Annotated in this window: 45 protein-coding genes and 2 tRNA genes (1 of these 47 only partly in view); 41 read left to right on the forward strand and 6 right to left on the reverse strand. The window is 31.4% G+C overall.

What is annotated here, in order from left to right; genetic code table 11:
• The 9 genes in view from KJ971_08255 to thpR are tightly spaced (at most 56 nt apart) and all read left to right on the forward strand, a layout consistent with a single transcriptional unit that may run on beyond the window.
• Window positions 1-1,051 carry the 3' portion of a xanthine dehydrogenase family protein molybdopterin-binding subunit gene (locus KJ971_08255; GenBank protein ID MBU1145824.1) on the forward strand. Its footprint begins 1,046 nt before the window's first position, so only the last 1,051 of its 2,097 coding nucleotides appear in the window; its start codon lies beyond the left edge, outside the window; it ends in the stop codon at window positions 1,049-1,051.
• On the forward strand, window positions 1,038-1,511 hold the full coding sequence (locus KJ971_08260; protein MBU1145825.1) for a (2Fe-2S)-binding protein: 474 nt from the start codon (window positions 1,038-1,040) through the stop codon (window positions 1,509-1,511). The genes KJ971_08255 and KJ971_08260 overlap by 14 nt, the downstream gene beginning before the upstream one ends.
• Entirely contained in the window at window positions 1,505-2,344 is an 840-nt protein-coding gene (locus KJ971_08265; protein MBU1145826.1) for an FAD binding domain-containing protein, read from the forward strand. The genes KJ971_08260 and KJ971_08265 overlap by 7 nt, the downstream gene beginning before the upstream one ends.
• A 29-nt stretch (window positions 2,345-2,373) precedes the next feature.
• Window positions 2,374-4,098 carry an adenine deaminase gene (ade, locus tag KJ971_08270; protein MBU1145827.1) on the forward strand — a complete coding sequence of 575 codons (1,725 nt, stop codon included), beginning with the start codon at window positions 2,374-2,376 and terminating at the stop codon, window positions 4,096-4,098.
• Window positions 4,095-5,345 carry a threonine synthase gene (thrC, locus tag KJ971_08275; protein MBU1145828.1) on the forward strand — a complete coding sequence of 417 codons (1,251 nt, stop codon included), beginning with the start codon at window positions 4,095-4,097 and terminating at the stop codon, window positions 5,343-5,345. Before ade ends, thrC begins: the two co-directional genes overlap by 4 nt.
• The gene (locus KJ971_08280; GenBank protein MBU1145829.1) at window positions 5,338-6,699 is read left to right on the forward strand and encodes a pyridoxal-phosphate dependent enzyme; all 1,362 of its coding nucleotides are present in this window, start codon (window positions 5,338-5,340) and stop codon (window positions 6,697-6,699) included. The genes thrC and KJ971_08280 overlap by 8 nt, the downstream gene beginning before the upstream one ends.
• A 1-nt stretch (window position 6,700) precedes the next feature.
• Entirely contained in the window at window positions 6,701-7,924 is a 1,224-nt protein-coding gene (locus KJ971_08285) for a YgeY family selenium metabolism-linked hydrolase (protein MBU1145830.1), read from the forward strand.
• Window positions 7,925-7,927: 3 nt separating this feature from the next.
• Entirely contained in the window at window positions 7,928-8,911 is a 984-nt protein-coding gene (locus KJ971_08290; protein ID MBU1145831.1) for an ornithine carbamoyltransferase, read from the forward strand.
• A gap of 56 nt (window positions 8,912-8,967) precedes the next feature.
• On the forward strand, window positions 8,968-9,507 hold the full coding sequence (gene thpR, locus KJ971_08295; protein ID MBU1145832.1) for an RNA 2',3'-cyclic phosphodiesterase: 540 nt from the start codon (window positions 8,968-8,970) through the stop codon (window positions 9,505-9,507).
• 93 nt (window positions 9,508-9,600) lie between these two features.
• Here thpR and KJ971_08300 read toward each other — a convergent pair whose 3' ends face one another.
• Window positions 9,601-10,056, reverse strand: coding sequence for a nucleoside deaminase (locus KJ971_08300; GenBank protein MBU1145833.1), 456 nt, complete (start codon window positions 10,054-10,056; stop codon window positions 9,601-9,603).
• 189 nt (window positions 10,057-10,245) lie between these two features.
• Between KJ971_08300 and xth the strand changes: the two genes are divergently transcribed.
• From xth to KJ971_08410, 22 genes are all read left to right on the forward strand, one after another.
• Window positions 10,246-10,995, forward strand: coding sequence for an exodeoxyribonuclease III (gene xth / locus KJ971_08305; protein ID MBU1145834.1), 750 nt, complete (start codon window positions 10,246-10,248; stop codon window positions 10,993-10,995).
• A 119-nt stretch (window positions 10,996-11,114) separates the two neighbouring features.
• Window positions 11,115-12,131 carry a permease gene (locus KJ971_08310; protein MBU1145835.1) on the forward strand — a complete coding sequence of 339 codons (1,017 nt, stop codon included), beginning with the start codon at window positions 11,115-11,117 and terminating at the stop codon, window positions 12,129-12,131.
• A gap of 16 nt (window positions 12,132-12,147) precedes the next feature.
• On the forward strand, window positions 12,148-12,387 hold the full coding sequence (locus KJ971_08315; GenBank protein ID MBU1145836.1) for a thioredoxin family protein: 240 nt from the start codon (window positions 12,148-12,150) through the stop codon (window positions 12,385-12,387).
• Between the two features lie 6 nt (window positions 12,388-12,393).
• Window positions 12,394-13,455: an ACR3 family arsenite efflux transporter gene (gene arsB / locus KJ971_08320; protein MBU1145837.1), complete on the forward strand. Its 1,062-nt coding sequence runs from the start codon at window positions 12,394-12,396 to the stop codon at window positions 13,453-13,455.
• The gene (locus KJ971_08325) at window positions 13,442-13,861 is read left to right on the forward strand and encodes an arsenate reductase ArsC (protein ID MBU1145838.1); all 420 of its coding nucleotides are present in this window, start codon (window positions 13,442-13,444) and stop codon (window positions 13,859-13,861) included. The genes arsB and KJ971_08325 overlap by 14 nt, the downstream gene beginning before the upstream one ends.
• A gap of 105 nt (window positions 13,862-13,966) precedes the next feature.
• Window positions 13,967-14,668, forward strand: coding sequence for a conjugal transfer protein TraX (locus KJ971_08330; protein ID MBU1145839.1), 702 nt, complete (start codon window positions 13,967-13,969; stop codon window positions 14,666-14,668).
• Complete coding sequence (locus tag KJ971_08335) at window positions 14,668-16,161, forward strand: NAD(P)H-hydrate dehydratase (protein ID MBU1145840.1); 1,494 nt, start codon at window positions 14,668-14,670, stop codon at window positions 16,159-16,161. The genes KJ971_08330 and KJ971_08335 overlap by 1 nt, the downstream gene beginning before the upstream one ends.
• A gap of 48 nt (window positions 16,162-16,209) precedes the next feature.
• On the forward strand, window positions 16,210-18,027 hold the full coding sequence (locus KJ971_08340; GenBank protein ID MBU1145841.1) for a hypothetical protein: 1,818 nt from the start codon (window positions 16,210-16,212) through the stop codon (window positions 18,025-18,027).
• A gap of 24 nt (window positions 18,028-18,051) precedes the next feature.
• Window positions 18,052-18,555, forward strand: a complete 504-nt coding sequence (locus KJ971_08345) for a gamma carbonic anhydrase family protein (protein MBU1145842.1) — start codon at window positions 18,052-18,054, stop codon at window positions 18,553-18,555.
• A 9-nt stretch (window positions 18,556-18,564) separates the two neighbouring features.
• Window positions 18,565-19,182, forward strand: coding sequence for an HD domain-containing protein (locus tag KJ971_08350; GenBank protein MBU1145843.1), 618 nt, complete (start codon window positions 18,565-18,567; stop codon window positions 19,180-19,182).
• A gap of 78 nt (window positions 19,183-19,260) precedes the next feature.
• Complete coding sequence (locus KJ971_08355) at window positions 19,261-20,271, forward strand: radical SAM protein (protein ID MBU1145844.1); 1,011 nt, start codon at window positions 19,261-19,263, stop codon at window positions 20,269-20,271.
• Between the two features lie 113 nt (window positions 20,272-20,384).
• A complete protein-coding gene (locus tag KJ971_08360; protein ID MBU1145845.1) occupies window positions 20,385-20,837 on the forward strand; it encodes a S24/S26 family peptidase in 453 nt (150 codons plus the stop codon).
• Entirely contained in the window at window positions 20,834-22,021 is a 1,188-nt protein-coding gene (locus tag KJ971_08365; protein ID MBU1145846.1) for a nucleotidyltransferase family protein, read from the forward strand. Before KJ971_08360 ends, KJ971_08365 begins: the two co-directional genes overlap by 4 nt.
• A 116-nt stretch (window positions 22,022-22,137) precedes the next feature.
• Complete coding sequence (locus tag KJ971_08370) at window positions 22,138-23,910, forward strand: carbohydrate-binding domain-containing protein (protein ID MBU1145847.1); 1,773 nt, start codon at window positions 22,138-22,140, stop codon at window positions 23,908-23,910.
• A 190-nt stretch (window positions 23,911-24,100) separates the two neighbouring features.
• Entirely contained in the window at window positions 24,101-25,225 is a 1,125-nt protein-coding gene (locus KJ971_08375; protein MBU1145848.1) for an MFS transporter, read from the forward strand.
• A gap of 69 nt (window positions 25,226-25,294) precedes the next feature.
• Window positions 25,295-25,371 (forward strand) — tRNA-Pro (locus tag KJ971_08380).
• Window positions 25,372-25,581: 210 nt separating this feature from the next.
• Entirely contained in the window at window positions 25,582-26,904 is a 1,323-nt protein-coding gene (locus KJ971_08385; protein ID MBU1145849.1) for a hypothetical protein, read from the forward strand.
• 11 nt (window positions 26,905-26,915) lie between these two features.
• Window positions 26,916-27,875 carry a mechanosensitive ion channel family protein gene (locus KJ971_08390; protein MBU1145850.1) on the forward strand — a complete coding sequence of 320 codons (960 nt, stop codon included), beginning with the start codon at window positions 26,916-26,918 and terminating at the stop codon, window positions 27,873-27,875.
• 88 nt (window positions 27,876-27,963) lie between these two features.
• Window positions 27,964-28,038, forward strand: a tRNA-Val gene (locus KJ971_08395).
• 236 nt (window positions 28,039-28,274) lie between these two features.
• Window positions 28,275-29,513: an NAD(P)/FAD-dependent oxidoreductase gene (locus KJ971_08400; protein ID MBU1145851.1), complete on the forward strand. Its 1,239-nt coding sequence runs from the start codon at window positions 28,275-28,277 to the stop codon at window positions 29,511-29,513.
• Window positions 29,497-31,113, forward strand: coding sequence for a hypothetical protein (locus KJ971_08405; protein MBU1145852.1), 1,617 nt, complete (start codon window positions 29,497-29,499; stop codon window positions 31,111-31,113). Before KJ971_08400 ends, KJ971_08405 begins: the two co-directional genes overlap by 17 nt.
• Window positions 31,114-31,198: 85 nt before the next feature.
• Window positions 31,199-31,537: a YobA family protein gene (locus tag KJ971_08410; GenBank protein MBU1145853.1), complete on the forward strand. Its 339-nt coding sequence runs from the start codon at window positions 31,199-31,201 to the stop codon at window positions 31,535-31,537.
• 224 nt (window positions 31,538-31,761) lie between these two features.
• Here KJ971_08410 and glnA read toward each other — a convergent pair whose 3' ends face one another.
• Window positions 31,762-33,195 carry a type I glutamate--ammonia ligase gene (gene glnA, locus KJ971_08415; GenBank protein ID MBU1145854.1) on the reverse strand — a complete coding sequence of 478 codons (1,434 nt, stop codon included), beginning with the start codon at window positions 33,193-33,195 and terminating at the stop codon, window positions 31,762-31,764.
• 357 nt (window positions 33,196-33,552) lie between these two features.
• Between glnA and KJ971_08420 the strand changes: the two genes are divergently transcribed.
• The 4 genes from KJ971_08420 to KJ971_08435 all read left to right on the forward strand — a co-directional run bounded on the left by KJ971_08420 (window position 33,553) and on the right by KJ971_08435 (window position 38,357).
• Window positions 33,553-34,992 carry a 4Fe-4S cluster-binding domain-containing protein gene (locus tag KJ971_08420; protein ID MBU1145855.1) on the forward strand — a complete coding sequence of 480 codons (1,440 nt, stop codon included), beginning with the start codon at window positions 33,553-33,555 and terminating at the stop codon, window positions 34,990-34,992.
• 13 nt (window positions 34,993-35,005) lie between these two features.
• Window positions 35,006-36,202 carry a hypothetical protein gene (locus KJ971_08425; GenBank protein ID MBU1145856.1) on the forward strand — a complete coding sequence of 399 codons (1,197 nt, stop codon included), beginning with the start codon at window positions 35,006-35,008 and terminating at the stop codon, window positions 36,200-36,202.
• Between the two features lie 125 nt (window positions 36,203-36,327).
• Window positions 36,328-37,395: a hypothetical protein gene (locus KJ971_08430; protein ID MBU1145857.1), complete on the forward strand. Its 1,068-nt coding sequence runs from the start codon at window positions 36,328-36,330 to the stop codon at window positions 37,393-37,395.
• A gap of 194 nt (window positions 37,396-37,589) precedes the next feature.
• Window positions 37,590-38,357: a SagB/ThcOx family dehydrogenase gene (locus KJ971_08435; GenBank protein MBU1145858.1), complete on the forward strand. Its 768-nt coding sequence runs from the start codon at window positions 37,590-37,592 to the stop codon at window positions 38,355-38,357.
• 76 nt (window positions 38,358-38,433) lie between these two features.
• On the opposite strand, the gene KJ971_08440 is transcribed toward KJ971_08435, so the two are convergent.
• The 4 genes from KJ971_08440 to KJ971_08455 all read right to left on the reverse strand — a co-directional run bounded on the left by KJ971_08440 (window position 38,434) and on the right by KJ971_08455 (window position 41,800).
• Window positions 38,434-39,564 carry a hypothetical protein gene (locus KJ971_08440; protein ID MBU1145859.1) on the reverse strand — a complete coding sequence of 377 codons (1,131 nt, stop codon included), beginning with the start codon at window positions 39,562-39,564 and terminating at the stop codon, window positions 38,434-38,436.
• Window positions 39,565-39,656: 92 nt separating this feature from the next.
• The gene (locus tag KJ971_08445) at window positions 39,657-40,793 is read right to left on the reverse strand and encodes a hypothetical protein (GenBank protein MBU1145860.1); all 1,137 of its coding nucleotides are present in this window, start codon (window positions 40,791-40,793) and stop codon (window positions 39,657-39,659) included.
• A 31-nt stretch (window positions 40,794-40,824) separates the two neighbouring features.
• Window positions 40,825-41,361 carry a type II secretion system GspH family protein gene (locus KJ971_08450; GenBank protein ID MBU1145861.1) on the reverse strand — a complete coding sequence of 179 codons (537 nt, stop codon included), beginning with the start codon at window positions 41,359-41,361 and terminating at the stop codon, window positions 40,825-40,827.
• Window positions 41,342-41,800, reverse strand: a complete 459-nt coding sequence (locus tag KJ971_08455; GenBank protein ID MBU1145862.1) for a prepilin-type N-terminal cleavage/methylation domain-containing protein — start codon at window positions 41,798-41,800, stop codon at window positions 41,342-41,344. Before KJ971_08455 ends, KJ971_08450 begins: the two co-directional genes overlap by 20 nt.
• Window positions 41,801-41,965: 165 nt before the next feature.
• Here KJ971_08455 and KJ971_08460 point away from each other — a divergent pair, with 165 nt between their 5' ends.
• From KJ971_08460 to pilM, 6 genes are all read left to right on the forward strand, one after another.
• Entirely contained in the window at window positions 41,966-43,162 is a 1,197-nt protein-coding gene (locus KJ971_08460; protein MBU1145863.1) for a hypothetical protein, read from the forward strand.
• 2 nt (window positions 43,163-43,164) lie between these two features.
• Window positions 43,165-44,820, forward strand: coding sequence for a Flp pilus assembly complex ATPase component TadA (gene tadA / locus KJ971_08465; protein ID MBU1145864.1), 1,656 nt, complete (start codon window positions 43,165-43,167; stop codon window positions 44,818-44,820).
• Window positions 44,821-44,832: 12 nt separating this feature from the next.
• A complete protein-coding gene (locus KJ971_08470; protein MBU1145865.1) occupies window positions 44,833-46,053 on the forward strand; it encodes a type II secretion system F family protein in 1,221 nt (406 codons plus the stop codon).
• Window positions 46,054-46,145: 92 nt separating this feature from the next.
• Window positions 46,146-46,514 (forward strand): prepilin-type N-terminal cleavage/methylation domain-containing protein, encoded by a 369-nt coding sequence (locus tag KJ971_08475; protein ID MBU1145866.1) that lies wholly within the window; start codon window positions 46,146-46,148, stop codon window positions 46,512-46,514.
• 235 nt (window positions 46,515-46,749) lie between these two features.
• Window positions 46,750-47,523, forward strand: a complete 774-nt coding sequence (locus KJ971_08480) for a prepilin peptidase (GenBank protein ID MBU1145867.1) — start codon at window positions 46,750-46,752, stop codon at window positions 47,521-47,523.
• A 5-nt stretch (window positions 47,524-47,528) separates the two neighbouring features.
• Window positions 47,529-48,065: pilus assembly protein PilM (pilM, locus tag KJ971_08485; protein MBU1145868.1), on the forward strand; the 537-nt coding region annotated here is incomplete at its 3' end.

Below are 48,065 nucleotides of genomic sequence, written 5' to 3' on the forward strand. Positions count from 1 at the left end.
CGCAAAAGATTTGTCAGAAGATCCTTTTTTGTATCGTTTAAAATATCTTGCAAAACAAGGAGATCCTACTTCAACAAATGGGTTATTTCGAGACCCAATTATTATGAAACAAATGATTGAAAAAGCGATGGTAGTCTCAGATTACTCTAAAAAAATAAAAGAATTTTCTACAGATAATTCCTTTAGAGGAATCGGTATGAGTTGGTTTTTACATGGATGTGGATTTACCGGAAGTGGTGAATCAACTCATATTCATGCAAAAGTTAAATTAAGAAAAGACAAACAAAATAAGGTACATATTCTAATTGCTGCTGTAGATATGGGGCAAGGCGTTAAAACGACAATGAGAAAAGTAGTTTCAGATATTCTAAATTTGCCAATTGATCAAGTAATTTATAATAATCCTGATACGGATTTTGTTCCAGATTCTGGACCAACAGTTGCCTCTAGAACAATGATGATTGTTGGCGGACTTGTCGCAAGATGTGCCCTTCAATTGAAAGAAAAATGGATCGATTTGGAAGAAATTATTTGTGAAGAAAATTACAGTCAACCAGATTATATTAAATGGGATGAATCTACTTTTACAGGAGATGCATATCCTGCATATTCTTGGGGAGTAAATGTTGTTGAAGTGAAAGTTAATAAAGCAACATATATGACTGATATTGCTGGTGTATGGAGCGTATACGATCTTGGAAAAGCCATAGATGAAAGGATTGTCTTAGGCCAAGCCGATGGAGGAATCGCTCAAGGCATCGCTTATGGATATTTAGAAGTCATGGAAGTAAAAAACGGAAAAATAATGCAAAAGAATTTTACAGACTATATGATTCCAACCGCATCTGATGTAGGTCAAATGGAAACTTATATTATGGATAATCCTTATCCTTTAGGACCTTATGGGGCAAAAGGCGTGGGAGAATTGACCTTAGTAGGTGGAGCACCAGCAGTAGCAAAAGCAATTGAAAATGCAATAAATAGAAAAGTTTTAAAAATTCCTGCAACACCAGAATTGATAATGGAGTTGATTGAAAATGGCAAACATTAATTTTAAATTAAATGGAGAATTTGTCTCAATTGAGGCAAATCCCGGACAACGATTACTCGATGTTTTACGAAATGAATTCAAATTAACTGGTGTAAAGGAAGGATGCGGAGAAGGAGAATGCGGAGCTTGTGCAGTCTTAATAAACAACGAGATTGTTAACTCTTGTTCCATTCCTCTTGCAAACATTGATGGATCAGAAATTATAACCATCGAAGGATTTTCAAAGACAAAACAATTTGAAGTGTTACAACATTCTTTTGAAGAAGAAGGAGCCGTGCAGTGTGGCTTTTGTACACCAGGAATGATCATTGCCTCTGAAAGTTTGCTCCACAAAAATCCTCATCCAACTACTGAAGAAATCAAAATTGGATTATCTGGAAATCTATGTCGTTGTACTGGATATAACATGATTATTAAAGCTGTTCAAAAAGCTTCGAAGGATGGCGATGGATTATGGTAAAACAAGTAATTGCAAAAACACTTATTGAAGCGTTAAATTACTTAAATGAAGAACCCTATCAAGTTCTAGCCGGAGGAACTGATTTAATGATTCAAAACAGGTCTTCTGCGGATACTCCTGTCGCATTTAAAAAGAATATTTTATACGTGTCTTCTATTGAAGAATTAAAATACATTAAAAAAAAGAAAAATCAAATTTTAATTGGAGCGCTTACTCCGCTTGAAACCATAATGAATCACGAGTTAACGCCTGCAATTTTAAAAGAAACAATCTCTGAAATGGCGTCTCCTGCAATAAGACATATCGCAACTCTTTCAGGAAATATAGGAAATGCTTCTCCAGCTGGAGACAGTTTAGTGCCTTTATATCTTCTCGATTGTAAAGTAAAACTGGCTTCAAAAGATAAAGAGAGACTGATTTTTCTTAAAGATTTAATTGTAGGCCCTCGAATTACTTTATTAGAAGAAAATGAAATGATTACCGAAATCCAAATTTCATGTTTGGATTTTACAAAATCTTCTTTTGTAAAGGTAGGTGGCAGAAAAGCCGATGCCATTTCAAAAGTATCATTTGCTGGAGCTGTTCTTATCAAAGAAAAAATGATTGTCGATCTTAGATTTGTATTTGGAAGTGTTTATAAAACGGTTGTTCGTCTTCCAGAAATTGAACAAAAATATAAAGATTGGACCATTTCTGAATTAAAAGATGCATTAGAAGATGTGCTACAAGATTACGAAAAATATATCTTGCCAATTGATGATCAACGTTCAACTAGTGTTTACCGAAAAAAAGTAGCTCTTAATCTATTATCAGATTTTATAGAAAATTTGTAAAAACACACTTTAAGAAAAGAGGCGATTCTATGAATCATAAAGATTTATCTCTTCGCTCAAGAGGAATTGAGTTATCATCTTTGGTATTGAAAAACGCTCGTATCATTAACGTGTTTAATGGATTAATCGAAGATGCAGATATTGCCATTGAAGATGGAATTATTGTAGGTATTGGATCTTATAGCGGAAAAACCGAAATTGATCTATTTCATCAATATGTCTCTCCAGGATTTATCGATGGGCATGTTCACATTGAATCCTCTATGCTTGTACCATCTGAATTTGCAAAAATCGTCATGCCAAAAGGAACCACCTCTGTTATAGCTGATCCTCATGAAATTGCTAACGTTTGTGGCTTAGATGGAATACGATTTATGATTGAATCAAGCAAGAAAGTTCCGCTTGATTGTTTTATGATGATTCCATCTTGCGTGCCTTCGACTCCTTATGAAACTTCTGGAGCTAAAATTGATGCAAAAGATCTATCTGCTTTTTTAAAAGAAGAAAATATTTTAGGTCTAGGCGAAGTAATGGATTACCCTGGAGTGATTTTAGGTAAAGACGATATCTACGATAAAATTAATATCATGAAAAACCATCCAATAGATGGACATTCTCCTGGAATTTATGGGAAAGAGTTAAATGCTTACATTATGTCTGGAATTCAAACTGACCACGAAGCCACTTCACCTTTGGAATTAATGGAAAAAGTATCAAGAGGAATGTACATTCATCTAAGAGAAGGTTCAGCCACAAGGAACGTAAAAGCCTTATCTGTCGCTGTTAATCCCCTTAATTCTCATCGATTGCTTTTTTGTACAGATGACAAACACCCAGAAGACATTAAAAAAGAAGGTCACATTAATTACAATATCAATCTAGCTATTGAAAATGGAGTTGATCCCATTTGTGCGATTCAAATGGCAACCATTAACGTTGCCACTTGTTATCAATTAAAAGGGTATGGTGCTATTGCACCTGGGTATGTTGCAGATCTAGTTGTTTTCGATAACCTTTTGTATATTGAACCCAAAATGGTATATAAGAAAGGCACTCTTGTTGCTAAAAACAATATTTCTCTCTTTGAATCTGATACGGCTTTAAATGATTCCGTTTTAAACACAGTTCATATCAAAACAGAAGATATTTCTTTTCAAATCCCTTTAAAAAGTGATAAAGTGAATGTCATTGGATTAATTAAAAACAATGTTACAACTTTAAAAATAATTGAAAAAGTAAAAGTTGTAAACGGTTTTTACGAACAAGAAGATTCATCGGATTTATTAAAACTTGCAGTAATCGAAAGACATCACTTCACAGGTAATATAGGACTTGCCCTTGTGAAAGGGTATGGATTAAAAAAAGGAGCAATTGCTTTAACCATTGCTCATGATTCTCATAATTTAATGATTTTATCGGATAACGATATCGATATGAAAATTGCAATGGACAAAATCATTGAAATTGGTGGAGGAATTGTTTTAGTAAAAGAAGGAAAAGTCATGCATTCTTTGACATTAGAAGTAGGTGGAATCATGACTTCTAAAGGGAGCGCTCATGTAGAAGATCTTCTTTATAAAATGGAAAGAGATATTCGAAAAATGGGTGTAAAAGATGAAATAGATGATCCTTTCTTATCTCTTGCCTTTTTATCTCTTCCTGTAATACCTGAATTAAAATGTACTGATTTTGGATTATTTGATGTTAATTCATTTCAAATTATTCCTTTAGAAGTAGAGGGAGGAGTTCTATGAAATACGTAAAAGGATATGAGTGTAGTCTTTGTCATAAATTTTTTCCAATTCAAGAAGAATTATTTACTTGTCCTGATTGTGGCGAAAAAGGAATTTTAGATATCATCTATGATTATGAAGCTATGAAAAAGGAAGTTACAAAAGAATATTTCTTAAAGAATTCTGAAAAATCGATGTGGCGCTATCATTTGCTTATGAGTGTCAATGAAGAACTACTTGAAAAGACCTTAAAAGTAGGAAATACTCCACTTTATACGTCTTTTAATTTAGCTTCAATCATTAACGTAAAGACACTTTACATAAAAGATGAAGGATTAAATCCAACTCAATCATTAAAAGATAGAGCATCCGCAGTGGCGGTTATAAAAGCTATGGAAAAGAACCAAACAACTCTTGCTTGTTCTTCAACTGGAAACGCTGCTTCAAGTCTTGCAGGTAATGCAGCTAGAATGGGTCTAAATACAGTTATTTTTGTACCGAAAAGAGCTCCAGTTGGTAAATTAACACAATTGTTATATTATGGAGCGACCGTTATTAAAGTAGATGGAGACTATAAAGATGCTTTTCAATTATCTAAACTAGCAATCAATCATTATAAGTGGTATAATCGGAATGCTGCCATTAATCCTCATTTAGTTGAAGGGAAAAAAACAGTAGCTTTCGAAATTGCAGAACAGCTACAATTTAAACCAACGGATTGGGTTGTAGTATCAGTGGGAGATGGGTGTACCATAGCCGGCGTGTACAAAGGATTTTATGATTTGTTTCGTCTTGGACTTATCGATAAAATCCCGAAATTATTAGGAGTACAAAGTGAAGGTTGCTCTCCTTTCGTTGAGGCTTACGAAAGTGGATTACCTCTTGCAGAAGCTGAAGAATTAACCATTGCAGATTCGATTGCAGTTGGAATTCCAAGGAATCCTATTAAGGCCATTAATGCTGTTAAACTTTCTTTGGGTTCATGGATGAAAGTATCAGATAAACTTATACTAGATTCAATGGTTTTACTTGGAAAAACAGAAGGAATTTTTGCGGAACCCGCAGCTGCAGCTTCGCTTGCGGGCCTGATTCAAGCTAGAAAACAAAATGTAATTACAAAAGAAGATTCTGTTACAATTATTGTGACAGGAAATGGATTAAAAGATACCCAAAATGCATTAAAAGCGATTCAAGAACCGCCTACTTTAAAACCAAATTTAAGCGAATTAATAAATTATTTAAAGACTAGAGGAGAAAACGATGAGTAAAATACCATTTGGACCTACCTATGAAGAGATGTTACATCCGAATAAGCTTGATCCAAGCATTAGAAAAGAAGCTTTAGAAAATATTAAAAACGAATTAAATCCCATAAATTTATTTAACATTACTTGGAAAAACGAATTAGGTGAAGTAAATAAAATTGTACTGCCAAAAGAATTAACAGGAGTTGAAGCAAACATTGTTGTACTTCTTGGAACCTATTTTCCATCTGGTTCACACAAGGTAGGACCTGCTTATTTTACCTTAATTGAAGGATGCGTTGATCAAACCATTATTCCAGGAGAACACACTATTTTAGGACCATCTACTGGTAATTTTGGAATTGGAGTATCTTATATCTGTAATCTTATGAAATTTGATTCGATTGTAATCATGCCTGATAATATGAGTAAAGAACGTTACGATCGCATCAAAAAATATGGAGCGAAATTAGATTTAACTCCAGGAACTGAATCTGATGTAATCTTAACATTAGAAAGAACCTTTGAATTGAAAAAAGACCCTAAAAACCGATCTTTAGCACAATTTGAACTTCTTCCTAATTATCGCTTTCATCGTCATGTGACAGGTTCTAGTTGTGTTGAAGCAGTAAAAGGAATCGGCAATTCAAGAATTGCTTGTTTTACTTCGGCTCCAGGAAGTGCTGGAACACTTGCAGCAGGAGATCAAATCAAAGCAGCTTTTCCTGAAGCAAAAGTTGTTGCACTCGAACCTTATGAATGTTCTACTTTAATGAATGGTGGAAGAGGTCAACATCGAATTGAAGGCATTGGTGACAAAATGTGCACTTTGATTCATAACGTGTTAAACACTGACTTTATTGCATTGATCAAAGATGACGATTCGGTAAGAGGATTAAAGATTATTCATGATGGAATCAATATTTTAATCGAACAAGGTGTGCCTAAAGACGTGGCACAATCAATGAAAGATTTATTTGGTGTATCAGGAATTTGTAATATCATTGGCGCAATCAAAATGGCTAAATATTTAAAACTAGGGCCAAATGATAATGTTGTGACTATTGCAACCGATGGATACGATCGTTATGATTCTGTTATTAAAGATTTAGAAAAAAGATATTTAGAAACAGAAGATTATGTGTTAAGAAGATGGTTTAACGACGTATTTCGTAAAAATGCCGTTGAGGATATTGTTGATTATCGAAACGATGCTCAAAAAGAAAAATTATTTTTACAAAAAGAAAACGATTGGCTTAAATTTGGCTATTCAAAAGAATACTTAGACTCGATGAAAAAAATGGATTTTTGGAATCGTGAGTATCAATTAATTCACCATTACGACAAATTAATCCAAACATTACGTAAGGAGAAATAATATGAAAATTGATATGTCTGCCATTTTAGAAAAAGCAAAATCTTATGAAAAAGAGATGAGTGCATTTTTAAGAGATATGGTTTTGATTCCAAGTGAAAGCTCTCAAGAAGAGAAAGTAGTATTACGAATTAAGCAAGAAATGGAAAAAGTTGGTTTTGATAAAGTTGAAATTGATCCAATGGGAAACATCATTGGAACCATTGGACACGGGTCTCACATTATTGCAATGGATGCTCATATTGATACCGTTGGAATTGGTGAATATAAAAATTGGAAATTTGATCCTTATCTTGGCTTTGAAAACGATCTTGAAATTGGAGGAAGAGGGACATCCGATCAAGAAGGTGGAATGGCTTCAATGGTTTATGCTGGAAAGATTATTAAGGATTTAAATCTAGAAGGCGATTACACGTTACTTGTGACAGGCACCGTTCAAGAAGAAGATTGTGATGGACTTTGTTGGCAATACATTATCGAAGAAGACAAAATCAAACCAGAATTTGTCGTCATTACGGAACCTACATCTTGTAACATATATAGAGGACATCGAGGAAGAATGGAAATTAAAGTTTCCACCTATGGAATTAGTTGTCATGGTTCGGCTCCAGAACGTGGAGATAATGCTATATTTAAAATGGCTCCCATTTTAATTGAACTCCAACAACTTCATCGAGAGTTAAAAGATAATGCATTTTTAGGAAAAGGCACACTAACCGTAAGTGAAATCTTCTTTAGTTCACCTTCAAGATGTGCAGTATCAGATGGCTGTAGTATTTCAATCGATAGAAGATTGACTCAAGGAGAAACCTATTTAAGTGCATTAGAAGAAATTCAAAATTTGCCTTCGGTTATAAAAGCTGGAGCCTCCGTTGAAATGTATGATTATAAAAGACCTTCTTATACAGGGCTTGTATACCCTACAAAATCTTATTTTCCAACTTGGGTATTAGAAGAAGAACATGTTGTATGTCAAAGTACAAAAAAAGCTTATATTGAGCTGTTCAGAGAACAACCTCTAATCGATAAATGGACTTTTTCAACCAATGCAGTTTCCATTATGGGAAGATATTTAATTCCTTGTATTGGCTTTGGACCAGGTCATGAAAATGAAGCTCACGCACCAAACGAAAAAACTTTCAAAGCGGAACTTGTTAAAGCATGCGCAATGTATGCAGCGATTCCTAGTATGTATGTTGAAATGATTTTAGAAAAAAAGGAGAATTAAGAAATGAAACCACTATTTAAAGGAAAACATTTTATTACACTTGAAGAATGGTCAAATGCTGAAATAGATCAATTGCTTGAGACATCGTTTGAATTAAAACACGATTTTTTACATAATAACCCAACACCATACTTAACAAACAAAACTGCTTTTTTAATGTTCTTTGAACAATCCACAAGAACAAGAAATTCGATGGAATCAGGAATTGCTCATTTGGGTGGACATGGAACATTTTTAGATGTATCAACAATGCAAATATCACACGGAGAATCCGCAAAAGATACCGCAATCATTCTTTCCAGTTATGGACATGGAATTGCTTGTCGTAATTGCTTTTGGGGAGTAGGAAACAAATATTTACGCGAAATGGCAAAATATTCTACAGTTCCTGTTATGAATTTACAATGTGATATCTATCATCCAATGCAAGGCCTTGCTGACTTAATGACAATCAAAGAAGTTTCAAAAACCACAAAAAACTTAAAAGTTTCGATTATTTGGGCTTATGCGACATCACATAAAAAACCGATTAGTGTTCCATTAACTCAAATACTTTTATTTCCAAGATATGGAATGGATGTAACGCTTGCGTATCCTGAAGGATATGATTTGCCAGATTGGGCTATTGAAAAAGCTAAATTAAATGCCTTAGAAAATGGTGGAAGTTTTAAAATTACTCATGATATCGATGAAGCGTTTAAAGGCGCAGATATTGTCATCCCTAAAAACTGGGGAAGTTGGGTTAAAAATCAATCTACGGCAGTAGTAGATGATTTGTTAGAAAGTTATAAGAATTGGAAATGTACTGAAGACAGAATGAGACTTGCAAGTCCTAATGTCTATTATATGCATGCTCTTCCTGCAGATAGAGGAAACGAAGTAGAAGATTCAGTGATTGATGGAGTTCACTCCATTGTGTACCAAGAGGCAGAAAATCGTCTTCACACCGCTAAAGCTGTTATGGCTTTAACGATGGGAGATAAATAATTTTTGAAGACAAATGACATCCATTTGTCTTTTTTCTAATAAAAAGAGGTGAAATTATGAGAATTTTTTTAGCATTTTTGCCAAACATTGTAATACTAAATCAAGTAGAGAGCATTAAAAACAAGTTGAAAGAACACTGTGAATCAGGAAATTACACTGAAAAAAACAATCTTCACGTAACGCTCATTTTCATTGGTGATGTAAATGAAGTTCAATTAAGGAATGTAAAAAAAATCCTTCATCAAACAGCATTTGCTCCGTTTTCAATCAAATTAAAAGCTATTAAAAGCTTTGAAACAAAAGGCAAAGGAGATGTATTCTTTATCGATGTATTTAAAACATCAATACTAGAAGATATCTATAAATTCCTTTTCGAAAAATTAAATAATAGTGGATTTAACATTCAAAACAGAGAATATCTTCCTCATTTAACTTTAGGAAGAAAAGTTGTATTAAATAAGCCAGATGATTTAGTTCTTTTAAATTCGTCTTTTAAAGGACTTTCATTTCAAACTAATAGGATTAGTTTAATGGAATCCGTCCGTATTGATGATGAGTTAATTTACAGAGAAATCGATCAAGCTGAACTAAAATAGATTCCGTCATAAAACTATGGAAAAACGCGATAATTAGCTTTTTTCAGTTTATATAAAATTAAAAAAGAACTTCATAGAAGTTCTTTTTTTTACTTAGTATAATTGTTTTTCTTTTGCGAGATATTCTTTAAATAATGCTAAACAAGCGTCGCGGTTAGTTTCTTCTAAATCTAAAATTGTGATGTCAGTGGCGTCGTTTTTAATAAATTTATAAATGAAATCATCTCGAAAACCAATTTCATCGGAGTCTTCTTTTTTACATCCATAATAGACTTTTTTAATGTTAGACCAAATAATAGCTCCAAGACACATAGGGCAAGGATAAGCAGTAGTAAACAAAGTGCAGCCTGTTAAATCATGAGTTCCAATTTTTTTTGAAGCTTCACGGATGGCATTTACTTCAGCGTGTGCTGTTGGATCATGATCTTTTAAAACGGAGTTTGAACTTACAGCAATTATTTTACCATTTTGATCCAAAATTAAAGCTCCAAATGGACCTCCAATGTTCTCATTCATGGTTTTTCTGGCTTGATTAATCGCCTTTGTCATCAATTGACTTGAATCTTTTGAGATATCCATAGAATTGTTCCTTTCATTGTGTTCTTTTTATAGCGTAAATCTATTATAGACTTTTTTATTGAATTTGTAAATTTATTCCAAAGAAATCCTTTATTAATTATTTTTATTAAAAGAATGATATAATAAATTGATAAAATATCAATAGAAAGAAGAATGATTATGAAATATATCTCTTGGAATGTAAATGGATTAAGAGCTTGTATGAAAAAGGGTTTTAAGGACTTTTTTTTATCAACAGATGCGGATGTTTTTGCGATTCAAGAAACAAAAATGCAAGAAAATCAAAAGGATTTCTTTTTTGATGGATATTTTGAATATTGGAATAATGCAGAAAAACTGGGATATTCAGGAACGCTTATCTATACAAAACAAAAACCTTTAAACGTCGTATATGGATTGTTTGGAGATAAGTACAATGATGAGGGAAGAACAATTACCCTTGAGTACAATGATTTTTATTTTATGACGGTTTACTCTCCTAATTCTCAAAAAGAACTGGAGAGACTAGAATATCGAATGACGTATGAAACTCACTTATTGGATTACCTAAAATATTTAGAAAAAACAAAACCAGTTATCTTATGTGGTGATTTAAATGTTGCACACACAAAAATAGATATAAAAAACGCAAAGCAAAATGAAAGAAATGCAGGTTTTACAATAGAAGAAAGAACAAAATTTCAAACATTATTGGATTCTGGATTTACGGATACCTTTCGTTATCTTTACCCAGACAAAATCGAATATTCTTGGTGGAGCTATCTCTTTCATTCCAGGGATAACAACGCAGGATGGAGAATCGATTATTTTATCACATCTAATACTTTAAGACAAAAAATAAAAGATGCTCAAATATTGACTTCCATTTTAGGGAGTGATCATTGTCCTGTTTTACTAGAAGTTTATTAGATAAAATGAAACTGTTTATTTTAGCAGTTTTTTTTTGTAATATCATTTGACTCTTTGATGGTTATACTTTATAATATAGACGGCTATCAATATAAGCGATATGAAATCTAGGAGAATTTATGGTAAAAGACATCTTTTTATGGTTAAACGATCAATTACTTAAAATGACATGGCTTGACTCACTTGTAAAGTGGTTTTTTTCAGATGTCATCCATTTAGACACATCTGGTATGTTTTATAGTAGTGTTGTCTTTTTTGTGTATGATGTCATTAAAATATTGATTTTGCTTGGTGTATTAATTTTTATTTCATCCTATATTCAATCCTATTTTTCACCTGAAAGAACTAGAAAAATACTTGGAAAATTTAAAGGAATTCCTGCAAACATCATTGGAGCTCTTTTAGGGACAGTAACGCCTTTTTGTTCTTGTTCCTCCATTCCAATTTTTATTGGATTTACCAAAGCAGGATTACCCATTGGAGTCACGTTTTCATTTTTAATTTCATCTCCCTTAGTAGATCTTGCCTCAGTCGTATTACTCGCAAGCATCTTTAGTTGGAAAATTGCTTTAGCTTACGTTGTAGTAGGATTAGTGATTGCCGTTATTGGAGGAACACTTATTACTTTCCTTAAAATGGAAAAGTATGTGGAATCTTTTGTTTATGATGGATTAGGACAAACCAATGATTATGTTGAAGAAAAATTAACAAAAAAAGAAAGAATAGCTTATGCATTCCAACAAGTATTAGATATTATAAAAAAAGTTTGGATTTATCTTTTAATTGGAGTAGGAATTGGTGCACTTATTCATGGCTACATTCCTGAAAATTTTATCTCTTATGTTTTAGGAGATAATAATCCTTTTTCAGTCATCATAGCGACACTTTTAGGCATACCAATGTATGCTGATATCTTTGGAACTTTGCCAATCGCAGAAGCATTGGTATTAAAAGGTGTAGGAATCGGAACCGTTTTAGCATTCATGATGGCGGTTACCGCTTTATCACTTCCATCTATCATTTTACTTAAAAAAGTTGTGAAAACAAAACTATTAATGACCTTTGTCGGAGTTGTAACAGTTGGAATTATTTTAATGGGTTATTTGTTTAATTTATTTGGTTATCTATTTGTATAAAAAAGGAGGAAATATGATGAAAATTACTGTACTTGGTTCAGGATGTTCTAATTGCAAAAGACTACTTGAAAGTGTAACACTTGCTGTAAAAGAATTAAAATTAAATGTTGAAATTGTTTACCAAACTGACATGATTGAAATTGCAAAAACAGGAATTATGCATACACCGGGACTTATGATTGATGAAAAAATCGTTTCATCTGGAAAAGTATTAACAAAAGATCAAGTCATACTCTTATTAAAAAACATCGAGTAAATGGTTATGAAACATCAAAATATTCGTTTTTTTGAAAAGTTTTTAACTGTATTTGTTTTACTATGTATGGTGATTGGAGTATTACTTGGAAAGTGGGTAACAGAAGTACCTCAATTTTTAAGTCAATTTGAAATTGCAAGCGTTAATATTCCTATTGGAATTTTAATTTGGCTTATGATCTATCCTATGATGTTGAAAATTGATTTTGGATCTATCAAACATGTAGCAAAAAATCCAAAAGGACTCTATTTAACTTGGATTATTAATTGGCTTGTAAAACCATTTACGATGTTTTTTATTGCTTCTTTATTCTTTTTAGTTCTTTTCCAAAACATCATTCCTGAAAGTCTTGGGCAAGATTATTTAGCTGGTGCGATTTTACTTGGAGCTGCTCCTTGTACAGCAATGGTTTTCGTTTGGAGTTCTTTGACAAAAGGAAACCCAGCATATACGCTTGTACAAGTTGCTACAAATGATTTAATCATTTTAGTATTATTTGTACCAATCGTTGGGTTATTACTTGGAGTTGGTGGAATTGTTGTACCTTGGGACACGTTATTTTTGTCTTTGGTCTTATTTGTGGTTGTACCACTTTTAGGAGCCTCTTATACAAGATTTCAAGTAATCAAGAAAAAAGGTCTAGACTTTTTAAACACCAAACTCATTCCAGCTTTTTCGAAGTGGACGACTTACGGGTTACTTCTTACTCTCATTTTAATATTTTCTTTACAAAGTGAACTAATCATTCGTAATCCATTTCATATTTTCTTAATCAGTATGCCATTAATTATTCAAACATTTCTCATATTTTTCATCGCTTATTTTGCGGCAAAAAAATTAAAGTTGCCTCATGACATAGCTGCTCCTGCAGGAATGATTGGAGCAAGTAATTTTTTTGAATTAGCTGTTGCAGTGGCAGTAGCATTATTTCCATTAAATCCTGGAGTTGCCTTAGCAACCATTGTAGGAGTATTGGTTGAAGTTCCTGTTATGTTACTACTTGTAAAAATTGCCAATAAAACCGTTTACTGGTTTCCAATGAAGGAAAAAACAAATGAAAAAATATAAAGTGGCATTTGTTTGCGTACATAATAGTTTAAGAAGTCAAATGGCTGAAGCTCTAACAAAACATTTAGCAAGTGATGTTTTTATTGCATATAGTGGAGGCACACAAAAAGTATCTAGAATAAATCAAGACGCTGTAAGAGTGATGAAGAAGCTATATCAAATAGATATGGAATCTTCTCAAACATCAAAAACAATAAGTGATTTACCTTTTGTCGATATTGTAATAACGATGGGGTGTGATGTCATTTGCCCTAATCTTCCCTGTCATTATAAAGAAGATTGGAACTTAGAAGATCCTACTGGAAAAGAAGACAAATTATTTATTCAAACGGCACAGACTATTCATTTAAGAATTTTAGATTTAAAAGATAGAATCTTAAATAAACAAATCATATTTGAAGAATAAAGAGAATATTTAGATATCATCATTGATTTCTTAACTATTCTCTTTTTTCACGTCTCATTTAATGTTATACTTAACATAGAACAACATATTGTAAAGGATACTTTTATGAATGCAAAAACATTAAAGATTATTGCAATTATTACCATGGCAATCGATCACATAGGCCTTTACTTATTGATTGATAATAATGTGTGGTATCCGATTCTAAGAAGTATAGGAAGAATTTCGTTTCCACTGTTTGCTTTTTTGATTGCGGAGGGTTTTTTTCATACAAAAAATTTGAAAAAATATTTCTTGCGTCTTTTGAGTTTTGCTTTGTTGATTGAAGCCTTTCTTATAGGTTATAGCCTATTTATTCATCAGTATGATTATATTATTCATGCTAATGTTATTTGGCCTTTAGTAGTTGGACTTGCTTGTTTATATCTTGTGAAACTAAAAAAATGGTATTTTTACCTTTTAGCTTTAGGAATGGTTATTTTATCAGAACTGATTAAATTCCCTTATGGAGCTTACGGAGTCATTCTTATTTTGATTTTTGGATATGCGAAAAAATTTCCTTTACAAGTCTATTTAATGATTTATTTAAACTTGTTCTTTATCGATTGGCCATTATTAAAGCTTGTTGGTGTTCCAGATCCTTATATTAAATACATGTGGCTTCAATGGTTTTCAATTTTAGCACTTATTCCAATCTATTTTTATAATGGATTACTAGGCAAATCAAAAAAATGGTTTTTCTATGTATTTTATCCAGTGCATCTTGGAATAATCTTTTTGATTAAAGTATTTATGGAGATGATCTAATGAATCACAATATATTAACTTTGCTTGAGCTAAAGACTGCGGAAGAAAATACTTGTTTGTTAAAAGGAATTACGACGCTTGATTTAATGGAAGAAGCCGGATTAAAACTAAGTCAGTGCTTTCAAAGAGTAACTTCTGCCAACAAAAAAGACAAAATTTCTGTAGTAAGTGGTATGGGTAAAAATGGTGGAGATGCTTTAGTTATGGCAAGATTTCTACTTGAAGAGGGGTACAGTGTTTCAATTTCTTTAGTCGGAAAAGCAAGTGATATGGCCAAGGAAACAAAAACCAATCTAACCATTCTTAAAGAAAGAAATCAAGATGTCTTACAAATTGATTTATTGGAACACTTCAGTTTATTCGAGAGTTTTATAGCGAATTCTTCATATATCATTGATGGATTGTTTGGGCTTGGGTTAAATAAACCTATAATCGGCATTCAAAAAGAAATAATTTCTTGCATCAATCAATCAAAAGCCTTCGTATTTTCCATTGATATTCCTTCAGGTATCAATGGAAACAACGGACTTGTTTCAGGAGTAGCAATCCAAGCGAATTATACTGCGGTAATTCAGGCTTTTGTTCCTGGAAACCTATTAAATGATGCTTTGGATTATTCGCTAAAAAATGAAGTGTTAGACATTGGCGTTATCATAAACCAGCAAGAACAAGAGAAACAGTTGATTGAAGAATTCGTTTTAAATCTTCCAAAAAGAAAACATCATTCTTCTAAATACGACAATGGAAATATTTTAGTAATAGGTGGATCAATCGGTATGATGGGAGCTCCAGAACTATCTGCTCATTCCGCATTACGAACGGGCTCAGGGCTTGTATCTATTTTATTAAAAAAAGTAGAGTTACCATTTATGAATTTAAAAACGATAGAAATCATGTTAAAAGGATATGACGCAGTAGAAGAATCGTTTGAATTTATACGAAAAAGTGATGCTTTAGTATTTGGACCTGGGTTGGCTCAAGACGATAAAAACGCTTCAATTTTAAAACAACTATTATCAACCAATAAAAAAATGGTAATTGATGGAACTGGAATCAAGATTTTAAGCAATCTTTTAGAAGAGGGTTCTAATCAAAAAAACATTGTTTTAACTCCTCATGTAGGAGAATTGGCTTTCCTTATGGAAAAGAATAGTTCTGATATTAAAGATTGCCCGTTAAAATACATCAATCAATTAACCGAAAAAGGGTTTACCGTTATTTTAAAAGGGGCAACGACAATCGTTGCAAATAGTTATCGGGTTGTTTTTATGAATAAGGGAAACCCTGGAATGGCAACTGCCGGAAGTGGAGATGTACTATCAGGAATCGTTGCTAGTTTGTTAGGAGAAGGAATTCCTCCTTTTGAAGCCGCACTTTATGGAGTATGGATTCATTCTGATGCAGGAAATATGGCAAAAGCTTTCTTTGGAGAAAGAAGTATGATAGCAAGTGATATTATTTCAAATATTTCAAATGTGCTTAAAACTCAGTAAAATACGGCTTGGAAAATAATGATTGTATTTTAAAAAGAGGTGAATTCTTTGAACAAACTAAAAGCTAGATTGTCGAAAGCAAAAAGTTTAATTAGTATTAAAACATATAAAAAACCGATGATATTTATCTTACTTTTAATGATTTTCATCAATATAGTGATATTATCCATTGCCGCAATTATTGCTCTTGTGATCGATGATTCTTATAGCAGTTTCATTGATGCTTTTGCCAACGGAAGTTTAAAGTGGATGTTATCACCCAATGCAATTCTTTCCATCGAAAATCCTAATACTCTATTTTTAGCCGTGGTCGTATTAATCATTGGACTTGTCTTGTTTTCAGGGACAATCATTGCTTTAACGACAAATTCCATCAAAGAGTATTTTCAAAAGAAAAAGTCTGGTAGCGGAATGATTTTTTTAGATCACCACATTGTTGTGTTAAATTGGAACAATAAAGTTCCAGAACTTGTTGCTGACTTGCTTCACGTTGAAAATAGAAAAGTTACAGTTATGATTTTGGCAGAGATTGACAAATCTTATGCTGAAAAACAAATTATGAATGCCATCGAAAAAATTAGAAATGAAAAAAAGAATATATCCAATTTAAATGTTTTAATTAAAAATGGAGACCCTTTAATACACAGTGATTTATTAGATATTTCGATTTCAAAGGCGGATTCAATTTTAATTATGAATAACGATTGTCATGAAACAATTTCAAAAAACCTATCAAAAAGTGATTTAAATGTTATTAAAGTAATTTTAAGCCTTGGTCGGATTGAATTTGTTTATAATCCGCCTATTGTTTCTGAAATTAAATTTATTGAATCCAAAGAAAAAATTCAAACGATGTCAAAAGTAGTTGAAGGACTTCATGAACATTTAATTCTTCCAATTTGTTTTGATAGAAGACTTGGTCAGATTATTGCTCAAACGATTATAGAGAACAAAATGGAAGATGTCTACTTGGCACTATTTTCTTTTGAAGGTTCTGAAGTATATTTTCTTGAAAATACAGGGTTTGAAGATTGCCTCAAAACACATTCTCACGCCATTCCTCTTGCTAAAATTGGAAATCATCTTTTTGTTTTATCCAAAAGTGATGAAACGAAATTCATTAAAACTAAAAACGATTTTTCTTATCGATTGCTTAAGACAAAACCAATTAACGAAAAAACAGAGCTTGATGTGTATCTTGTTGGAAAAAATAATAAATTAGGTTTTATTTTAAATTCATTTTCAAAGTATGAAGCATTGCATGATTCTGTTTTTCAAGCTGAATCGATTGATGAAAACTTTCTTGATGAGTTTATGTTAAAATTAAATGAATCCATTAAACCCTCTACGATTGTTTTGTTAAGCGATGAATCTCAAGAGATGGATTCTCTTGATGCAAACGTCATCGATGATTTAATCTACATTGAAGGCAGCTTAAAGAGAACTGATATAAATATCATCGTGGAACTATTGGATCCTAAAAACGATCATATTATCAAAGATTTCAATATTAAAAACACCATTATTTCTAATAAGATAATATCCTTACTATTAAGTAAATTAGCTCTATATAAAGAAACGGCTCCTTTTTATGAAAATTTATTAACGATTGAACCAAATCTTATTGGAGAAGATGATCAAGCAATTATGATTAAAAAAGCAAAGGATTGTTTTAATGAAATATTCCCTTTGACCTTTTCTTCTAAAAAAACATTTATTGCCTCAAGTTATTACTCTTTTGAAAAAAAGGTAATTGTAATTGGTTTTGTAAGAGATGATATTTTAACACTATTTGAAGGCAATTTGGATCTTCAAACTGAACTTGCAATTTTAGAAGAGGATTTATTAATTTTAATTAAAATATAGTAAATTTTGAAAGAAGGAATGCAGATGAACCGATTATCATATTTAGACAAAACGCCACTTATTTCTAAGACAGCAAAAATCTTTGAACAGGTAGTTGTCGTTGGAGATGTTGTAATACATGATTTCGTAAGCATTTGGTATCATGCCACTATTAGAGGTGATATGGCCCCAATTGAAATTAAAGAATATACAAATATTCAAGATAATGCGGTCATTCATACCAATACAAATCTTCCTACTTTTATTGGAAAATACGTAACAGTAGGTCATGGAGCGATTATTCACGGGGCGACAGTTTTAGATTATGCATTGATTGGAATGGGTTCAATCATATTAGATGGAGCTGTGATTGGAGAATACTCTATGGTTGGAGCTGGAGCTTTAATTCCTCCTGGAAAAATCATTCCCCCAAAAATGTTAGTGATTGGAAATCCTATGAGAATTGTAAGAGAATTAACAGTTGATGAAATCAAGGCAAACCTTGAAAACGCAGAGTATTATGTCTCACTGATGAAACAATATGAATAGAGGGTAAATATGAAATTAACAACAGAACAACTTAAGAACATTGAAAAAACCAAGGAATTTGTAAAATCAATCATGACAGACGATATGACAGGGCATGATTATTTTCATGTTTTACGAGTTTATCATATGGCATCCTTTTTAGCAAAAGGCGAAGACATAAACAGTTTAATTCTTTTTATAAGCGCATTGCTTCATGATGTAGATGACCTAAAACTTTTCCCCAAAGATAGTAAGAATGCAGAAAACTTTTTAAAGGAATTAACCATTACTTTAGAAGAAAAAACAGAAATTCTTTCCATTATCGAAAATATGTCCTATTCTGCATCTCTTGAGGGAAAAAGCGTTTCTTCTTTAGAAGGACAAATCGTTCAAGATGCAGATCGATTAGATGCAATTGGAGCAATAGGTATTGCAAGATGTTTTGCTTATGGAGCCAGTAAAGGAAGAAGAATATACAATGGCGATGTTAATGATGACTCAAGCCTTGCACATTTTTATCAAAAATTACTAAAACTTCCTGATTTAATGAATACATTACAAGCAAAGCGAATTGCAAGAACAAGAATTAGAGTGTTAAATAATTTTCTTGCAGAATTTCATAATGAATGGAATATTATCAAAAATTAAGTTAAAAAAGAAATTCTTTTTTTCATAGTCCATTTTCTATGCATTCAATTCGTGATAAAATACAAAAAGGTGATTGAATTGACAACTTATCTAGAAACGAAACGCCACATCATCCAAATTGCATCAATGACTAATATGCCGATTCTTGGAGAGTTTGAACTGACAAGAAAATGCAATTTTAATTGTCAAATGTGTTACCTTGATGACATAGATTTAAAAAGCGAACTTTCTGTTTTAGAATGGAAAGCACTTTTTAAAGAGGCAGTAAGTCATGGATTGCTTTATGCTTTGTTGACTGGAGGAGAAATCCTTTTACTACCCTATTTTATCGAGCTCTATGAATATCTTTATGATTTAGGAGTTAAAATCACGGTTTATACAAATGCATCTCACATCAAACCATCTATTATATCGTCCTTTAAAAATAGACCTCCTGAATTGGTTGGAGTAACTATATATGGAGCGAATAATGAAACCTATCAGAAAGTAACTTCAGTTCAAAATGGCTTTGATTTAATAGATAAAGGCATTTCTTTATTGCAAAAAAACAATTTAAATGTTGTTTTAAGAACGATTCCGTTACAGCCGATTTATGATGAACTAGATTTAATAATGGATTATGCCTTAAAGAAGAACTTGTATTTAGGCTATTTTCTTTACGTAGGACCTTCAAGAAATTTAGATTATTTGACAATCCAAAATCGATTAACTCCTGAAGATTTAATTGATTTTGAGAAAAAAATAAAAACGACTTTTCAGATTGAATCTTCTAAAACACTAGAAAAATTTGAAACTCACTCAAATTGTATTGCATTAAAAAGTGCTTATTTTGTGGATAGTTATGGGTATATGCAACCATGTAGTATGATGAATCTTCCTAATAAAAAAATAGAGCCATATACATTGCTCGATGTTTTTTTAGAATTAGGAAAAAAATGGAATGAGTTAGGTGAATGTAAAGAATGCATGGATTGTTCTTTGAAAGGAACATGTATCCAATGTAAAGCAAGAAGACACTTAGAAGGAAACATTAAGTATTGTAGTCCCTACTTAAACGAAATAGCATTGATTCGTAGTCGGAATGATTAAGTCCTGTTGATAGATTTTTAAACATTACTACTTGAGTTTATAACCGTTATGATAATAACTTCTAAAAAGGAGATACAATATGTTGCTAAAAGAGAAGCACATTCTTTTATAATATGGAAAAAGTTAAAGTCTTAATGAATGATATCATCGATCTCATTAAAGAAAATCTTTCAAATGATGGTTCTGCATCCTTGAAAATTAAAGGAAATAGTATGTTTCCTTTTTATAAAGATGGAAAAACTGAAGTGACCTTAATTAAACCCATTTTCCCCTTGATAAAATTAGATGTGATTCTTTATCATGTACAAGAAAAACATATTTTACACCGAATTGTGGCAGTAAAAGATGAAGGATACGTTGTATGTGGAGATGCTTTAAAAGAAAATGAATTTGTAAAACAAAATCAAATAGAAGCTGTAGTTATTTCTCATAAGAACAAAGAAAAACTAATTTTAGAAACACAATTTTTTTACAGATTAATGGTTCGTAAATGGCTTTTCTTAAAACCCATTCGCAGATATCTAATTAAACTATTTCGAATTCTAAAAAAAGAGGAAAACCAATGAAAGAAATCCATTCCCTATTTTTTGAATTAATTAAATCTTCTTTAAATTTAAAAATGTATGATTGTCGTTTGAAAGATGATTTCAAACTGTATCAAATGGCAAAAATTAATGGGTTATCAGGAACGATTTTCCATTCCATTGATCCAACATTAATTGAACATGACGTCTTTCATTTGTTTCAAATGGATTATTTTGAGTATCAAGCACGAGATGTCCGTCAATTAAAAGCCATTCAGGAAGTAGATGAAATATTTAACCTCTCGAACATTGAACATATTTTTTTAAAAGGTTCTTTTTTAAAAGGCATCTATCCAGACACTTATATGAGATCTATGGGAGACATTGATATTTTAGTTCGAAAAGATAAGATGAACGAAGTCCATCAAGTTTTAAACTCATCGGGATATTTCAATTGGGCCAATTCCACAAATCATGATTGTTTTGTGAAAGACAAAGATATTTTTTTAGAAATTCATCCACAATTGGATACAGATTTTGATGATAAATATGATGGATTATTTTTAGATATTTGGTCAAATGCAAAATGCACAAGTAAACATCGCTTTGAGTTTAAAAGCGAGTTTATGTTAGCCTATTTAATGTATCACAATGCAAAACATTTATCGAGTTCAGGGATAGGCTTAAGAAATATACTTGATATTGGTTTGTTTTGTATGAAATTTCAAGATACAATGAATGCAGAAATTTTAGAAAAATTATTAAGAGATAATCATTTATTTAAGCTATTTCAAAATTTCATTTGGTTTAACAACGCCTATTTTGGTTTTGTAATCTTTTCCTTATTTCTAACTAATTTTGAACAAGACTCTGTTTTTCTTGAAAAAATAACGGATTTTATATTAACCTCAGGAGTACATGGAAAAGGAGAAGATCACAACCCATTTGTTTGTGGAATTTCAAAATCATCTTTGAAAGTAGATTCCATTCAAAAAGGAAGAAAAACTTTTATATTGAAAACGTTATTCCCCTCAAAACACTTAATGCAAGGAACGTATCATTATTTGAAAAAATATCCTTGGCTCTTACCTTTCTCCTGGATTCAAAGAGGATGTAAATTGCTTTTCAAAAAGACTAAGAGTAGTATAAAAAAAATTAAGAATCTTCGAGTTCATAAAGATACATTAATGAATACGAAGGAATTATACGATCAATTAGGATTATAAGCATAAATTAAATGCAAAAATGAAAACGTTCATGAAAACATGACCGTTTTTTCATTAAAATATCACAAATGAATTGTAATATAGTGTTATTCAAACTATATACAGGAGAAACACATATGAGAAAAGCATTTGTACTGGTACTTTTAGTCGTCATTTGTTTCATTATGGTGTCGTGTGATACTCTTTCAACCGATTCAAATGCATCAACTACCACAAATTCAAGTGAGACGACTTCTTCCATAGGAGTAACATCCCAAATTACGTTAGATGAAGAGGATACCTTAGATTCAGAATTAGTAGAAGATGAAACAGTTACGTTTGCTGTCTCTTCCATTTCATCAACCACAAATCAAGTTTTAATAGAAGACAACAAAGTAATTATTTCAACTGCAGGAACTTATCTCTTACAAGGAGTGAGTAACAATGTGTCTATTTATATAGATGTTTCCAGCAATGAACAAGTGACTCTTTTATTAGATGATGTCCATTTAACAAGTTTAGATGGACCAGTCATCGAAGTTGAAAATGCAGATAAAGTGATATTAAATTTAGTAGAAGGAACTTCAAATTCATTAACAGATTCCAAATCTTCACTAACCGATTTTAAAGCAACAATTTCGAGTAATGATGATGTTACGATTAACGGCTCTGGAAGTTTATCTATTTATGCTAATTACAAAAATGGTATCTCGAGTGATGATGATTTGGTAATTACCAATGGTGTGATTATAATTGATGCCGCAAACAATGGCGTTAAAGTCAATAACGACGTATTTATCACGAATGTGGATTTAACCATTTCTTGTTTAAATGATGGAATTCAAGTCGAAAACACCGATGAGGAAACTTTGGGTAATTTAGTTATTGAAAACGGAGAGTTTGATATCGATGCTTATGGAGATTGTTTTGATGTTACAAACGTCATTGCCATTTCAGAAGGAGTTTTTCTCCTTCATTCAGGAGATGGAAATTACGACATAAATTCAGTAAGTGGAAAAGGAATGAAAGCCTCTCAAGGAATCAATATTTTAGGAGGAACATATACGATTTTATCAAGTGATGATGGACTTCACTCAAATAGTGACTTGTACATTCAAGGCGGAATCATTTCCATCTCTTCAAATGATGATGGTATCCATTCAGATGAAACGCTAGTGATATCAGGCGGAGAGATCAATATATCAAAATGTTACGAAGGTCTTGAATCGTTAAATATTACTATCAATGGAGGATCTATTCACATCAATGGAGGATCTATTCACATCAATGCAAGCGATGATGGAATCAACGTAGCTGGAGGAAGCGATTCATCAAGTTCTTTTCCTTTTGATCCACGACTTGAATCAAGTGAAAATGCAATTCTTACAATAAATGGAGGATATGTATATGTCATTTCATCTGGAGATGGGATTGATGCAAATGGACAAATTATCATGACAGGAGGAGTGGTGTTAGTAAACGGACCTACAAGTGATGGAGATGGACCGATTGATTACAATGTATCTTTTAAAATAACAGGAGGAATATTGATAGCTACTGGATCTTCTGGAATGGCTCAAAACGTAGGTGCCACATCTACTCAACCGGGAATACTTATTAAATTAAGTTCAGAAACAACAAATCTAATTCATCTTGAAGATGAACTTGGAAATACTATTCTTCATTTTCAACCTGTAAAAAAATATGAATCTATTGTTATATCTTGTCCTTTGCTTGAAATAGGAGATGCCTATAAACTATATTTAGGAGGGTCTCTTGTTGAAAACACTTTAAATGAAGATGGATATAGTCTTGAAGGAGTATATCAAAAGGGAACATTACTTCAAAGTTTTACTTTAACCAGTCTTACGTACTCGATAGGAACGTCTTCATTTGATCCAAGAAGATAAAATACAGATGATTTCATTCGTCAAGCAAAACTATGAAATCATCTTGTTTTTTTAAAGTTCGAAGCGTATAATTTTGTATTAGGTGATACCTTTGGAAAATATAAAACAAGAACAAAATTTAGTAAAACGTGGATTTATAAATATTGTTTTCTTAGGGCTTGTCAGTCTATTTATTGATTTGTCAACTGAAATGGTCTATCCACTAGTAACTATTTATTTATCCACATTTGCAAGTGTTCAAATTATTGGAGTGATTGAAGGAGCTGCAGAGAGTTTAGCTGCACTTTTAAAAGTATATTCAGGCTACCTAGGAGATAAATTTCATTTTAAAAAACGACTTGCTTTTTTAGGGTATTCTAGTGCGATTTTTTACAAAATATTATTATTCTTTTCTTTTGGTTGGGTTGGCGTATTTTTTGCTAAATTGGTTGATCGAATTGGAAAAGGAATTCGAACAGCACCAAGAGATGCTTTAGTTGCGGAATCTGGTGAACAAGCACTTGGAAAAGCATTCGGTATTCATAAAATGCTTGACATGTTAGGTTCTGCACTGGGTGTGTTAATTGCTTTCTTTCTTTATGGATATTTGGTGAATGAAAATCAAGGATTAGTTGATGTTGAAGCGTTTAAAAAAATCTTTTTAATTTCAATCATTCCTGCTGTAATAGGTGTGATTTTTCTATTGTTTGTACGAGAAACTAAAAAAGAGAGAAAAGAAGTACACACATTTCATTTGAAAGGCATTAAAATAGATTCCAAATTAAAATTTTACATTGGTATCGTATTATTATTTAGTATAGGTAATTCAAGTAATGCTTTTTTAATTCTTAAAATATATGAAATTGGGTTTAGTCCTCAAAATGTATTACTCCTTTATTTAATCTATAATGTTACAACTTCTTTATTTGCCATTCCATTAGGAAAATTATCTGATAAAATTGGTAGAAGAAGACTCGTAGTTCCAGGTTATTTGTTATATGGTATTGTCTATTTTGGGTTTGCACTATTTGAAACTCAAACGTATATAATCATTTTATTTATCTTATATGGTCTATATCAGGCATTTATTACTGGTGCTGAAAAAGCTTATATTTCTGAATATTCACCAAAAGAAATGAAAGGAACGATGTTAGGACTCTATGGAACAGCACAAGGAATAGGTCTTTTGTTTGCTTCTTTGATTGCGGGGTTCTTATGGACAGTTATTGGTCCAAATGCACCTTTTGTACTAGGGGGTATTACTGGAATTGTTTCTGCTGTGTTAACATTTATCGTTATGAGTAAAAAAACAAAAAAACTTACTGAAGTTAAATAATCTGTTTTTCAAAAATTAACATAAAAAGATGTCGCATATTGCGACGTTTTTTGATAAAATATAAGAAAGCGGGAAGTAGCTCAGCTTGGTAGAGCACTTGGATGGGGTCCAAGGGGTCGCAGGTTCAAATCCTGTCTTTCCGACCATTAAGAAAAAAAAGAACTTTTGCAAGTTCTTTTTTTTGTTTGTCATAAAAGATGTAAAATTCTAATCAAGTATAAGTTAATATAGGTCAATTTCCTAGTTAAATTTGAGTTAAGATAAAAATTTTATTGAGTTAAGTCATTAATTTGTAAAATGGACTTGAAAGCCATTTTCTTATAGTGTAAAATACTTAAAGATAGGAGGTGATTTTCTTGAGTAGACTTAGTGAATTTAAATTGAAAAAGCAGAAACAAACCAAATCAGAAATTCTCAAAAATTGGTTATCTTCTTTTGTTATAACCGTTGCAGTAGTCGTAGTTGCGGTTGTATATATTCCTAAAAGTCCAGTGGCTTCCAATCTGAGAGTAACTGCTTTCACTCAAGAAGTCGCATACTTTATTCACGTTGAAGATGAAGATGAGGCAATTATCGACGGAACGCTTAAGATCATTCTTCAAAATCAAATGGAATATTTTGAATATTTTCTCACTTTAGGAGACAATCAAGGACTCTTTTATGGGTTAAATGAAAATACAGATTATCAAGTAATGGTTTTAGCAGATAAAGGATTTGGACTGGAAACACTTGCGAAAGAAAATGTCACAACACTTGACATACTTAAGGGAGCTATCATTGGAATTGGATTAGATAGTACTGTACAAGATTATTACTTAAGTTATTTATGTAGAACGTTTTATAGTGATCCAAACATAGAGTTAAAAAATATTACTTTCAAGTATCACTATACGTTCCCAGGTGAAGAAGAGAGTTTGGATTATCAAACCATCAACATTACGAGTTTTGATCAAGAGTTTTTGATTGAAAATATTCCAAATTACAACGTCACGATTCATTTGATTTTAGAAGGCACTCTTCAAAATGATGAAGTAATTATTTTAGATGAACTATCATTTAAAACACCACTCTATCTTTCCGCTTCTTTTTATTTAGATCAGGTGACGTCTAATAGCATTTCCGTATACACTTATGCAGACTTTCAGGCTGTTCCAGATATAACATACATTGTTTTTCTAAAAAAAGATGATAAAGTTGTAAAACAAATTGAAATTGAAAACACAGAAGATACAATACACTACGAAATGCCACCCATTCTGTTTGATGGATTATTAAAGGATACAGATTATACTTTAGAGTTAGTAGCCTCTTATCTTGATCCTGATACATCAAAACAGGTGACTCTCGTCGTTTCTACTTTGGAGGCAAGAACAATAGGTGATTACACTGCAAGTATCGTCATCGATAAATTAGATACGTATTACTCAATTACTATAACGGTTGAAGATCCTAATCACTTCTTCCAAAACGGTTTTTACTGGATTTACGAAGAAACCATTGATTATGATGTGTTTGTAACATCACTATCGTTTGACTTTGTCCCCTCAGGAAACATAAAAACCGCAACGTTTATAGTCGATTTACAAAGTTATCCTAATTATCACATTAATTTAGGAATTAGGTCAGATTCAGTTTTTTATTATTATGTCATATTAGATACCATTCAAGTGAATGAATAGAGGAGAAGAAAATGAAAAAATTTAAATTATTACCGAAAAAAGAAAAAATTCGTTTTATCGTTGTCACATCCATTATTGTACTATGTTTGCTTTTGGGAATGTTTTCAGGAATCTTGTTTGCAGAAACGACTTTTGCAAATATCATTTCCAATAGTGTAGGGAAATTCTTTGATTTGATTGGGTTCTTTCAAAACAACTATGTCATTTTACTTGAATGTCTGACCATTATCGTATTTGTCTGGATTTTAAATAAAATTCTTTTATTTATTATCACAATTTTTACAAAAAAAGGAATGAGAAGTGAAACCATTGGGAATTTATTAAAAAGCGTTGTAAAATATGTCACAATCATTATTGCTGCTTTCTTAATTCTTAGCGCATGGAATGTCCCAACACCGACTTTACTTGCTGGAGCTGGAATAATAGGGCTTGCTTTAAGTTTTGGAGCACAAAGCTTAATTGAAGACGTAATTAGCGGTTTATTTATTATTTTTGAGAAACAATTCTCTATTAGTGATGTCATTCAAATTGGAGATTTTCGTGGTACTGTAATCGAAATAGGAATTCGAACAACGAAATTTGAAGACATCAGTGGAGACGTCAAAATTATTAATAATTCCGATATTAGAGGTGCTATTAATACTTCAAGCCAATTATCACCAGCCATTTGCAGAATTTCAATCAGTTATCAAGAAGATATTTTAAGAGTGGAAGAAGTTTTGAAAAATAATCTTCATTTAATTAAAAACAAAATCCCTGATATTGTAGAAGGACCTTATTATCGCGGCGTAGAAGAATTAGGTGAATCTTCAGTTGTATTACGAATTTTCGCCAGAACAAAAGAATCAAAAAGACACCAAGTATTAAGAGATTTAAATCGTGAAATGAAAGTATTGTTTGATCAAAATAACATTCAAATTCCTTTCCCTCAAATGGTTGTACATTACGAAAATACAGAACCAAAAGTTTAAATGAATTAAAGCCAATCTTGCATGAGATTGGCTTTTTTAAATAGAACTTTTCAATTAGTTAAAAGCATGATATAATAGATTCAAAATTGGAGTCATAGCTCAGTGGGAGAGCACCTGCTTGACGTGCAGGGGGTCGGGGGTTCAAACCCCTCTGGCTCCACCATATTTTTAAAACAAGAGCATTTTCTTCTGAAATGTTCTTTTTATTTTTTTAAATTCAAATCAAATCCGTACTTTTGTTAATTACAGTATTTTGATTATTATGCCTAAGTTTTTCTTGATTTTTAACGAATATAAATCATCATTTCTAAAACAAAAGAAGTTATATGTAAAATACAAAAACAATCAAAGTAGAGTGTGATATAATTATTTAAGTAAAGAGAATAGTAGGTGAAGAATATGAATCCACAAAATATTTTAATCATTGGTGGGGGAGCAAGTGGAATAGTTGCCGCCATTATCGCGAAAAGAGCAAAGGCATCCGTAACCATTTTAGAACGAAATCCACGCATAGGGAAAAAGATTTTGGCAACGGGGAATGGCCGTTGTAATTTTACCAACATTTTTGCTACAAACCAAGACTATAATCATCCTGAATTTGCCTTGAAAGCACTTGAAACGTTTGGTCCACACGAAACCATTCATTTTTTTGAAGAACTGGGCATAACCCCAAAAACTGAAGAGTTAGGTAAAACATTTCCTTTGTCTGAACAAGCTTCAAGTATGGTGGATGTTTTATTATATGAATTAGATAAACAAAATGTGATTGTAAGAACGGATTCTTATGTCCAAAAAATCGTAAAAACTAACGACGGTTTTACTGCTTATTTACCAGGTAATTCAACGTTAAAGGCTGATAAAGTTATTCTTTGTACTGGTGGGAAAGCAATGCCAAAAAGCGGAAGCGATGGATCAGGATTTGTTCTTGCAAAACAACTAGGGCATCATATAACACCTATCTTTCCTGCATTAGTTAAATTAAAATTAAATTGTCCATATTTAAAACAACTTGATGGAGTAAAAATTCCTGGAACGGTTGAATTGATACATAATGGAGAAGTTCTTCAAGTTGAAAAAGGAGACATTTTATTTACTAGTTATGGAATTAGTGGCCCAACCATTCTACAACTAAGTCGAAAGGCAAATCAATTGTTATTACAACATGAAGAAATAACTTTGAAAGTAATCTTAGTAGATTCCTTATCCAAAGAACAGGTAAAAAGAAGATTTGATTTGGCTTTAGATAAACCAATAGATTTTAGTTTAGTTGGTTTAATTAATAAAAGACTTATTTCTGCTATTTTAAAAGAGGCAGGAGTCACAAAACAAAACTCTCTTGTTTCTGATGTAGATAAAAATCAAGTGATGAGAATAGTTGATTTGCTCTTTGATTGGCGATTTACCGTAAATGGAAGTAAAAGTTTTGAAGATGCTCAAGTGACTGCTGGAGGCATTGACATTTTGGAAATAAATAAGAATACAATGGAATCCACTCTAATTCCTGGACTTTATTTTGCAGGAGAAATTATCGATATAGATGGTCTTTGTGGAGGGTTTAATCTTCAGTGGGCTTGGTCAAGTGGATACTTAGCTGGAAAAAACGCAAGTATTAGAGGTTCATATGATTCGAATCATTGATTTAAAATTAGAACTAAAGGATGCTTTAACTACCGAACAAGAAATGACTAATTTGACAAAATTAGTTCTTTTTTCGTGCAAATTAAATGCATCAGATTTCGTATCACTAACTATTAATAAAAAAGCCATTGATGCCAGACGAAAAGATCACATCTTTTTTGTTTTTTCTGTCGATGTGAGTGTAAAAAATGAAAAAGAATTATTAGAAAAGGGATATAGAAATGTGTCGGTTTCTAAAACATCGTCTTATAGAGAAATTGTATCAGGTACTAAAATACTAACTAAATCTCCCGTTATCGTAGGTTTTGGACCTTCTGGGATTTTTGCTGCCTTACTTTTATCTCGAAGAGGATATTCTCCTATTGTGTTAGAAAGAGGCCTTGATGTATATACTCGTTCAAACCAAATTCAACATTTTTATAAATCTGGAGAATATAATGATGAAGTATCCATTTTATTTGGCGAAGGAGGAGCAGGGACTTTTTCAGATGGGAAATTGACGACTTTAATTAGTGATGATCGATGTAGAATGGTTTTAGAGACACTTGTTCAATCTGGAGCAAATAAAGAGATTTTATACTTGAATAAACCTCATATTGGCACCGATTGTTTAAAGGAAATAATTAAGAACATTCGAGAAGAAATTATCTTAAATGGTGGAGAAATCATCTTTAACGCAAAAGTGACAAATTTCATTGTAAAAGATAACATATTAAAAGGTGTTGTTATCAACAATGAAAAAACGATTTTAACCGATGTTTGTTTATTAGGTATAGGTCATAGTGCAAGAGACACCTTTGAAGTGTTACATCAGTTGGCTTTACAAATCGTTCCAAAAGCTTTTTCCATTGGCGTTAGAATTGAACATCCTCAAAAGTTTATCAATCAAGCTCAATATGGAAAATTCGCAGATGCTTCAAATCTTGAAGCAGCTGATTATAAAATGGCATATCACAGCAAAAATAACCGTAGTGCTTATACTTTTTGTATGTGTCCTGGGGGGTATGTTGTTTGTGCAACTTCAGAATCTGGAGGCGTCGTGACTAATGGAATGAGTGAAAACAAACGAGATTCCAACAATGCAAATTCTGCATTGCTGGTCAATGTAACTCCAAACGATTTTCATTCAACTCATCCTTTATCTGGAGTTGCTTTTCAAAAAGAATTTGAAGAAAAAGCATTTTTACTTGGAGGGAAAAACTATTATGCACCCATTCAACTTGTTGGTGACTTTTTAAAAGATAAACAAAGTACTTCTTTAGGAGAAGTGATTCCTTCTTATAAACCAGGTGTTACTTTTGTTAAAATGTCAGATATCTTTCCGCCGTTTGTCATAAATACAATGAAAGAAGCCATTCTTGATTTCGATCATAAATTAAAAGGATTTGCGATGAATGATGCGGTCCTTACAGGTGTTGAAACAAGATCTTCTTCGCCAATACGTATGATTCGAAATGAATTTCATGAGTCAAATATATCCGGACTATTTCCTATGGGAGAAGGAGCCGGATATGCTGGAGGAATCATGTCTTCTGCAGTAGATGGAATAAAAACGGCTGAACAAATTATCAATAAATTCAAGAGTGTTAAAACAAATTAACCTCATTGTATTTATTTTCGAATAACTACCAATAAAAACCATGCTTTATTTGTTTACATTTATGAATGAATAGGAGATGATTTAGTTGAAGGTAAAAAAAATACTAGTAATTTCGCTTCTTGTAATCAGTATTCTTACTATTTGCGCATATTTTATAGTTATTCCACAAGTGACTTTTACCGGTCAAGTTGAAGATGTTTATGATTCATCTCTATTAGTAACTGCCAAAAGCGGCGCATTAAGTTCTGGACAATTTCAAATAAGAATTGATGATAAAACGATTCTACTTGATTCAAATAACAACCCAATTGAAATTGATTCTATTTCGGCTTTTAATACAATATCTGTCATCTATTATGGTGGGATTTTGGAGTCAAATCCCGGGATTATAACTCATTGTTATAGAATTAAAGTGTTAGAGTAAGTGACTAGGGCAAATCTAAAATGTTTTTAATTATACATTGATAAGAAATAAATTGCATTACATTATTTTAACAATTATCAAAAATAGGCGCAAAGATTTAAAGCGTCTTTTTTTATGCCTTACTTTAGAAAGAATTCCTTGTTTATTTAGTATATTTATAAAAAAAGTCAAAAAAAGCTAAAAGTATGGATACCTTTTAGCTTTCTCTTTGTCAGTTAATTTTTTTAGAGATTGTAATACATTTGAAATTCAAGTGGGTGAGGCATCTTATTAATTAATGCATGTTCTTTTCGAATTCGTTCAAGGTGATTATTTAGAATGTTTTTGGAAAATATTTGATCAACAAGTAGATATTCATAGTCTTTTTCTAGCGCCTCTGCGGCTTCAAGCAAAGAAGCTGGAAGACTTTTAATTTTTAATTTTTCGTCTTCAGATAAACTGTATAAATTTACATCAAAAGGTCCATATCCCATTTTAGAAGGATTCATTTTATTTTTGATACCATCAAATGCAGCAAGCATGATTGCGCTATACGCAAGATAAGGGTTTGCCATTCCATCGGGACTTCTGAGTTCAAAACGTTTTTCCGTTTCATCAATAGCATATCCTGGAATTCGAATGACTGCACTCCTGTTTGCTGTTGCGTAACCTATGGTTACAGGAGCTTCAAAACCTGGAACAAGTCTCTTATATGAATTTGTGGAAGGATTAGTAAGAGCAGTTAAACTAGGCGCATGAAATAAAATTCCTCCTATGGCATATAAGGCTATATCAGACAATTGAGAATACCCATTTTTATCATACATAATAAATTTATTATCCTTTTTTAATTGAATGTGTACATGAAGACCGCTTCCACATTCATTTGCAAAAGGTTTTGGCATAAAAGTAATTGTTTTAGACATTTGAACAGCAGTAAGATTCAAAATGTTTTTTAATTTTAGAGAACGATCTCCCATTTCTTTGATTCCTGCAAAGTTTACTTCAATTTCCACTTGTCCTGGTCCACCATTTTCTGAATGGTGATATTTTACTGGAATCCCAACTTTTTCAGCTTCAAGAACGACTTTAGTACGATATTCGTAACTAGAATCAAATGGAGAATCTAGATGATATCCGCCATGATTTTGAACTTTAAAACCTAAATTTTTGGTTTCATCTTTACCCATATTCCAATCTGCTTGGCTACTATCAATTTTAACTTCAACATGTTGATTGGTATTTTTAAAGGAAATGTGATCAAGAACGTAAAACTCGAATTCTGGTCCAAGTAAGCAAGTATCAGCAATTCCTTCTTTTTTCATATAATTTTCCGTTTTTTCAGCAATATATCTTGGATCATCTTCAAAACGAATAATTTGATTGTGTTGAATTTTATAAATATTTGCAATTACAACCAATGTTTTTTCTTCTTTAAAGGAATCGAGGTAGGCACTAGAAACATCTGGAATCATAACCATATCTGATTTTTCTACTGTTAAAAAACCATAACTTGAGCCATCAAATCCAATTCCTTTTTCCATGATATCTTCTGATAATTTTGTGTTTGTGATACTAAGTCTATGCCATTTACCCTTTAAATCCACTACTTTAAAATCAATAATTTTAATTTGTTCTTGATTGCAAAAGGCAATCATGTCTTGAATTGACTTAAACATTGTTATCTCCTTTTTCTGCTCCCTAAAGCGTTTTCATCGACCGTATTATACCATATTTATGTGTGATTAGAATCATTTATTTTTTGAATAATAGATGATTTTTATGAATACATATATACTATAAATTAAATATGATGACTTTAGGGTAATATCGTAAAAGAATAGAATTGATTTGTAGATCAAAATTGTTTTTAAAATGAAATGGTTTTATATTTGTTTATAATTCACGTTGACAAGAAATAGTTCATATGCTACAATTTCTACATAATTGATAGTAAATATTTATTATTAAAATTGTTTTAAAAAATGTTAGTTACATCATTTGCCATTTCAATATTTATTTATAGGAGAATTAATGTGAGAAATATTATTACTTATGATTTCGGTGAATCATTAATATTGGTAAGTAAAGTTAATAGTAATCAGTTAGCTATTACAAAGAAGAATTTTGACAATAAAAAAGAATTGGAAATTTTTTTAATAAAAAATCATATGTTTGATGAAATTCCATTTTCATTCACAAATCATCTAAATTACTTTAAGACAATCTATATTTGTCTTCATTCATCAGCTGGATGTAATTTAAATTGTAAATACTGTTTTAATAAAGAAAAATCAAACAATTCTATATCTTTTGAAGATTCTAAGAAATTTATTGATTTGCTTATTACTAGATTTCCAAATGCAGGTAAATACATAGTAGATCCAACTGGGTCTGGCGAGCCATTATTAAAAATGGATTTAATGTTAGAGATTGCAAAATATTGTAAAGAAAAGAGTAATCAAATTAGAAAAGAAGTACTTCCCATGTTAGTCACAAATGGAACATTACTTCACAAAGATAATGTTAAATTATTACAAAACGCAGGATATATATTTGGAATTAGCATTGATGGAACAAAAAAGCAGCATGATGCAAATAGAATATTTCCGCTTGGCAAAGGAAGCTATAATACTATAATTAAAAATATAAAACAAATAAAAGAAAAGCAATATTTGGGAGGGGCAGTTACACTAACAAAAAGCAATCAAGATGTATTAACCACATTTCTTCATTTAAAAAAAATCTTTCCAACAATTAGCATTAAACCAGTACGAAATTTTAATAAGAATGGAGGGATCGATGAAACAAATGTTGAACAGATAAAAAGAGAATACACAAAATTGAATCAATATCTTTTAAGAAAAACTTTAGCAGGAAATCTGAACGATGTAGGGATTCTCTTAAATGGAGATGACTACTTCGGTAAATTTCTAACAAGAGTCATTTTAAATCAAAAAGTTTTAACGAGATGTGATACTGGTGTTGGAAGAATGTCGCTCACTGCGGATAACAAGATTGTAAGTTGTCCTGGTGCAATTGGAATTCCTGAATTAGAAATTGGTACATTAAATGAAGGATTTGACGATAAGAAAATTGAAAATATTTGGAGTACGCTTTCTAACAAGAGCAAGTGCAGTGATTGTGAAGCAAATTTTGTATGCGGTGGAGAATGTTTAGTAGTATCCTATTATTCACACAATAGAATTGATGGATTTGATTTAGTCATGTGTAATTTAAAAAAGCATTTATTCTATCTTGCTGTATTATTTAAGTTTGCAATACTAAATCACAGTTTGGATTTGTATGAAATTTTGTATGAAGGTTGTCAAACTAAAACGAAAAGATTTGATGAAGATTTGGAGCTAAAAGCTGTACTAAGCAAAACAAATAATCAATATTCTTTCCAAGAATTAAAAAATGTGAAAGATAACTTCAAAGAAGAATTTAATAGAATAAAACGAGAAACACTATAAAAGGGGAGAACTTATGAAAAAAATATTAATGATATTATTTATTTTGATTTCTATTTCAACATTTTCAATTCACGTTGAAGCGCAATTGATCTTTGATGATTTAAAATCAGACATAGATTATGAACAAATAGTCCATGAAAAAGAAAGTTTCAACGAAACTTTTTATTACCAAGGTCAAGTTGTTGCCAGTCAAGAAATTAACAAACAACAATATGAGAAAAAATTAGAAATGCAAAAACAAACCATAGCAGAAAAAGAAACTCTTCAAAGACAAAAAGCACTTGGAATGGAATTAACTGCTGAAGAAAATGCATTGCTTGACAACACTGTAATGACGTTAGCGGTTGATTTATATGGAGTATACCATAATCCAATCGTTGATAAAGTTTGCTATACAAATACATACATGTGTGGAGCAGTAGCGGTTTATGATGAAGTATCGTATTCCATCCATTATACCACTGTTATTTTATTTCCAAATCGTTCTACAAGCTTGGACATTGATAATAATCCAGCTACCCAAACACCTACAGGATATATTCATAGTAAATTAATTTGGAATGATGCTCTTCCAAGTCAACGACATACTGATTATATTTCAGTTGAATGGGACTCAGATGATTTTTCTGATATTACTTCTTCCATAAAGGGAACAATTACAAATGAATATACTGAATCAGAGCCAGTTTATTTGTTCTATATTGGAGGTATTGGATTTTTCCTGATAGACTATAACGACTATAGTTATACCAAAGTCCATAATTATACGATGGCCTCAAACCCCACTATGTTTAACCACTCAGAAAGCGGAATCGTTTTTGGAGCTCCACTTATGGATGATATTGAATATCCTGTTGACCCTTTAACAAATCCGATTGCAGATTATACTAATGTAGATGATCCATTTCCTACTCCGCTTTCATGTACTTATGTACGACATGTAAATAAAATAACTGTAGAATTACGAAGTGATATCATATATGATCATGGAACTACAATAAATCCATTAACTTTATCAAACACACAATTTGCAGGAGACTACATCCATTACTATAAAAAATTCTCAATTGATATTAGTGTAAGTAGCTCAATTACAGTTACGGGAGTTAATGCTGGAATTACCCTTTCACCTACTATTACAGATGAAATTGATATGCACCGATTAAATAAAATTCAATTTTTCTTTAACACAAGCACCTCAGGGTGTTAAAATAGAAATTGTTGTATTGAAGAAGTGAGAATATAGCTTACTTCTTCAATACAGATTTTTGGATAATTTTTGTCATTTAACATTTTAATTGAACCAAAGGAAATATTAGAAAGGAATTGTATGTAATGAATGAGAAATCTACTTTTTACATCAAAAATTACCATTTAATTTGGTTGTTTGCCATGTTATTACTAATAATAGGCATTGTAATATCGGTATCCTTTTTTTACATAACTGAAATTTCAGACATTAATGCTGAATTTGAAGGAACATTCCGAACTATTGCAAAATATGTCAGGATTGGATATCTTTTTATTTCAGGTATTATTATAGTAGTTCTAACATTGATAAATAAATTCTATTTTAAAAGTATTGATGTAAAAAAACAACAATGTCAAAAAAAAGAATATTTCTATTTTGTGTTTTTAGTACTATCTTCAGTCGGTATTGAAATATTAAGGGCAACTTCTGGGTACCTTGATTTGTTTAAATTGCATTTCGCTTTTACGATATTTGTTGTATTAGTGTTATATTTGATTTTATCATTATTGATTTCAAGAATACTATTTCAAAATAATGAATCGATTCAAGAATCGTTTCACTCTCATGAATATAAAAACTTGTTGAGATACTTCATTCCTTTTGCGGTAGTATCTATTATAAGTATGATTGATTTTTCGATATTTCAAGCTTCTTGGAAATTTAGTGTTTTTCTTTTTGCTTGTATCATTTTTTGGTATATTCAAAACATCATTATAACTAAAACAAAAGAAAAAGATAAAATCACTAATGTTTTATCTTACATTCAGATGACAGTGATTGTGCTGATTCCGCTTTTTTATTATATGTTTCATCGACTTGATTTATTGATTTTACTAATTTTAATTTATGTGTTTATGATAATCTATCTTATAAAAACAAGCAGGAAACATCATGAAAATACAGTATTTTCTATTACGAATCTTCTAAAACATTTATTCGCTTTTTTTATCTCAATTTATTTTTCTTGGCGTTTTCTTATTTCGCCTTTGTTAATAAACGATTCAATTAATTCTTGGGCAGAAGAAGTTGTAAAAAGTGCATTTTATCCGTATTTACTTACTTTGAGTTCTTACGCTATGATAATATATTTATTTATTGTTTTATTTTCCTTTTTTGAAATACTTCGTAATAGATGGCGAAAAATAGTTTAAGATAAATAAGTCTTTACGGTAAAAGGACTTTGATTGTAAAAACGATTTAATATTGATTAGAGGTTGATTTCAAAATTGTTATGATTTATACTTGAGGTAGTCCATATGATTTTTTATAATCTAAAAAAATAGATAGGAGAGACTATATGCCAAGTAAAAAAGTAGAAGAACTTCTAAAAAAGGGAAGACAATTTATTCGATTTGATGACATTGATATTGATGAACCATCAGATCAACAATTAAAATTAATTCAACCACCTCTTGTTAAAGAAAAAATGACTTCAGTTCAAATTAGTCTTCCAAGTAACTTTAAAGATTTAAAATTAGAAAAAGATATCTTGAAAGTTATTGGTCAAAGGGTTAGTCACAGAGTATATACAGAAGGAAAAATGTCTTTACTTGAATTGTCTTATTTGCTTTGGGCAACTCAAGGCATCAAAAGCATAAGAGGAAATAACTATGCAACTCTTAGAACTGTCCCAAGTGGAGGCGCCAGACATGAATTTGAAACCTATCTAATTATAAAAAAGGTAGATGGGTTAACAAATGGTGCTTATCACTATTTACCTATGACACACGAAATTGAGTTTCTGTTTGATATAGATCAAATGGATACATTAGTTAAGTCAGCTTTGGTAGGACAAGGATGGGCAACTTCAGCCAACGTCATTTTCTTTTGGAGTGTAATTCCATACCGTTCTGAATGGCGATATTCTATTTTTTCACACAGAATCATTTTGGTAGATATTGGTCATGTATGTCAAAATTTATACATTGCCTCTGAATCCATCGGACTTGGAACTTGTGCAGTGGGAGCATTTGATCGAAAAGCTTGTGATTCATTATTTCAGTTAGATGGAGAGGATGAATTTACGATTCTTGTGTCGCCGGTTGGAACCGTTTCGCAAGAAGACAAAGATAAAGAACAAGATTTCTATGCATTTTTAAAACAAGATAAATAATATGAAAAAACTATGAATTCAAAAAAAAGACCAGCAAATTACATTAGCTGGTCTTTTTTAAATGAATTAAATAAATTTATACTTTTCCTCTTGCCCAATCATCAATAAAGGAATATAGTTCTACAAATGTTGGACTTGATGCATTTCTAACGTAAAATCCACTTGTGCTCATTCCAGTTAGTAAAGCATCTTCAGGGGATAAATCTAGCATTAAACCAAGAACAAATCCAGCGTTAAAATTGTCTCCTGCTCCCGTAGTCAGTTTTGGTTTTTTAACATAAGGGCCTAATGCTTCTGAAAAGACGCCGTTTATTACGGTTGAAGAACGGTCAACTGGATGAATCACAACAGAATCAATTTTTAGATAGTGATAAAGAGAAAGATTTAAATCTTCTAAAGATACTTGCATATGAGAAAGACTTGAAGCGTCAAAAAGTTTCAAGACATTTGCGACATCATAGGCTTCTTTTTTGTTTAATCCTAATACTACAAAGAAATATGCAGAAAAAGATTTTAACAAATCAAGTGCTTCAATGATTTCTTTTGCTTCTCGTTTTTCTGGATCAGCAAGATCGACAAAAAATATCGGTTTTCTAGCTCTTTTTGGAAGAAGAGGAAAAATTTCTTTTAGAAGTTGTTTCCATAATTCAGTCATATAAGGAAGCATGGACCAGTTTACTGTCGCAAACAAATCGGTTTCACTTAAAAGTTTAATTAAACCATCTTTTCCAAGAGTTGAAATTAATTTTGTATACGTTACATCATTGAGAGAAGTCATCTTTCCTAGTAATAATTTACCATCATTAAATTCAAGAGCATCTGTGTGTCCGCTGTTTGCGATGGAATACAATGTGACGTTTTCATTCATTTTTAGAAATACTTCATCGATTGAAGGTACGCCTAAAGCTCCTATATAGGTAATGAGTGAATTGTGTTTAGCAAGCGCATTACACATAATTGGACCATTTCCACCAATTTTTTTCTGGATAGGTAATAATTCAATGTTTGTGGAAAGCCCACTAGCTTTTTCGATGCGTTTTGCAAAATCTTCTATTGTTTCAATCCGAGTGACATTTTGACTATCAAGACGTTTGTCAACTACATGAATGATTTCATCAATAAATCCGTCAAAACCAATCACCATCTTTAAATTTTTCGTTTCCTTTTGCGCCAATTTCTCAGCTAGTAACTTTTTTTGAATGTCCATAATGTATCCTTTCAAAATTTAAAATAAGTCTATAAATAGTATATCATAATCTTTTGAATTCAAAACGAATAAAGATAATTAATTCCCATGTTTTAGGATGGATAAGTATACTTAAAAGAAAATGTTCCAGTACCTGATCCTTCTGTTACCATATAAAGAGGAATTCCATAACTGTAAAATAAATCAGTATCTAAATTAGAATTTATGCTAATACCAGTTGATGGAACACTAGATGGTGTGGCGGCGTAAACTCCTCCAATAATACTAACTTTATTTCTTTTTTCATTAAAATTATCACAGAAAAAATAAACATAACCAGAAATCGTATTTCCAAATGTTACATCTCCAGTGGCTATTATAAAGGCAGGGCGACTACTTGTGCCAAACTGTAATGGTCTAGAAGCCGTTAAAGTTCCATCAATGTATAGAGTTCCTGAAATAGTTTCCGAACTAGTCTTAGTTCCATTAATAACCACATTTCCATTTACAACGACATTTCCAATAATATCACTATTAGCGTTCATGGTAAGATTTCCATTAATTACTAAGATTCTATCATTTGGAACGGTCAAATCTTTATCTTTAGGAATTATAACACTTCCTGTGACATACCAATGTCCTAATGCTGTTGGATTTGTTTGTGAGGTCAAAGCAGTTGGAGAAACCGCTTGAAATGACCCTGAAGTTGTTGTTAGACTTTGAATATAGGAGACAATACTATCAAAAGTAGTAAATTCGGTTTGAGGAGTTAACAAAGGAAAATTTGTTTCAATATAAGAAGGTATGTATACTCCAAGTAAAGTAGAAGGAGTAATCAATGGACTTAAATTAAAATCATTTTCCGTTCCAGAATATTGAAAGACTAAATCATAAGTTGAGTTACTAGTAGCAGAACCTGTAATATAGCTTAAAACAGTTTTTGTATCAGAAACGTTTTGAGAAATCATCCATAAATTAGTTCCAATTGATTCAATGGTTACTTCCATGTATGCCGAAAGTGCATTTAAGTAGGTTGGTTCGAGATTTTGATCTCTTACAATGATTTGGATTGTTGCATCAACTTTTTGGACAGCATTAACATATTTTTCTGAAGATTCGATGGAGTTATCAATTAAGGATGCTTGCCTTATAGCTACCGTTAATAAAGTCGCCACAATTGCAAACACAAAAGTGACGATTGCAATCATCAGTGGAAGGCCCATGCCTTTTTTATTTTTAAGAATATTCATACATTGCAATCCTCCTTTACTAAAACTAAAGTTATGGCGTCGCTAATATTTCAAAAGTATATCCAGCGTAAAAAGTATATAAATTAGCAGTGGAAGACTCTAACACAATCTCAAAGACAATATACACATTATTTGAGTCTTCTGTAATTTGAATATTACTACTGGAATGAAGAGAAAAGTAATCGTTTTCGATTGGAATTTGATCTAACAAAATCTCTCCGGGTTCTATATCCATCTCAAATTCAAGAATTGGATCATATACTTCTAACACTACATCATTTTGAATAGGATCAAACACATAAGCAAAATGATTTTCAAGGATAATGCATTCTGAATTATGCCAACAAAGCGAATAATCCGTGGGCGAAAAATCTTGCATCCTAGTTTCTAGAATTCTGGTAATTAATTGTCCTTGTGTATTTGCTTTACCATTTTCTAAGATTTTGGCGGATGCATTTGAAATAATTGTCAAGATGCCAGCAACTAAACCAATTGCAATGGCAAAAATAACGATAGATGCTAAAAGTTCAACTAAACTGACTCCTTTTTTATTGAATGGTTTCATCATAGAGTATTCCTTCTAATTCGATAGTTTTTAAAGAATAGTACTCAATAACAACAGAAAAATGAATGATGTGATATTCTTCCGATTGAATGGTAGGAGCTAAAAAAGTGATAACGACATTTTCATCATAAGAGATACCATCTAGCGTATATAAAAAGCTATCGCAAGAAAATGGGGAACCACTTGTTTGACAGTTAGTTGAATTCAAAATCTTTTCCGAACCATCAAGCCATAAAGCGACTTCGTCGTACGATGCAGAAGTAATTATATCATCTCGAATTAAAGAACCAACTTCGACTGCTAAGATTCGTCTTTGAGTGGAAATGCCTTGAATGCGTATATTCATTAATATTGTAATACCTACTGCCAAAACAGAAGCGATAATAAAAATAGAAGCGACTGCTTCGATTAATGTAAATCCTTTTTTGTTTGAGATAATCAAAAAGAGTCACCTCCTAATCAAATTCTTAAGTTCATTATATCATAATCCATATTGTAAATGAAAACCAATTTTGGATAGTTTTTTTCAAATACTTTAAGTAAATTTTAAAAACATGAAATAATTATCAAATGATTTGGTATAATAAAGTTGTATAAGAGGTGGATTATGAGACAATTTATCAAATTCTTAAAACAAAAAACTTATTTATTTGTGGCTATTATGACACTTATACTTTCTTTAATTTTTGCAGGGGGAACCCTACTCTTTTTTAATATCCAAAATGATATAGATCTGACTAGTCTTGGATTTATTTATCTTGGAAATTATTCGACTGATGAATATGATTCGGTTTTGAGTGAAAACATCGCTTCATGGAAGACCTCTTCAGAATATACGATTTTTTTTCAAGAATATGAGTTGGAAATCAATTTAACTTATTTTTATTTTGATTTAGAACAGACGCTTCTTTCCATAACAAAAAACACTGAAAATGTTGCTTACTTTAGTCTAACCATGGAAAATCAAATCGCTCTTGAAAACGATTTAATAGATCAATTTTCAGAAACAACAATCGCTCAGATAAATTTTGATGCTTTTCTACTTGATTTAAATCAAGATATGATGAATTTGTCGCGAATTAAGACATACGATTTGCGTGATTATCTTGATGAATATTTTGCTTTAAGCGTGATAAATGAAATTGAAGTGACCCAAATCAACGAAGAAGATATAAATGAAATCACACAAGCAGTGAGTAGCATCGTGATTTTTGCTAACCAACGATTTTCTTTGCTAAATGAATTATTAAGTTATGACTTAAGCAATGAACAAATGAGTATCATTGCATCAGGAATTCAAGAACTTACCTTGCAAACTAATTTTACTGAATTTAATTTCTTAGAATATCTTGAAATGCCCGAATGGGCGTCTCTTGGCAAAAACGTACGAATTCTTGAAATGAATCAATTCGATTTTTCTTTTTACAATCCACTTGAAGAAGATTTTTTGATTGTAATCGAACAAAAAGATGATTTAACTTTAACCTTTCAATTAAAAGGATTTCCTTATATCACGACGTTTACAATTTCTTCTGAACTTGTAACCGTCACGCCTTTTCATACCATCGTTTTAAATAATGATTTAATTGATGAGTTTACTCCTTTAGTGACTATTACAGAAACCGATACAGAATATGTATATTCTCTTTTAGTACAATCTGGAGTGAATGGAAATGTCACGTCAATTTATCGAACTTCTATAAATCTATTTGGAGAAGAAATAATCTCTAAATTATATGATTGTCAAATTGCTTCAGTAAATGAAATATATTATGAAAATATAGTTTTGAAAGGAAGCGATTAAGGATGGCTTTAAAGCGTATAGGAGATGTTTTACTTCAAGAAAAAGTCATTACCAAAGAACAAATTAAAGATGCCTTAAGCAAACAAACGATTGATGAGCGATTGGGTGAAACTTTAATTCGTTTAGAATACACAACCGAAAACCAAATTTTAAAGGCATTAGAAAATTCAACAGGAGTTGAACGAGTTTCTCTTGCAAATTATACGATTGATGAACATGCTCTATCTTTAGTCGAAGAGTCTTTTTGTAGGAGGAACAATATCATTCCTTTAAGAATAGTCGGATCCAAAATTTATTTTGCAACCTATGATCCGTTAGATTTTTCTGTGTTTGAAGAACTAAGAGTTTTAACTGGTTACAGGCCTAAAGCGTTTTCTTCACCTAAAAATGAAATTATAACTCAAATAGAAAAATATTATGGATTTACTCGTACTTTAGAAGCTTTGGGTGTGAAACAAGATGTGTTAGTGGAAGAAGCTGAAGAAGAGTCCGATATATTTGACGATACACCAATGATTAAACTCGTGAATCAAATTTTAGCATCCGCTGTTTTTCAAAGAGCGAGTGATATTCATATTGACCCACTTGATGATAAGATTTTAGTAAGATATCGAATTGATGGAGTTTTAGATGTTGTAAGAGAATTTCCAATTAGAATCTTAAATCAAATGATTAGTCGGATTAAAGTAATGTCTGGAATGGACATTACAGAAACCAGAATTCCTCAAGATGGCCGAATTCAAACACTTGTTCAACATAAAAATATCGATTTACGTATTTCGACACTTCCAACCGTAAGAGGAGAAAAGGTTGTTATGCGTATTTTGGATTTATCCGGATCCATGAATAAAATTAAATCACTAGGATTTGATGAAAAAGAAGAAGCATTGGTTCGAAAAATGATTGAAAAACCAAACGGAATTATTCTTGTTAGTGGACCAACTGGTTCAGGCAAAACGACGACACTTTATGCTTGCTTAAATGAACTTAATCAACCAGATGTCAACATTGTCACGGTTGAAGATCCCGTAGAAATTAAAGTTCAAGGAATCAATCAAGTTCAAGTACATCCTGATGTCAATCTGACTTTTGCAAATGCACTTCGCTCTATTTTAAGACAAGATCCTAATATTATTATGATTGGTGAAATTCGAGACGTTGAGACCGCTGAAATTTCGATTAGAGCGTCTTTAACAGGGCATTTAGTATTATCAACGATTCATACGAATAATGCCATTAAAACCATTACTCGCTTGCTTGACATGCAAATTGAACCTTTCTTGATTGCTTCTTCACTTTCTGGAGTTGTTTCACAAAGACTAGTCAGACGTTTATGTACTGAATGTAGTTATGAAGAAACACCATCTCCAAGTGAAATTGAGATTCTTAAAAAATATGGCATGAACGTAACTCACATAAAGAGAGCAAAAGGGTGCCCTTCCTGTAATTACAAAGGATATGCTGGACGAATTGGGATTTTCGAAGTATTGCCTGTATCCAAATCCATGCAAATGTTGATTTCTAAAAACGCAAATATAGTTGAACTTGAAAATGAAGCGAAAAAATTAGGGATGACTTCTATTTTAGATGCTGGACTTGAAAAAGTGAAACAAGGAATTACTACGCTTGAAGAAGTATTAAAAGTCGCAACGGAATAGGAGGAAAGTCTATTGGAACTCCGAAATTTTAAGTATATTGCAATAAATGCAGAAGGAAAACCAATCAAAGGCCGAATAGAAGCTTTAAATCGAGCTATTTGTTTGAAATACTTGCGTGCAAAAAATTATGAAGAAATTCGTTTAACTGAATACAAAAGCATTCTTTCAAAATTAGATCAAATATCTTTTGGCAGTATTATTAAAACAAAACAATTAATCTTTTTTTTGAAACAAGTTGGTGCATTGTTAAATGCAGGAGTTAAATTACTTCCAACTCTTGAATTGTTAGCACTTCAACAAGAAAACAGATTGTTAAGAAAATTGTTTTTCGAACTGTATCAAAATGTCTATAATGGTTTTTCTTTTTCAATTGCACTGTCAAAAAGGCCTAAAGAATTTCCGAATTTACTAGTACAAATGGTAGAGGTCGGAGAAATGTCAGGAGATTTGGCAAATACAATTAGCAAAATGGCTGATTATTATGATTATCAAATGAAAATTTCTACTCAAATCAAAGGCGCGATTAGAATGCCTGTAATTTACTTATTCTTTGCAATTGTAATTTCCATTGGAATGTTACTATTTGTTTTTCCAAATATCACAGATTTATTTGCCTCTTTTGAAGGAGCGAAGCTTCCAGCAATTACTCAGTTTTTTATAGATACAGGTCAATTTATGGCTCATTATGCTTTGTATATCTTTGGAGGACTGTTTTTGATTGTTGCTTTCTTATATATTTTAAACAAAAAAAACAAAGCATTTCATTATTTTGTTTCATACCTGTTATTAAAATTACCGATTTTTGGTAAACTTATTCGCATGAACAATCAAATACTCATGGCAAATTCTCTTGCTCAAATGATGTCAAATGGCATTAATTCTATGAAAGCACTAAATACAGTTAGAAACATACTATCTAATGTGGTTTATAAAAACGTCATTAGTAAGACCTTAATTTACATAGAAGATGAGCGACCCTTCTCAAAGGCTTTTGAAGAGAGTAACTTTATTGACCCCATTATGGCGCATATGATTTCTACAGGAGAACGCACAGGAGATATTCCAAAATTGATGGAAAATCTGTCTAGTTATTATAGTGGAATCACTGAATTACGAGTAGAACAATTAAAAAATGCCATTCAACCCATTCTATTATTACTTGTTTATGCAATCGTTGGAATGATGATTTTAGCGTTGATGCTTCCTATGTTGTCTCTTGGAGGACAAATTTAGATAATTTAATGAGAAAACGCCTAGATTATTGACATATTAATTTACTGTGATACAATTAAACTAGAACCAAATAATAAAGGAGGATATATATTATGATTCGTGCTCTAAAAAATAGAAAAGGTGTTACTTTAGTAGAACTATTAGCTGTTATTGTAATTCTAGCTATTATTGCAGCCATTGCTGTACCTACTATTGGTGGATTAATCTCAAATCAACGTGAAAAAGCTGCAGGCCTTTCATATGATGCAGTAATAGAAGCTGCTGATTATTATATTTTAGATGTTGCCACTTTAGTTGAAGACGATGAATTTACTCTTGCAGATGTCATTACAAATGGTAATTTAGATGCAAATCCATTTGATGGTGCTCCTGCTGTTACATTTACTGTTGGCGCAAATGGTACATTTACTATTACGGACCCGGCAGAGCTTACAATTGATGACTTTGTTGTATTTCCTTAAAAATTTAATTTAGTTTTTTTTAAAAGTACAATAATTAGGAGGTTATTCTTAAACTGGATGCCTCCTTTTTGTATGTAAAACATAGAATTAACCATCGTTGTAAATCAGTAAAAGATTTTTTCTGTTTTGCATTTAGTTCTTTGCTAAAATATAGTATAATAACACTAGGAATTAGTGTTTTGTAATATTCCAATAATTGAAATTATGAAAAGGAGAAACCAGTAAGAGTGTATTATTGCTTATTGTAAACAACCATATGATTATAGTATATTCCATTCTGATTTTTTTTATGGGAATGTTATTCAGTTCTTTTTTTCACTTAATGGCAGAGAGATTACCAAAAAACGAAACTCTTTTAGGCAGAAGTTATTGTCTGGATTGCAAAGAAAAATTACGATTAATTGATGTTTTTCCTTTAATTGGTTATTTGATAAATAAGGGAAAATGCCATTACTGCAAATCCAAAATTTCTTTTTACTATCCCCTTGTAGAAGTTCTAGGAGGAGCAATTTTTGTAGTAGCATACTTACTAATTGGGTTTAAAATCGAATTGTTGATAGCTTATGTATTCATTTCGGTTTTGATGATTGAGTCCATTTCTGATGCTATATACCAAATTGTTATTGATAAAATATGGATAATTGGGTTGATTCCACTTGTTGTTATACGAATCATTGAAAAACAATATTTTCAATATTTACTTTCAAGTGCTATAATGTTTTCATTATTATTTATCATTGCAGTACTTGGAAAACTTGCTTTTAAAAAAGATGCACTTGGTGGTGGAGATATTAAGTTATACATTTTCATTGGATTTTGTTTGACTTGGCCACAAGGATTACTTTCTTTGTTTATCGCTTCTTTTGTAGGAGTAATTTATGGTTTGCTCCAAAAACGAAAATCTGAAACAACAATTACACTTGTACCGTTTATTTTTTTAGGAGTTCTCCTTTCATATTTTTGGGGAAATGATATACTGAATTGGTATCTTAACTTATTGGGGATGTGATAGAAATGGCACATAAAAAATCTGATTTTAATATTTTCTTTAGTGATGATCAAATTGGATTTTATCAGCAAAAAAAGGCATCAGAACAACCCATTTTTGGTTCTTTAGAGTTAGAAAAAGGAGTTATCGTTCAAGGCCATATTTTAGATCCGGAATCACTTTTAAGTACACTAAAAAAGATTTATAAACAATATAAAATCAAACCAAAAAGTGTTAAAATGATGCTTCATGATCAAAACATATTAATTAGAGAAATCACTGTAAAAAAAGAAAGTTTACAAAGATTGACCATTGAAGAATATATTCAAACCGAAAAAGGAAAATCTCTTCATTTTCCGTTTGAAAAATCAATTATCTCTCATTACGTTCGTTTAGAAACAGAGGATAGTTTTTCGGTATTACTATTTATCGCAGATGAGAATTTGTTAAACGATTATCATGATGTGTTTGATTATCTTAAAGTGAAAGAAATTTCGTTTGATCTACCGTCGCTAGCTTTATATAATTTCTATGTTGAAAAAACAAAAACAGATATTGAAAAT

This window comes from Bacillota bacterium (assembly GCA_018818595.1).
Taxonomy (GTDB): Bacteria; Bacillota_I; Bacilli_A; order Izemoplasmatales; family Hujiaoplasmataceae; genus JAHIRM01.

Bases quoted from the DNA above. Each gene is read 5' to 3' on its own strand.
- KJ971_08440 (MBU1145859.1), bottom strand. From the start codon at position 39,564: ATGGACATTCAAAAAAAGTTACTAGCTGAGAAATTGGCGCAAAAGGAA.
- KJ971_08335 (MBU1145840.1), top strand. From the start codon at position 14,668: ATGAATCACAATATATTAACTTTGCTTGAGCTAAAGACTGCGGAAGAA.
- KJ971_08280 (MBU1145829.1), top strand. From the start codon at position 5,338: ATGAGTAAAATACCATTTGGACCTACCTATGAAGAGATGTTACATCCG.
- KJ971_08300 (MBU1145833.1), bottom strand. From the start codon at position 10,056: ATGACAAAGGCGATTAATCAAGCCAGAAAAACCATGAATGAGAACATT.
- KJ971_08310 (MBU1145835.1), top strand. From the start codon at position 11,115: ATGGTAAAAGACATCTTTTTATGGTTAAACGATCAATTACTTAAAATG.
- KJ971_08460 (MBU1145863.1), top strand. From the start codon at position 41,966: ATGAGACAATTTATCAAATTCTTAAAACAAAAAACTTATTTATTTGTG.
- KJ971_08370 (MBU1145847.1), top strand. From the start codon at position 22,138: ATGAGAAAAGCATTTGTACTGGTACTTTTAGTCGTCATTTGTTTCATT.
- glnA (MBU1145854.1), bottom strand. From the start codon at position 33,195: ATGTTTAAGTCAATTCAAGACATGATTGCCTTTTGCAATCAAGAACAA.
- xth (MBU1145834.1), top strand. From the start codon at position 10,246: ATGAAATATATCTCTTGGAATGTAAATGGATTAAGAGCTTGTATGAAA.
- KJ971_08375 (MBU1145848.1), top strand. From the start codon at position 24,101: ATGGTCTATCCACTAGTAACTATTTATTTATCCACATTTGCAAGTGTT.
- KJ971_08450 (MBU1145861.1), bottom strand. From the start codon at position 41,361: ATGATGAAACCATTCAATAAAAAAGGAGTCAGTTTAGTTGAACTTTTA.
- KJ971_08330 (MBU1145839.1), top strand. From the start codon at position 13,967: ATGAATGCAAAAACATTAAAGATTATTGCAATTATTACCATGGCAATC.
- KJ971_08475 (MBU1145866.1), top strand. From the start codon at position 46,146: ATGATTCGTGCTCTAAAAAATAGAAAAGGTGTTACTTTAGTAGAACTA.
- KJ971_08365 (MBU1145846.1), top strand. From the start codon at position 20,834: ATGAAAGAAATCCATTCCCTATTTTTTGAATTAATTAAATCTTCTTTA.
- KJ971_08315 (MBU1145836.1), top strand. From the start codon at position 12,148: ATGAAAATTACTGTACTTGGTTCAGGATGTTCTAATTGCAAAAGACTA.
- KJ971_08425 (MBU1145856.1), top strand. From the start codon at position 35,006: ATGAAAAAAATATTAATGATATTATTTATTTTGATTTCTATTTCAACA.
- KJ971_08360 (MBU1145845.1), top strand. From the start codon at position 20,385: ATGGAAAAAGTTAAAGTCTTAATGAATGATATCATCGATCTCATTAAA.
- thrC (MBU1145828.1), top strand. From the start codon at position 4,095: ATGAAATACGTAAAAGGATATGAGTGTAGTCTTTGTCATAAATTTTTT.
- KJ971_08445 (MBU1145860.1), bottom strand. From the start codon at position 40,793: ATGAATATTCTTAAAAATAAAAAAGGCATGGGCCTTCCACTGATGATT.
- KJ971_08400 (MBU1145851.1), top strand. From the start codon at position 28,275: ATGAATCCACAAAATATTTTAATCATTGGTGGGGGAGCAAGTGGAATA.
- thpR (MBU1145832.1), top strand. From the start codon at position 8,968: ATGAGAATTTTTTTAGCATTTTTGCCAAACATTGTAATACTAAATCAA.
- KJ971_08265 (MBU1145826.1), top strand. From the start codon at position 1,505: ATGGTAAAACAAGTAATTGCAAAAACACTTATTGAAGCGTTAAATTAC.
- KJ971_08405 (MBU1145852.1), top strand. From the start codon at position 29,497: ATGATTCGAATCATTGATTTAAAATTAGAACTAAAGGATGCTTTAACT.
- KJ971_08260 (MBU1145825.1), top strand. From the start codon at position 1,038: ATGGCAAACATTAATTTTAAATTAAATGGAGAATTTGTCTCAATTGAG.
- KJ971_08345 (MBU1145842.1), top strand. From the start codon at position 18,052: ATGAACCGATTATCATATTTAGACAAAACGCCACTTATTTCTAAGACA.
- KJ971_08390 (MBU1145850.1), top strand. From the start codon at position 26,916: ATGAAAAAATTTAAATTATTACCGAAAAAAGAAAAAATTCGTTTTATC.
- KJ971_08350 (MBU1145843.1), top strand. From the start codon at position 18,565: ATGAAATTAACAACAGAACAACTTAAGAACATTGAAAAAACCAAGGAA.
- tadA (MBU1145864.1), top strand. From the start codon at position 43,165: ATGGCTTTAAAGCGTATAGGAGATGTTTTACTTCAAGAAAAAGTCATT.
- KJ971_08325 (MBU1145838.1), top strand. From the start codon at position 13,442: ATGAAAAAATATAAAGTGGCATTTGTTTGCGTACATAATAGTTTAAGA.
- ade (MBU1145827.1), top strand. From the start codon at position 2,374: ATGAATCATAAAGATTTATCTCTTCGCTCAAGAGGAATTGAGTTATCA.
- KJ971_08430 (MBU1145857.1), top strand. From the start codon at position 36,328: ATGAATGAGAAATCTACTTTTTACATCAAAAATTACCATTTAATTTGG.
- arsB (MBU1145837.1), top strand. From the start codon at position 12,394: ATGAAACATCAAAATATTCGTTTTTTTGAAAAGTTTTTAACTGTATTT.
- KJ971_08285 (MBU1145830.1), top strand. From the start codon at position 6,701: ATGAAAATTGATATGTCTGCCATTTTAGAAAAAGCAAAATCTTATGAA.
- KJ971_08290 (MBU1145831.1), top strand. From the start codon at position 7,928: ATGAAACCACTATTTAAAGGAAAACATTTTATTACACTTGAAGAATGG.